Source organism: Prevotella heparinolytica (assembly GCF_002998535.1).
Classification (GTDB): domain Bacteria; phylum Bacteroidota; class Bacteroidia; order Bacteroidales; family Bacteroidaceae; genus Bacteroides; species Bacteroides heparinolyticus.
This window is the reverse complement of the sequence record NZ_CP027234.1, coordinates 1655001-1712671: the sequence shown is the minus strand read 5'-3', so window position 1 is coordinate 1712671 and position 57671 is coordinate 1655001. Positions and strand designations below refer to the sequence as shown.

At 49.7% G+C, this 57671-nt stretch carries 44 protein-coding genes, 2 tRNA genes and 2 rRNA genes (2 of these 48 cut by a window edge); 36 read left to right on the top strand and 12 right to left on the bottom strand.

The window, feature by feature from the left end:
* From dnaE to C3V43_RS07090, 3 genes are all read left to right on the top strand, one after another.
* Positions 1-822: the 3' portion of a DNA polymerase III subunit alpha gene (dnaE, locus tag C3V43_RS07100; RefSeq protein WP_106069203.1), read on the top strand. The gene continues 2976 nt to the left of window position 1, outside the view; 822 of the gene's 3798 nt are visible here — the last part of the coding sequence; its start codon lies beyond the left edge, outside the window; the stop codon is at positions 820-822.
* Between the two features lie 173 nt (positions 823-995).
* Positions 996-1310 carry a thioredoxin gene (trxA, locus tag C3V43_RS07095; protein WP_106069202.1) on the top strand — a complete coding sequence of 105 codons (315 nt, stop codon included), beginning with the start codon at positions 996-998 and terminating at the stop codon, positions 1308-1310.
* Positions 1311-1349: 39 nt separating this feature from the next.
* Positions 1350-1682: a hypothetical protein gene (locus C3V43_RS07090; RefSeq protein ID WP_106069201.1), complete on the top strand. Its 333-nt coding sequence runs from the start codon at positions 1350-1352 to the stop codon at positions 1680-1682.
* A 123-nt stretch (positions 1683-1805) separates the two neighbouring features.
* Here C3V43_RS07090 and C3V43_RS07085 read toward each other — a convergent pair whose 3' ends face one another.
* The 4 genes from C3V43_RS07085 to C3V43_RS07070 are packed head-to-tail and all read right to left on the bottom strand — an operon-like array spanning position 1806 to position 3786.
* On the bottom strand, positions 1806-2024 hold the full coding sequence (locus tag C3V43_RS07085; RefSeq protein ID WP_106070498.1) for an immunity 17 family protein: 219 nt from the start codon (positions 2022-2024) through the stop codon (positions 1806-1808).
* Entirely contained in the window at positions 2024-2449 is a 426-nt protein-coding gene (tsaE, locus tag C3V43_RS07080; protein ID WP_106070497.1) for a tRNA (adenosine(37)-N6)-threonylcarbamoyltransferase complex ATPase subunit type 1 TsaE, read from the bottom strand. The genes C3V43_RS07085 and tsaE overlap by 1 nt, the downstream gene beginning before the upstream one ends.
* A gap of 26 nt (positions 2450-2475) precedes the next feature.
* Positions 2476-3321, bottom strand: coding sequence for a metal ABC transporter permease (locus C3V43_RS07075; protein WP_106069200.1), 846 nt, complete (start codon positions 3319-3321; stop codon positions 2476-2478).
* Between the two features lie 36 nt (positions 3322-3357).
* Positions 3358-3786: a phospholipase gene (locus tag C3V43_RS07070; RefSeq protein ID WP_106069199.1), complete on the bottom strand. Its 429-nt coding sequence runs from the start codon at positions 3784-3786 to the stop codon at positions 3358-3360.
* A 671-nt stretch (positions 3787-4457) separates the two neighbouring features.
* Between C3V43_RS07070 and C3V43_RS07065 the strand changes: the two genes are divergently transcribed.
* The 8 genes from C3V43_RS07065 to glmM all read left to right on the top strand — a co-directional run bounded on the left by C3V43_RS07065 (position 4458) and on the right by glmM (position 12680).
* Positions 4458-5624 (top strand): PDDEXK nuclease domain-containing protein, encoded by a 1167-nt coding sequence (locus tag C3V43_RS07065; RefSeq protein WP_394336169.1) that lies wholly within the window; start codon positions 4458-4460, stop codon positions 5622-5624.
* Positions 5625-5645: 21 nt separating this feature from the next.
* Positions 5646-6068: a DUF6398 domain-containing protein gene (locus C3V43_RS07060; protein ID WP_106069197.1), complete on the top strand. Its 423-nt coding sequence runs from the start codon at positions 5646-5648 to the stop codon at positions 6066-6068.
* Between the two features lie 14 nt (positions 6069-6082).
* On the top strand, positions 6083-6352 hold the full coding sequence (locus C3V43_RS07055) for a helix-turn-helix domain-containing protein (protein ID WP_106069196.1): 270 nt from the start codon (positions 6083-6085) through the stop codon (positions 6350-6352).
* Between the two features lie 318 nt (positions 6353-6670).
* The gene (gene rpe, locus C3V43_RS07050; RefSeq protein WP_106070496.1) at positions 6671-7321 is read left to right on the top strand and encodes a ribulose-phosphate 3-epimerase; all 651 of its coding nucleotides are present in this window, start codon (positions 6671-6673) and stop codon (positions 7319-7321) included.
* A gap of 16 nt (positions 7322-7337) precedes the next feature.
* Positions 7338-9416, top strand: coding sequence for a ComEC/Rec2 family competence protein (locus C3V43_RS07045; protein ID WP_235655901.1), 2079 nt, complete (start codon positions 7338-7340; stop codon positions 9414-9416).
* 105 nt (positions 9417-9521) lie between these two features.
* Complete coding sequence (locus C3V43_RS07040) at positions 9522-10559, top strand: DHH family phosphoesterase (protein WP_106069195.1); 1038 nt, start codon at positions 9522-9524, stop codon at positions 10557-10559.
* A 102-nt stretch (positions 10560-10661) separates the two neighbouring features.
* Positions 10662-11273, top strand: a complete 612-nt coding sequence (locus C3V43_RS07035; protein ID WP_106069194.1) for a BamK family beta-barrel-assembly machinery protein — start codon at positions 10662-10664, stop codon at positions 11271-11273.
* An 18-nt stretch (positions 11274-11291) separates the two neighbouring features.
* The gene (gene glmM, locus C3V43_RS07030; protein ID WP_106069193.1) at positions 11292-12680 is read left to right on the top strand and encodes a phosphoglucosamine mutase; all 1389 of its coding nucleotides are present in this window, start codon (positions 11292-11294) and stop codon (positions 12678-12680) included.
* 128 nt (positions 12681-12808) lie between these two features.
* Here the strand turns inward: glmM and C3V43_RS07025 are convergent, their stop codons facing one another.
* Positions 12809-13306 (bottom strand): NUDIX hydrolase, encoded by a 498-nt coding sequence (locus C3V43_RS07025; RefSeq protein ID WP_106069192.1) that lies wholly within the window; start codon positions 13304-13306, stop codon positions 12809-12811.
* An 8-nt stretch (positions 13307-13314) separates the two neighbouring features.
* The gene (locus C3V43_RS07020) at positions 13315-14544 is read right to left on the bottom strand and encodes an S-adenosylmethionine:tRNA ribosyltransferase-isomerase (RefSeq protein ID WP_106069191.1); all 1230 of its coding nucleotides are present in this window, start codon (positions 14542-14544) and stop codon (positions 13315-13317) included.
* Positions 14545-14692: 148 nt separating this feature from the next.
* Between C3V43_RS07020 and C3V43_RS07015 the strand changes: the two genes are divergently transcribed.
* The gene (locus tag C3V43_RS07015) at positions 14693-15826 is read left to right on the top strand and encodes a DUF2027 domain-containing protein (RefSeq protein ID WP_106069190.1); all 1134 of its coding nucleotides are present in this window, start codon (positions 14693-14695) and stop codon (positions 15824-15826) included.
* Between the two features lie 35 nt (positions 15827-15861).
* Here the strand turns inward: C3V43_RS07015 and C3V43_RS07010 are convergent, their stop codons facing one another.
* On the bottom strand, positions 15862-17691 hold the full coding sequence (locus tag C3V43_RS07010) for a MutS family DNA mismatch repair protein (protein WP_106069189.1): 1830 nt from the start codon (positions 17689-17691) through the stop codon (positions 15862-15864).
* 291 nt (positions 17692-17982) lie between these two features.
* Here C3V43_RS07010 and C3V43_RS07005 point away from each other — a divergent pair, with 291 nt between their 5' ends.
* The gene (locus C3V43_RS07005; RefSeq protein WP_106069188.1) at positions 17983-18639 is read left to right on the top strand and encodes a DUF6563 family protein; all 657 of its coding nucleotides are present in this window, start codon (positions 17983-17985) and stop codon (positions 18637-18639) included.
* 23 nt (positions 18640-18662) lie between these two features.
* Positions 18663-19115 carry a DUF6078 family protein gene (locus C3V43_RS07000; protein ID WP_106069187.1) on the top strand — a complete coding sequence of 151 codons (453 nt, stop codon included), beginning with the start codon at positions 18663-18665 and terminating at the stop codon, positions 19113-19115.
* Here C3V43_RS07000 and C3V43_RS14770 read toward each other — a convergent pair.
* Positions 19091-19297 (bottom strand): hypothetical protein, encoded by a 207-nt coding sequence (locus tag C3V43_RS14770; RefSeq protein ID WP_164996194.1) that lies wholly within the window; start codon positions 19295-19297, stop codon positions 19091-19093. The genes C3V43_RS07000 and C3V43_RS14770 overlap by 25 nt on opposite strands.
* Positions 19298-19641: 344 nt before the next feature.
* Here C3V43_RS14770 and C3V43_RS06995 point away from each other — a divergent pair, with 344 nt between their 5' ends.
* From C3V43_RS06995 to C3V43_RS06935, 13 genes are all read left to right on the top strand, one after another.
* Positions 19642-21642, top strand: coding sequence for a urocanate hydratase (locus C3V43_RS06995; protein WP_106069186.1), 2001 nt, complete (start codon positions 19642-19644; stop codon positions 21640-21642).
* A 160-nt stretch (positions 21643-21802) separates the two neighbouring features.
* Positions 21803-22681 (top strand): glutamate formimidoyltransferase, encoded by an 879-nt coding sequence (gene ftcD / locus C3V43_RS06990; protein WP_106069185.1) that lies wholly within the window; start codon positions 21803-21805, stop codon positions 22679-22681.
* On the top strand, positions 22681-23931 hold the full coding sequence (gene hutI, locus C3V43_RS06985) for an imidazolonepropionase (RefSeq protein WP_106069184.1): 1251 nt from the start codon (positions 22681-22683) through the stop codon (positions 23929-23931). Before ftcD ends, hutI begins: the two co-directional genes overlap by 1 nt.
* A 45-nt stretch (positions 23932-23976) precedes the next feature.
* Positions 23977-24606, top strand: coding sequence for a cyclodeaminase/cyclohydrolase family protein (locus C3V43_RS06980; RefSeq protein ID WP_106069183.1), 630 nt, complete (start codon positions 23977-23979; stop codon positions 24604-24606).
* On the top strand, positions 24603-26099 hold the full coding sequence (gene hutH / locus C3V43_RS06975; protein WP_106069182.1) for a histidine ammonia-lyase: 1497 nt from the start codon (positions 24603-24605) through the stop codon (positions 26097-26099). Before C3V43_RS06980 ends, hutH begins: the two co-directional genes overlap by 4 nt.
* Before the next feature lie 158 nt (positions 26100-26257).
* Positions 26258-26920, top strand: a complete 663-nt coding sequence (locus C3V43_RS06970; protein ID WP_106069181.1) for a TetR/AcrR family transcriptional regulator — start codon at positions 26258-26260, stop codon at positions 26918-26920.
* Positions 26917-28269 carry a TolC family protein gene (locus C3V43_RS06965; protein WP_106069180.1) on the top strand — a complete coding sequence of 451 codons (1353 nt, stop codon included), beginning with the start codon at positions 26917-26919 and terminating at the stop codon, positions 28267-28269. Before C3V43_RS06970 ends, C3V43_RS06965 begins: the two co-directional genes overlap by 4 nt.
* A 12-nt stretch (positions 28270-28281) precedes the next feature.
* Positions 28282-29298: an efflux RND transporter periplasmic adaptor subunit gene (locus C3V43_RS06960; RefSeq protein WP_106069179.1), complete on the top strand. Its 1017-nt coding sequence runs from the start codon at positions 28282-28284 to the stop codon at positions 29296-29298.
* A gap of 31 nt (positions 29299-29329) precedes the next feature.
* Positions 29330-32479 carry an efflux RND transporter permease subunit gene (locus C3V43_RS06955; protein WP_106069178.1) on the top strand — a complete coding sequence of 1050 codons (3150 nt, stop codon included), beginning with the start codon at positions 29330-29332 and terminating at the stop codon, positions 32477-32479.
* 26 nt (positions 32480-32505) lie between these two features.
* The gene (locus tag C3V43_RS06950; protein WP_106069177.1) at positions 32506-32799 is read left to right on the top strand and encodes a PG0541 family transporter-associated protein; all 294 of its coding nucleotides are present in this window, start codon (positions 32506-32508) and stop codon (positions 32797-32799) included.
* An 826-nt stretch (positions 32800-33625) separates the two neighbouring features.
* Entirely contained in the window at positions 33626-34999 is a 1374-nt protein-coding gene (locus C3V43_RS06945; RefSeq protein WP_106069176.1) for an SGNH/GDSL hydrolase family protein, read from the top strand.
* Positions 34983-35912 carry an SGNH/GDSL hydrolase family protein gene (locus C3V43_RS06940; protein WP_106069175.1) on the top strand — a complete coding sequence of 310 codons (930 nt, stop codon included), beginning with the start codon at positions 34983-34985 and terminating at the stop codon, positions 35910-35912. Before C3V43_RS06945 ends, C3V43_RS06940 begins: the two co-directional genes overlap by 17 nt.
* Positions 35899-37407: an MBOAT family O-acyltransferase gene (locus C3V43_RS06935; RefSeq protein WP_106069174.1), complete on the top strand. Its 1509-nt coding sequence runs from the start codon at positions 35899-35901 to the stop codon at positions 37405-37407. Before C3V43_RS06940 ends, C3V43_RS06935 begins: the two co-directional genes overlap by 14 nt.
* A gap of 42 nt (positions 37408-37449) precedes the next feature.
* Here C3V43_RS06935 and C3V43_RS06930 read toward each other — a convergent pair whose 3' ends face one another.
* The 3 genes from C3V43_RS06930 to C3V43_RS06920 form a co-directional block, all read right to left on the bottom strand.
* Positions 37450-39003: a cellulase family glycosylhydrolase gene (locus C3V43_RS06930; RefSeq protein ID WP_164996223.1), complete on the bottom strand. Its 1554-nt coding sequence runs from the start codon at positions 39001-39003 to the stop codon at positions 37450-37452.
* 172 nt (positions 39004-39175) lie between these two features.
* The gene (locus C3V43_RS06925; RefSeq protein WP_164996222.1) at positions 39176-43045 is read right to left on the bottom strand and encodes a hybrid sensor histidine kinase/response regulator transcription factor; all 3870 of its coding nucleotides are present in this window, start codon (positions 43043-43045) and stop codon (positions 39176-39178) included.
* Between the two features lie 139 nt (positions 43046-43184).
* On the bottom strand, positions 43185-43364 hold the full coding sequence (locus tag C3V43_RS06920; RefSeq protein ID WP_106069171.1) for a hypothetical protein: 180 nt from the start codon (positions 43362-43364) through the stop codon (positions 43185-43187).
* A gap of 610 nt (positions 43365-43974) precedes the next feature.
* Between C3V43_RS06920 and C3V43_RS06915 the strand changes: the two genes are divergently transcribed.
* The 5 genes from C3V43_RS06915 to C3V43_RS06895 all read left to right on the top strand — a co-directional run bounded on the left by C3V43_RS06915 (position 43975) and on the right by C3V43_RS06895 (position 53754).
* The gene (locus C3V43_RS06915) at positions 43975-47160 is read left to right on the top strand and encodes a SusC/RagA family TonB-linked outer membrane protein (RefSeq protein ID WP_106069170.1); all 3186 of its coding nucleotides are present in this window, start codon (positions 43975-43977) and stop codon (positions 47158-47160) included.
* A 43-nt stretch (positions 47161-47203) separates the two neighbouring features.
* Positions 47204-48883, top strand: coding sequence for a SusD/RagB family nutrient-binding outer membrane lipoprotein (locus tag C3V43_RS06910; protein WP_106069169.1), 1680 nt, complete (start codon positions 47204-47206; stop codon positions 48881-48883).
* A 29-nt stretch (positions 48884-48912) separates the two neighbouring features.
* Positions 48913-50163: a hypothetical protein gene (locus C3V43_RS06905; protein WP_106069168.1), complete on the top strand. Its 1251-nt coding sequence runs from the start codon at positions 48913-48915 to the stop codon at positions 50161-50163.
* Between the two features lie 20 nt (positions 50164-50183).
* Complete coding sequence (locus C3V43_RS06900; protein WP_106070494.1) at positions 50184-52448, top strand: glycoside hydrolase family 3 C-terminal domain-containing protein; 2265 nt, start codon at positions 50184-50186, stop codon at positions 52446-52448.
* Between the two features lie 610 nt (positions 52449-53058).
* A complete protein-coding gene (locus tag C3V43_RS06895) occupies positions 53059-53754 on the top strand; it encodes an SGNH/GDSL hydrolase family protein (protein WP_106069167.1) in 696 nt (231 codons plus the stop codon).
* Between the two features lie 228 nt (positions 53755-53982).
* Here the strand turns inward: C3V43_RS06895 and C3V43_RS06890 are convergent, their stop codons facing one another.
* On the bottom strand, positions 53983-54399 hold the full coding sequence (locus C3V43_RS06890; RefSeq protein WP_106069166.1) for a hypothetical protein: 417 nt from the start codon (positions 54397-54399) through the stop codon (positions 53983-53985).
* A gap of 538 nt (positions 54400-54937) precedes the next feature.
* On the opposite strand from C3V43_RS06890, the gene C3V43_RS06885 reads away from it, so the two are divergent.
* From C3V43_RS06885 to C3V43_RS06870, 4 genes are all read left to right on the top strand, one after another.
* Positions 54938-56464: ribosomal RNA gene (locus tag C3V43_RS06885) — 16S ribosomal RNA — on the top strand.
* A 125-nt stretch (positions 56465-56589) separates the two neighbouring features.
* Positions 56590-56663: transfer RNA gene (locus C3V43_RS06880), tRNA-Ile, on the top strand.
* Between the two features lie 12 nt (positions 56664-56675).
* Positions 56676-56749, top strand: a tRNA-Ala gene (locus C3V43_RS06875).
* Between the two features lie 108 nt (positions 56750-56857).
* Positions 56858-57671: ribosomal RNA gene (locus C3V43_RS06870) — 23S ribosomal RNA — on the top strand (it continues 2076 nt past the right edge of the window).
* Together the 16S and 23S rRNA genes with 2 tRNA genes alongside form the textbook arrangement of a ribosomal RNA operon.

Sequence of the window (57671 nt, the reverse complement as noted above, 5' to 3'; positions counted from 1 at the left end):
CTGAAACGTGAACAGTATTTTGCGGCAAATTCCAAGGGCGAGGTGTTCATTGAAACGTTGGTGCGCTACGGCAACCGCTATCAGATGGATAAGGCTGCGGCAGCCAATTCGTTGTTCGGTGGTGAGAATGTGGTGGATATTGCTACCCCTGAAATTCCTTTGGCCGAACGTTGGACCGATTTGGAGCGGTTGAACAAGGAGCGTGATTTGGTGGGAATCTATCTCTCTGCACATCCGTTGGATGAATATTCGGTTGTGCTGGAGCATGTTTGTAACACCCGTATGGCGGAATTGGAAGACAAAACAGCGCTTGCCGGACGTGAAATAACGATGGGAGGAATTGTCACCTCGGTTCGTCGTGGCATCAGCAAGAATGGCAATCCTTATGGCATTGCTCGAATCGAGGATTATTCCGGTTCGGCCGAACTTCCATTCTTCGGTAATGACTGGGTGACCTATCAGGGATATCTGGGCGAGCGTACATTCTTGTTTATCAAGGCTCGCTGTCAGCCTAAACAGTGGCGGCAGGATGAGTTGGACTTGAAAATCACCTCGATGGAACTTTTGCCCGATGTAAAGGAAAAACTGATTGAAAAAATAACGATACTCATTCCACTTGGTATGTTGGACAAGGCCTTGATTACCGAGTTGAGCGAACTTACCAAAGAGCGTCCGGGCAGCACGGAACTTTATTTCAAGATAATTGATACAGAAAGTAAGATGGGGGTGGACTTTATCTCCCGGCCTATAAAACTTTCTGTGGGACGTGAACTGATCTCTTACCTGAAAGAAGCGCCCGATCTTGATTTTCGGATTAATTAGAAGCTGTTCGCGTAAAATGTGAGGGGGGGGTAGTTGATACATAAGTGAAAAAAAGATTGCGTTCATTTCATTCTGCTCTCGGTTTATGTTATCTTTGTTTCATCGATGAAAGAGGATGAATTTACAATTTATAGTGATTTTATAATTAATGGTTGATTTTAATATTAAAAGAAATGGCATTAGTAATTACAGACAGCAATTATCAGGAAATCCTGGCAGAAGGTAAGCCGGTAGTGATTGATTTTTGGGCACCTTGGTGTGGCCCGTGTAAAGTGGTAGGTCCTATTATTGACGAACTGGCTACTGAATACGACGGTAAAGTAGTCATTGGTAAATGCGATGTAGATGAAAGCGGAGAAGTAGCTGCCGAATACGGCATACGCAATATCCCTACGGTTTTATTCTTCAAGGATGGAAAGTTGGTGGACAAGCAGGTGGGGTCTGCTCAGAAATCGGTTTACGTGGCTAAAATAGATGCTTTGTTATAATCGTAAATAAGATGCAATAACCCTTTAAAATATATCAGTATGGGAATGGAAGACGATTTTTTGCAGAATGATCTCGATGATGAAAAGACCATCGAATACATCAAGAACTATTTGCCGCAAGAGTTGAAGGGGAAATTCTCCGACGACGAATTCTATTATTTTCTCGATTTGATTGACGAGTATTATTCCGAAAGCGGCATCCTTGATGCACAGCCTGATGCGGATGGCTACGTCGAAATTGATTTAGGGAAAGTCGTAGACTATATTGTCAAAGAAGCTCATAAAGATGAAGTAGGCGATTACGAGCTGGAAGAGATCCTTTTCATCGTACAGGGTGAAATGGAATACACAGAATCTTTGGGAGAAGAATGATCGGTATTGCAAACAGAAAAAATAAGGAGAGGCGTCAAGGCTTCTCCTTTGTTTTTTTAAGAGTGTGATTCCGGGGGATTTATCCTTCTTTTAGCATGCGGCTCTCCGGTATTGCACAAACGGTTATTCCACCGGTGGCGTATTCAGGAAGAAGAAGACGGACATTGCGATAAGCAGGATACCCAATGCACCGTAGAACCAGCGGGCTTGCCGACGACCTACATTTTGTACGATGAATTGGGTATTACGGGTTGTAAAGAACCACTCCCAATTCAGTATGGCAGCCAGTAGGGAGGTGATGCCTGCTGCTGCAAAGATTCCCTGAACAATGTATTGGCTTATCATTCCAATTCTTCCATTGTGAGTTTGCGCTCACCATTCTCCACTTCTTCAATGGTTACTTTCACGGCATTTCCCGGCAAGAGTTCCTCTACCAATTCCGGCCATTCGATAAAGCAAAGGGCACCGCTGTAGAAATAGTCTTCATATCCCATATCGTACACCTCTTCCAATTTCTTGATGCGATAGAAATCGAAGTGATAAATCAGTTCACCCGTAGTGTCGGAGCGATATTCATTGACGATGGCAAAAGTGGGCGAGGTGATGACGTCGGAAACGCCCAACTCTTCACATATGGCCTTGATGAAGGTCGTCTTACCGGCTCCCATTTTTCCGTAGAGAGCAAAAACGGTGTTATCGCCCATTGCAGTAATGAATTGGCGGGCTGCTTCATGAATCTGGTCTAATGACTGAATTTTGATTTCCAACATGATTTCCAATTTTGACGATATTATTATTTATGATGTAAGTCGGGATGGCTTCTTAATTTACGCTGTAAAGATAGGCAAAAACTTTTTCCGATTTTGCAAATGGCGTAAATAATGATGGAGAAGAAGATGATGGATGCTCCCGAAGGGACGTTCAGGTAGAATGAAATCATCAGTCCACCCAGACAGCTGATGTAGCCTATACCGATGGAAAGCCAGAGAATGCGATGGAACCGGTGCGAAAAAAGATTGGCTGTCATCTGGGGGATAGTGAGCAGTGAGATGACCAGCACGATGCCTACCATGCGCAGACATGCCACGATGGTGAGTGCTATGAACATCATCAGCAGGTATTCGAAGGTTTGCACCGGAATGCCTTGCGAACGGGCAAACTCACGGTCGAAAGCTACGTATATGATAGGACGGATATAGAGAGTGAAGAAAAGGGCCAGTACTATGGCCAATCCGCCGAGCAGGGCGATGTCCTCTAATGTAATAGTGAGAATGTTGCCAAAGAGATAGGCCGACAGGTCGGGGGCGAATCCGGGCGAAAGAAAAGTGAACATTATGCCCAATGCCATGCCCAGTGTCCAGAATACGGCAATGGCGGAGTCTTCCCGCATGTCTTTTCGTTTGCTGAGCCACTCTACTCCAAAAGCGGATAGTACGGCGAATAATGCTGCCGACAGAATGGGAGAGATGCCGGTATAAAGTCCCAGTCCTATGCCTCCGAAGGACGCATGCGTTAATCCGCCGCTGATGAACACCAGTCTGCGGGTGACGATGTAAGTCCCAATCAATCCGCAGGCAATGCTTGCCAGCAGGCTGCCGATGAGGGCGTGTTGGAAAAAGGTGTATTGAAGCAGTTCCATTGTTGTGTCCTTGAGGGTTATGAAATAGGAAAGACCTCAAGCATGAGGACTGATGCGACGTTCTCCGATGATGAGGAATACCTCGTCCTTTAAATTGTCGGGTAGTGCAATGCCCCGCAGTTGGAGGCTGCGCACCCAGCCGGCCACATCCGTATCTTGCATGGTGTAGAATACATCGCGAAATTCGTCCTCTTGCCCCGGGGTGTATTCATCGGGACTGATGCCGATGTATTTGTCCAGCTCCTCATCGTCGTAATACTCTATCTTTTTGCTGACGGCAGCCAACAGGCTGTCGCGTTCGCAGATTTCGTGTTGCCCGCAGCATTCTGCATCTGCTTCCTGCACTTCGGGCATCGCGCTCAGTTCGCCTCTGTCTATTTTCTTTTGCAGGCTCCGGTTGCGTATTATCCCGGCCATAGCAGCAAGAAAGGTGAGAGCAAACAAGCTAATAATCAGTATCCACATGAGTTTCCTTTTTCTTTAAATATCTTCTTTGTAATAAGCGGACAAAGATACATATTGTTTTGCATACGGCAAAATAATGATTTTGCTGAGAACCGAACAATATTTTCGCTTTCTTTCTTGCAGCTTCAACACTTTTGTTATATATTTCCACTCTGTTTCCGTTAAATCAGTCTGATACATCTTTTTTAAAGTTTAGTCACTTCAAAGAAAGAAACTATTCGACTGATACGGAAACTTTTTTAGAAAAAATCAGCCATTTTTAAACAGGCTCTAAAACTATGTTTGATAAAAATTATTTTATTAACATCGGTGGCATATAGATTGAACAGTCCCAAGGCAAAGGGGTGGTTCAAAAAAAACATCCCCGTTTAAGGAAGAGTTTTAGAAGCAGATGGGTAAGCATTTTGCTAATCTGATCTGGTGGTCAGTAATCGGCCTACTGATAATCCTTCTTTAAAGGGACCTCCTGAGCAAGAGGGTAAAAGGCTCTTTTAGTATGTATTGATATGATTGAACTAGAATTACAACAACACCTGTCTCGCGAGTACCCACAGGAGAATACTCGGTGTGAGTGGAAGGAACTTAAGAATCTGAAGAACTCGTTCTGTGGGGACGAAATAACAAGAATCTAAAAGCTTTTTTATAGCAATATGGATACAAATAATGCAATGATTCCTTCAAGGGAGAAACTTGCCAATGCTGTGCAAGTTATAAAGGATGCCATTCTGCAAAGTCAACAGAGAGCATTGGGTGTGGTAAACCAAGAACAGCTGGCTTTGTATTATGGTGTTGGAAGATACATCTCGGCCAATACTCGAACAAAGAATTGGGGCAAGGGATTTGTTGAGGGGATTAGTGAGCAGTTACGAAAGGAACTGCCTGGACTCAGAGGTTTTTCGGCACCCAGTTTGCGGAAAATGCGTACTTTCTATGAAGAGTGGAGACTGCTTTCTGATGATTCGTTCGTTGAAACGAACAAATTACCCAATGACGATAGCAATTCGTTCGTTGAAACGAACAAATTACCCAATGACGATAGCAATTCGTTCGTTGAAACGAACAAATTGCCTTCTGTTCAATTTACGATGGCATCGAATTTCCCCATTGCAGCATTCATGAACATTGGATTTAGCCACCACTATGCGATTCTCAGTAAGGTGAAAGATGTGGAACAGCGAAAGTTCTATATCCAATTCGCTGCTGACACGAAGGTTAAGGTTGAAGATTTGGAAAAACTAATAGAGGATGATTTATACAGCCATCAAGGTGATCTGCCAAATAATTTCAGGCGTACCATCCCCGACCAATTGCAAGCCTATCGCGCCATCACAATGTTTAAGGATGAATATCTGCTGGACTACATCAATACGGAAGAATTGTTTGTCCGTGACAAAGACCGTGATGAACGGGTGATAGAGCAAAGCATTATCAATAACGTGAAGAACTTCATCATGACTTTTGGACGGGACTTCACGTTTGTCGGCAATCAATACCATTTGGAGAAGTTCGGCGTGGAGCAGTTCCCTGATTTGTTGTTCTTCAATAGAGAACTTTCAGCCCTTGTTTGTGTGGAACTCAAAAACGGCCCTTTCAAAACCGCCTATTTGGGGCAATTGGCAGGCTACTTGCGCATCCTTGATGACGAGGTTCGCAAACCCAATGAAAATCCTTCAATAGGAATCATCCTCTGCAAAAGTGCAAACAAGAGGTTCGTGGAATATGTCATCCAGGACTACGATAAGCCAATGGGCGTAGCAACGTACAAGACTTCAGCAGAGATGGATGACAGACTAAAGAAACTCCTTCCTCCAGTTGAGGACTTGGAAAAACTGTTATAAACGAACTTTATAGTCGAAGATATGGATAAGCAACAATTAAAAGAAAGAGAAGTAAAGGTAATAGAACTTGCAGTAGCCTTTTGTAACGAGCACTTGGATGAAGAGTGCGCAGAGCTATGTACAAAACTTGTGCAGAAACTGGGACGCAAGCGTTCCTGCCCACTACAATCTGGAAGGATTGAGATATGGGCAGCTGCTTCTGTATATACCATCTGTAGCATCAACTTCATGTTCTGCAAAAGTTCACGGTTGAGCACATCATCATCTGAAATTGCGGAGCATTTTGGGGCAAGTGGCTCAACAATAGCACAGAAATCGAGAACTATCAAAGACTTGCTGAAGATAAGCAACGTCTTTGACCCCGATTTCTCTTTGAAGGAAATTGCCGATAACAATCCATTCAATCATCTTGTGATGAGAAATGGTTTCATTTTCTTTGATTAGCAAAAGGTTCGGATATGATATTTGGAAAGAAAATAAAAGAGTTCAGAGAGGAGCATGGCCTGTTGCAGCGACAGCTGTCAGCAGCGTTAGAGATTGACACCCCAATGTATAGCAAAATAGAGCGTGGTGAGCGTAAGGCAAAACGCAGCCAGATTCCCATCATGGCAAAACTCTTCGAGATAGACGAGAAAGAACTACTGACCATCTGGCTCGCAGACAAGATTCTTGACACCGTCGAAAACGAGGACGAGATAAAGAGCGGTGCCATACTATGCACAGAATGAGATCAATGCAGAACCATAGCCGTTTTGTGCAAATAGCGGTGTTAATAAATCTTTAATGGGATTCCTCTCCTTGAAGGAGTGTTTAAGGCTAAATACAACTAAAATGAAGAAGCCAATGTGTTGCTATATCATTGGGAACATCGTGGTATCATTATGCCTTTGTTTAGAGTAAAGTGAACTGGTACACAGTTAAATACAATCATGAGTAAGACTCAGCGTGGGAACGATAATGGACAACGGCAACTTTGTTGTTGGCTGATTGAAAACTTTTCTCTACATTTGTGCATCAATAAAGCGGTAACTTTAGATTGTAGCATTATGAAACCAATCATATCCCCTTCTATCTTGTCGGCCGACTTTGGCAATCTGGCAAGAGACATTGAAATGATAAACCGGAGTGAGGCGGAATGGGTGCACATAGACATTATGGATGGTGTGTTCGTGCCCAATATCTCTTTTGGATTTCCGGTATTGAAGTATGTGGCGAAGCTGTCGCAAAAACCGCTGGATGTACATCTGATGATTGTGCAGCCGGAGAAGTTTATTTCGGAAGTAAAAGCATTGGGCGCTCACGTAATGAATGTGCACTATGAGGCCTGCACACATCTGCATCGAGTGATACAACAGATTCGCGAAGCAGGAATGCAGCCGGCTGTGACGATTAATCCCGCCACTCCCGTATCTTTATTGAAAGATATAATAAACGATGTGTACATGGTTCTTATAATGAGTGTCAACCCCGGATTCGGCGGACAGAAATTCATAGAACACTCTTTGGAAAAAGTGCGTGAACTGCGTGAATTGATAACAATCACCGGCTCGAAAGCCTTGATAGAGGTGGATGGGGGCGTGAATCCGGATACCGGAAAACGATTGCTTGCTGCCGGAGCCGATGTACTGGTGGCGGGTAATGCCGTTTTTTCGGCTCCCGACCCTATGGAGGCCATTCGTACATTGAGAAATTTATAATTCGTTTTTTTGATTGATGATCGACAGTTTGCAGCAACATCCTTTTCTGCGACTTTTGATTCCGTTGGCGATTGGAATTTTGTGTGGAGATACGTTTCCCCATGCATGGCCTGCATGGGGATATTTGTTGCTTTCCCTGCTTTTCGTCTTGATGGTGTGTCGATACAAGCATTCCGACAGTTTGTATGGGGCGGTGCTCTTTCTTTTTCTTGTTGGTACGGGCTATTGCTTGATGAGTCGGCAATTGGAGAAAACGGCGTTCTTTTTTCCGGAGAAGGAGGTTGCATATAAAATCCGTATTCAGGAAATACCGGAAATAAAGGAACGTAGCGTGCTGTGCCGCACAATTCTGCTGGGAAGTATAGCCGGAGATACAGTGGCGGACTGCAAGCGGAACAACCTCTTTTTGATTTATTTTACGAAAGACTCTGCCTCGACAGCTTTGCAGCGGGGAGATGAATTGTTGATATATACCCGCCTTTCCCCTCCGCTCAATAACGGTAATCCCGATGAGTTTGATTATGCCCGCTACCTGAAACGGAAAGGGTATAGCGGTACGGCTTATGTGGCCGGCGGACATTGGACGAAAACGGGGCACGATGCGTCCCGCTCTTGGAGCCGGATGGCATCGGACTATAGGGCAAAGGTTGTCTCTTTATATCGGCGGTTGGGGATTGGAGGTGACGAATTGGCTGTGTTGTCGGCTTTGACAGTGGGAGACAGAGAGGAGTTGAGCGATGATATTGTTGAAACTTATTCAGTGGCAGGTGCTGCCCATGTGTTGGCACTTTCCGGCTTGCACATCGGCTTTCTCTATGCACTGTTCCGGTTTCTTTTAGGAGTCTTGTGGAGGCGTTGGAAATGCCTGAAGTTTTTTCTGCATCTTCTCATTGTTTTGTTTTTGGCAAGTTTTGCCTTCTTCACCGGGCTGTCTTCTTCGGTAGTCAGGGCGGCCGTCATGTTCTCGTTTTTGGCGTTGGCCACCATGCAGCATCAAAAGCCTTTGACTATGAATACCTTGGCTGCGGCAGCTTTCTTCATGTTATTGTGTAAGCCTTCATGGCTTTTTGATGTCGGTTTTCAATTGTCTTTTTCGGCTGTGGTATCCATCCTGCTCGTGCAACCTAAACTTTATGCTCTGTGGAAGGTTGAACATCGTTTTTTGCGCCGTGTATGGGGATTGTTGACTGTTTCCGTTGCTGCCCAGTTAGGTACGGCTCCATTGACCCTGCTTTATTTTTCCCGTTTCTCTACTCATTTTCTGCTTACCAATCTTTGGGTTATTCCTTTGGTGTCGCTCATCGTGTATTCGGCAGTGTTTCTTCTGATGCTTACCCCATTTCCTTTTGTACAACATCTGTTTGCTGAGGTGGTAGAGGCATTGGTGCGTATGCAGAATGCCACGCTCCGGTGGATAGAACATCTTCCTTTCGCTTCGATAGACGGTATTTGGATGGATAAATGGGATGTGCTGCTGTGCTTTTTCTTTTTTGGGGCGGTCTACTACGGTAGCACGCATTGCACAGCCCGTAACATCCGTTTTTCATTCTTTGTTTTGCTGTTGGCCGTATCCTATCACTCCCTTTCTGCCATATGCCATGTCCCCCGGCAGAGCATTGCTTTCTATAATGTACGAGGGTGTCCGGCTGTTCATTGCATGACAGACAGTCGCCATTCCTGGCTGGTAACACCCGACAGCCTGTCTGATGTGTCACGTCTCTGTCGCGCTCTTTCTCCTCATTGGAACAGGCTGCATTTGGAATCCCCTTGTCTTGTTACCGGAGATTATGCCACTTCTGAATTGCAGGTGCGGAATGGGATGGTGCTTTATGCAGGTAAACGGATCTGTTTCTTCCGGGATGCCGACTGGCAGAATAAAATATCGGCTTCCCCCATTTCTGTCGACTACTTATATCTTTCCAGAGGCTATAAAGGGCGAATAGAAGAGTTGGTCTCTTTGTTCTCTATCGCTACGGTAGTTGTTGACGCCTCCCTTTCAGACTATTACCGAGATAGAATAATACACGATTGCATTCGTTTTGGAATCTCTTATATTTCTCTTTCTACAAAAGGTTCTTACCGTATTCTGTTATAAATCACAAACTTTTCGTACTTTTGCCTCCCAAACTTATGGCAGACGGATAGAATTGTTCTTGCCATGTAGAATCGTAAAACGAAAATAGCAAATCATAAATAAAATATGTTGACCAAAGTTATAGAACAATCCAAGATAGACCATTTCACCAAATGGCTCGACCGTGCAGACAAAGTTGTTATCGTTTCTCATGTAGGCCCTGACGGAGATGCTATAGGTTCCTCTTTGGGGTTATGGCATTTTCTTGATTCGCAGGGCAAGACTGCAAATGTTATCGTTCCGAATGCTTTTCCTGATTTCCTGAAATGGATGCCCGGAAGTAAAGACGTTCTGCTTTACGACCGCTATAAAGAGTTTGCCGACAAGCTGATAGCTGAAGCGGACGTCATCTGTTGCCTTGACTTCAATGCCATTCACCGGATTGAAGCCATGGGAAGTGCCGTGCTTGCCTCTCCGGCAAGAAAAATACTGATAGACCATCACCTCCACCCCGAAGATTTCTGCAAGATTATCATTTCTCATCCCGAAATATCCTCGACCTCGGAACTCGTCTTTCGTCTGATTTGCCGCATGGGTTATTTCAGTGATATTTCCAAAGAAGGAGCGGAGTGTATCTATACGGGGATGATGACCGACACCGGTGGATTTACTTACAACTCCAACAATCGTGAAATCTATTTTATTATCAGTGAACTGCTATCAAAAGGTATAGACAAGGACGATATATATCGTAAGGTCTATAATACCTATTCCGAAAGTCGTCTGCGGCTGATGGGATATGTTTTGTCGCAGATGAAAGTATATCCCGACCATCATGCGGCTCTTATTTCTTTGACTAAAGAGGAGCAGGGGCGGTTCGACTATATTCGGGGAGATAGTGAAGGCTTTGTGAATATACCGCTAAGCATCAAAGGAGTCGTTTTCTCGTGCTTCCTGCGTGAAGATACGGAAAAGCCGATGATAAAGATTTCTTTACGTTCGGTCGGTACATTTCCGTGCAATCGCCTGGCAGCCGAGTTCTTCAATGGAGGCGGGCATCTGAATGCTTCCGGCGGTGAATTTTACGGGACAATGGAAGAGGCCAGGGATGTCTTTGAACAGGCTTTGGAAAGGTACAAGCCGCTGCTTTGTGCCAAAGGATAAAAAAAGTCCGGTTGTAAAGGTTAAAAGTTACGAACTTTCTACTTGCCGCTTTCAACTTTCAGGGAAATCAGATACTTTTGTACAAATTTACTAATATCAGAAATGAAGAAACTTACTTTATTCTTTTTAGTTTTGTTCGCTGTCGGTTTTGCTTTTCAGGCATGTGATAATACCAAAACCTATGCCGAGATGTTGGATGATGAGAAAGATGCCATCAAAGCGTTCATCAAAGACAGTAATATTGTCGTTATTTCCCAGAGTGAATTTTATGCGCAGGATTCGACGACGGATGTGAGCAAGAATGAATACGTGCAATTGGCCAGCGGGGTATACATGCAGATTGTGGATAAAGGTTCTGCCAATCCCGCCGACTCGATAAAACCCAATGACTTGATTTTGGTGCGCTTTGAGGAACGAGGACTGATAGCTGTCAACGGTGTGAAGTCTTATCTTTCTAATCTGCACGAACCGACGATTGTGGACGAGTTCAGATATACGGTCACCTCTTCATCCATTGCCGGGCTTTTTCTTCAAGGATATATGCGGGCGTCTTATGGCACGTCTGTACCTGCCGGTTGGTTGGTGGCTTTAAGTTATGTTCGCGATGGGGCTCACGTAAAACTGATTGTCCCGTCCAAAATGGGACAACAAAAGGCCATGCAGCAAGTTTATCCTTATTTTTATGACATACATAAATTCCAGATTTGGAACTAATCTTTTAATTATTAACCTATGACTCTAATCAAATCTATCTCAGGGATTCGTGGAACTATTGGCGGAAGTGCAGGCGAAGGATTGAACCCGCTCGATATTGTGAAATTTACTTCGGCTTATGCCACGCTGATTCGTAAAACGTGTACTGTAAAAAGCAATAAAATCGTAGTAGGGCGTGATGCCCGTATTTCCGGTGAAATGGTCAAAAATGTAGTGGTCGGTACTCTGATGGGTATGGGCTGGGATGTGGTAGATATTGATTTGGCTTCCACCCCGACTACCGAACTGGCTGTTACGATGGAAGGTGCCGGTGGAGGTATTATCCTGACCGCTTCGCACAATCCCAAGCAGTGGAATGCTCTGAAATTGCTGAATGAGAAAGGGGAGTTCCTGAATGCTGCCGAAGGACAGGAAGTACTTCGTATTGCTGCTGCCGAGGAGTTCCGCTATGCCGAGGTTGATCGGCTCGGTTCCTATCGCAAGGACTTGACGTACAATCAAAAGCATATAGACAGTGTGCTGGCGCTTGAACTTGTAGATGTAGAAGCCATCAAAAAGGCCAACTTCCGCGTAGCTATCGATTGTGTAAACTCTGTGGGGGGCATTATCTTGCCGCAGTTGCTTGAGCAGCTTGGAGTTCGGCATGTAGAGAAGCTCTACTGCGAACCGACCGGAGACTTCCGGCACAATCCTGAGCCTTTGGAGAAAAACTTGGGTGACATTATGAACCTGATGAAAGGAGGTAAAGCCGACGTAGCTTTTGTTGTAGACCCTGATGTGGATCGTTTGGCCATGATTTGCGAAGACGGTAAGATGTATGGCGAAGAATACACGTTGGTCACTGTGGCGGATTACGTTTTGAAGCATACTCCCGGCAATACGGTTTCCAACTTGAGTTCGACTCGTGCTTTGCGCGACGTGACCCGCAAATACGGACAGGAATATTACGCATCTGCCGTAGGCGAAGTGAACGTAACCACCAAAATGAAAGAAGTGGGCGCCGTTATCGGTGGTGAAGGCAATGGCGGAGTTATCTATCCTGCCAGTCATTATGGTCGTGATGCATTGGTGGGTATTGCTCTGTTCCTTAGTCATCTGGCGCACGAGGGCAAGACAGTGAGCGAATTGCGTGCCACATATCCTGCATACTTCATGGCGAAGAACCGGGTGGATTTGACTCCCGAAACGGATGTGGATGCCATTCTTGCCAAGGTAAAAGAACTCTATAAGAGCGAAGATATCAATGATATAGATGGTGTGAAGATTGATTTTCCCGACAAATGGGTACATCTGCGCAAGAGCAATACAGAGCCGATTATCCGCGTTTATAGCGAAGCTACCACACCGGAAGCCGCAGAAGAAATCGGACGGCAGATAATGAAGGTGATTGAGGACTTGGCAAAATAAGGCGGAGTAAAAAAGAGAACCATATAGCGGGTAGGCTCGAAAATTATTCGTTAGATAATAAAAGCACGGATTTCTTGGATAATGATTGCGTTCCTGAATGAAATCCGTGCTTTTATTGTTATTGTAGTTTAGAGGACTTTATCTATTTCTCCTTCAAAATTAGGAGTGAATACATCTTTTCCGATGTTGGCTTTAATTTCCTCCACACTCCAGAAACGGCCGCCGTCCAGTTCGTCGCCGGGATGTATTTCGTCATCGTAGGTGGTTTTGTGGACAAAGACCAACTCCCGTTCTCGGGAGGATTCAAAGACATAGTGTGTCAGTGATTCGGGGATGAAGTCGGTGATGCCCAATTCTTCGCGTGCTTCACGCTTCAGTGCCATCTCCACGCTCTCGCCCAAATCAACATGTCCGCCTACGGACGTGTCCCATTTCCCCGGTTGTATGTCTTTCCATCCGGGACGTTTTTGCAGAAATAATTCGCCTTTGGAGTTGAAGACGTGGAGGTGGACTACCGGATGCAGCAGTTTGCTGCCGTTGTGGCATTCGCCGCGAGTGGCGGCACCTGTGATGTTGCCTTGCTCATCGACGAGAGGAAACATCTCTTGATTGTTATCGTGATTCATAAGCGGTATCAGGGTATTAATAACGACGAATCTCCATAACTCAGGAATCTGAAATCATGGTTTAAAGCATAGTCGTAAATCTTATGCCAATCTCCGTGTACAAAGGCCGAGACAAGCAGCAGCAGCGTGCTTTGCGGCTGGTGGAAGTTAGTTACCATGGCTTTTACTATCCGGTATTCATATCCCGGGGCAATGATGATTTGGGTGCTGGTGTGCAAGGTTTCCATGTGATGCCGCTCCAGATAGGCTGCGAGAGCTTGCAAGGCATCTGTGGCAGGAATGGAGGCAGTTGCGCCCGACATTTCGTAGGGTTGCCATTGCTTGACGTGCAGCTCTTCTTCCGTTGCTTCGGGATTGTTCAGCAACGTAATCCCGATGTGGTAGAGGCTTTCCAGCGTGCGTACCGAGGTAGTGCCTACGGCAATGGCTTTTCCTCCGTGGGCAATGAGTTTCTCCAATGTGCCGCGCGATACGGAGATATACTCCGTGTGCATCTCGTGCCCTTCGATTTCTTCGCTCTTCACGGGTTTGAACGTACCTGCTCCCACATGTAGCGTCAGCTCTTCCGTCTCTATCCCTTTGTTGCGCAGTGTGTCCAGCACGCGAGGAGTGAAGTGAAGTCCGGCGGTGGGGGCGGCGACAGAACCTTTTATCTTGGAATATACCGTTTGATAAGTCTCTTTGTCGCTCTCCTGCGTCTCCCTGTTCAGATAAGGCGGGATGGGCAGTTCGCCGAATACCTCCAGAATGTCGGCAAAAGTCACCTCCGGATTGTTCCAACGGAAGTCTACCCAATGGCTGGTGCCACGGCATTCGCCGCGTTCGGCTGTCAGGATGATTGTCTTGCCTTTCACCGTCATTTCGCGTTTCAGCGTTCCTTCTTTCCATTTTTTCAGGTTGCCCACCATGCAAAGCCAAGCAGCGTGTTCGGTCTGCTGGAAGTTGAGCGCATAATCGTTAGGCTGTACCGGTTCCAGACAAAATACTTCAATCAGGGCGCCTGTCTCTTTGCGGAAATGCAGGCGGGCCTGAATCACTTTGGTATTGTTGAATATCATCAGGCTGCCTGTCGGAAGATAGTCGGGAAGCGAGGTGAATGTGTCTTCCGAAATCTCGCCATGACGGTAAATCAATAATTTCGACCGGTCGCGTACCGGTAGCGGAAACTTGGCGATGCGGTCGTCCGGTAACACGTAGTTAAATTCACTGATATGGATGTGTTTAGGATTCTGTTCCATGAGTATATGCTTTTTCGGAGGGCAAAGGTACGGATATTTATCGTTTTTTTCTATCTTTTTCTATTCTGTTGCCTTATCTTTGCACTGTCGGTGGCGGCTTTGGCAGCTTCTGCCGTAAATCATAATTTGAAGAACAATAAACAAGAAGATGAAAATAGGAGATAAAGTACGTTTCCTGAGCGAGGTAGGGGGCGGTGTAGTGACAGGCTTTCAAGGAAAGAACATTGTGTTGGTGGAAGATGCCGACGGTTTCGACATACCGATGCCGGTAAATGAGTGTGTAGTGATAGAGACGGACGATTATAACATTCCCACGCCGGCAGCCAAGGCGGCCGCCCAAAAGAAGAAAGCGGAAGAGCTGCCTGCTCGTCCGGCTTCGTCTGCTGTCAAAAATGCATCTTTTGGAGCGAGTGTCGTGCCCGACGAACCTTTGCACCGTGTGGAGAAACCGCAGATTTCAGTCTATCGCCAACCGGAGATAAAGGGGGGCGACACGCTGAATGTCTATCTTGCCTTTGTGCCCGAAGACATCAAGGCTGTGAGCACCACCTCTTTTGAGGCCTACTTGGTGAACGACAGTAATTATTATATGTACTATACCTATCTCTTTGCCGAAGGAAAGGCTTGGACTGCCTGTTCGCACGGTCTGATAGAGCCGAATACCAAATTGCTGCTCGAAGAGTTCGAGAAATCGGCATTGAACGACCGTGAGCGTGTGGCCGTACAGTTGGTGGCTTTCAAGGACAACCGTTCGTTTGTGATGAAACCTGCGGTAGGTGTGGAGATTCGCATCGATACGGTGAAGTTCTATAAACTGCATACGTTCCGCGATTCCGATTTCTTTGAAACTCCCGCATTGATTTATGATGTTGTGAAGGACGACCGTCCTGTTAAGCAGGTATATGTCTCTGCCGAAGAGCTTCAGGATGCTTTGATACAGAAGAAAGCTTCGGACGCTCCTTCCAAACCGCAGACCATCGTTAAGCACGGAGGCAAAAACGAAATCATCGAGATAGACCTGCACATCGGCGAATTGCTGGATGATACCCGTGGCATGAGCAACAGCGAGATGCTGAACTACCAGTTGGACAAATTCCGTGAAGTGATGGAACGCTACAAGAACAAGCGCGAACAACGCATCGTCTTCATTCATGGTAAGGGCGACGGCGTGCTTCGCAAGGCTGTGCTCGATGAACTGAAGCGTAAATATGCCACCTGCAAGGCGCAGGATGCCTCGTTCCAAGAGTATGGTTTCGGGGCGACGATGGTAACAATCAGATGATATTCTTCAATAGTCCGATTCCGGACCGGGCAGATTCAGTCGGCAACGGCAATGCCCATTTTCTTCATCAGGAAACAAGCGTTCATGTTCCGGGCTATGCCGGGACGCATACGGTATGAGAAGGTCAAACCGTTGTCTGTGATATCGGCTTCAAAGCAACAGTTGCGGATGTTGTCGGGGAAAGATTCGGCGAGTGTGCCCAACAGCAGGTCGTGGGTGGCAATGATGCCGTTGGCTTGCAGAGACATGAACTGCTTGATGAGGGCGAAAGAGCCTTTTTGTTTGTCCATGGAGTTAGTACCTTTCAGGATTTCGTCGAGGATGATGAACAGTTCTTCGCCGGCGTGTAGCTTGTCGATGATAAGTTTCAACCGTTTGAGTTCGGCGAAGAAGTAAGACTCGTTGTTGTTCAGCGAGTCCGATGTGCGCAGGCTGGTGATGAGCCGGGCCGGGCGTACTTCCATTTGGCGGGCGCATACCGGAGTGCCGATGCAGGCCAGCAGGTAGTTGACGCCCACGGTGCGCAGATAAGTGCTTTTTCCTGCCATGTTGGCACCGGTAATGATGATGAAGAACGGGCGCTTTTCCATGTCGATGTCGTTGTGTACGCAGGTGTTCCGGTTCATCAACGGATGCCCCATGGAGGTGGCGCGGAAGCGGAAGGAAACGGTGCTTGTGTCCGTTCTCTCGATGATGGCGGGGTAGGTGTAATCCGGATGGTTGTAGGCAAACGTGGCCAAAGAATTGAGGGCATCCATGTGGCCGAGGGCGGTGAGCCAACGGGGCAGGTCGGAGGCATACTGCTCTTTCCATGCTTCTATGCGCATAATCTGGCGCAATTCCCAAAAGAACAGTCCGTTGAGAGTGATGTACATGAATACGTTGTTGCGCTGGTCGAGTTCGTCCATCAGTTTGCTTAGCCGATGGATGGCGTGGGATGCTTTCCGCTTTTCTCCGCCGATTTCCTCTTTTATCTCTTTGAGCAGGGCAGATTGCACAGGGTGTTTCTCCATGAGGCGGAGCAGGCCGGCATACGTGGAAAGAATTTGCAGCTTCTTCCCATAGATGGCTTGTATCTTGGTGATTCTGCCGGTGAAGCTGAAACCTGCGGCAACGAAACCAATCCAGACGATGCCATAGAAGGTTGCGGGCAGGATGCCTGCCACCACAAGACCGATGCATAGGACGTTGATGCCCGTCACCGCTATGGGCAAGGCACGCAATAACTTTTTAGTCCGAAACACGGCGGGACTTTCCGCCCAAGCCTTCAGTTCCGTTTCATCGGCGCTTTTCCCTTTGTGCAGCAGACCGAGGATGCGGAAGCGTTGCCGGAATTTCAGTTCGGGAGCAAGCTCCTTGACAGCTTCCTGCCGCTTTTCGATTTCCTGCTTATCTTCCAAATGCCGCCCCATCCAGTCGGCCAGCCGGGTTTTCCCCAAGCGGGTGCATGTGCGGTTGATGTATTGGAACAAAGAGTGCGGACCGAATACATCCAAATCGAAAGAGTAGAGATGGGCGGGGTTGATAAACTCTTCTCCGTCATCGAAAGCGGAAGTGTCGTAGTCGAGGGCTGCCAGTTCCTGTTCGTTGATTTCCACTTTCTTTTCCAGATAATCTTTCCGGTAGAACAGGCGGTTGTGGTATTTGATGAGCAACAGGAAGGGCAAGAGGGTGATGAGGACGATGCCGGCCGGTATCTCCCAGCTTTCGGCCCGAAAATAAATCACTCCCGCTATTCCGCCGACGAATAACAACAGCCGCAAAGTGCCGATGCGATAAATCTGCTGCTGTACTTTGTTCAGTTCCGATTTCGAATTTTCCGCAATGCGGCGGTAGGTGGCGCTTATCTCTTCTATGTTGTTCATTTCCTTGATATTTACGTGGTGATATGATGGCGCAAAGGTAATAAATGAGGACGGTTCTCACAATAGAAGTCATCGGGAACTGCCTTATCGGTCGCTGCCATTGGTGGAGGGGACGTGTTTATTGAAGATGCGATGCTTATCGGAGGTGTCCTGAGGAGAGGATGGAGAAATAGTAGAAATTCCCGGATGTTGATAAATTTTTGTCTTTTTCGCCCAAATGTTTGTCTGCTTTCTATAAAAAGTGTATCTTTCGGTCAAGAAAACAAAGAATCAACAAGGAGGAGATAGGATATGAAAAAGCGGTGGATGTTAGGCATTTTGACATTGCTGTGGGTGTTGCCAAGTGCGGCACAGCAGGTAATGTATTCTAATTTAAAGGAATTGGTTGAAAACAGTGGCGATACGGTGACCACTTTGAGAATAGAAAAGCGGACAAAGAATCAGATTTATTTGACGGGAGGTGCCGATTATCGTATCATGGCAGACGATAATCCCGGACTTTGCAAATACCTGAAATCGCGCTGTTACGCTGTGCGGATAGATACTTCGTTGTATGTCAATTGCAGGAAGATGCGCTACAAGAGCTATCGTTTCGGCAATTGGTATGCACCTGCCATATGGGTGTGTGGAAAAATCTATTTCACTGCCCAACCTTTGGGGCAAGCGGCTGCCAGTACCATGACTCCCGATGATGCCACGAAACTGGGAGGTGAAGTGGGAGATGCCATTAATGCCAGCAATTTGGTAAATGCGCGTGTATACTATGAGTTGAATCCTGAAACGGGAAAGTCGGACTTTGTGGGAAGAGAGCAGATGATGCGCCTGTTGGACGGATATCCCGAACAACAAGCCTTGCTTGAGAACGAGGTAAGCGATGCGGCAGGGGTCATCGGCAAATACCTGCACTTTCTTCGTGAGCAATCTCCCTCTCCTGACCATCAATACTAATCACTTATCACTAAACACTGAACATGATATTATTGCAAAACGTGCCTCAAGGGTACGAGTATTGCTTTGCGGGTGCTGGCAAGTGCTCCAAGGCGTCTACTTGTCTGCGCGCCATAGCGGCGCGACTGCTTTCCGAGAGTGAAGAACCCCAGCCGCAGACGGTTCATGCGGTCAACCCGCTTTATGTCGGTCGTTTGTCCGACTTTTCTGCCTGCGCCTGCTATCGTTCCAACGAACTGTTGCATTATGCCCGGGGCATGACCCGCCTTTTTGACGAAGTGCCCTTGAAGCGGGCTTCCGAGATACGCCTTCGTGTGATGGGATGTTTCTCGTGCGAGCGTTACTATTATCATAGCCGCAAGGGCGAACGGCTGATTACGCCCGAAGAGCAACAGCGGATAGCCCATGTGTTCAAAGCTGCCGGACTGGATATAACGCCACGGTTCGACGGCTATGAATATGGGCTGGCGTGGTAGTTGCCTGTTGTTGTCGCATTGCCTGCACAGGGCAGGTCTGTCGCCATCGGTTTGCTGTTTTGCTGCAAGCCGATGGCGTTTTTCTTGCCTGCGGGTGGCTGAAGCGCTGCAAAGATGTCGCAGCTCTGCTGCAAAGGCGTTGCAAAGTCGCTGCAAGCTTGTTGCAGAGTTGCTGCAAACATGTTGCAGTATCACTGCAAGCCTTTTGCAGTGCTACTGCAAGTATGGATGCAGTGCCGCTGCAACACTGTTGCAGTAATCGTGCAGTACCTTTGCAAGAAAGCAAACTTACATTCCGGACGTGTGCAAGTAAAAGATGTAGGGGGACATTCCTTTTATCGGAAGGCGGAGAAATCCGGAAGCCGGCTTTCCACAAGAGCGGGCATGGCATGGTAAGGATAAAAACCTGCTGACTAAATGATAAATAATCTGCCCATACTATTGCGAATATTGGGAATTATTTCTATATTGCGGCGGATGCAAGGCTGCATCTTTTGACAAATTGTAACCAACTCTCTGAAATACTATGGAGATAACCTTAAGTAAAACATTGCCTCCATATCCCTCCTTCGTCGAGGGAATCAGGCGGGCACCCGACCGTGGCTATACCCTTAATCAGGCACAGACTGCCACGGCTTTGAAGAATGCATTGCGTTATATCCCCAAGGAATTGCACGAAACGCTTGCCCCGGAGTTCATGGAAGAACTTCGCACCCGTGGCCGCATCTACGGCTACCGCTACCGTCCGCAGGGCGACCTGAAAGCGAAACCCATCGACGAATATAAAGGCAATTGCGTGGAGGGCAAGGCCTTTCAGGTGATGATTGACAACAACCTTTGCTTCGACATTGCGCTTTATCCCTACGAACTGGTCACTTACGGCGAAACGGGTCAGGTGTGCCAAAACTGGATGCAATACCGTCTCATCAAGCAATACCTGGAAGTGCTGACGCGCGAGCAGACGCTGGTCATCGAAAGCGGACACCCGTTGGGACTGTTCAAGTCGAAGCCCGAAGCTCCCCGTGTCATCATCACCAATGCCTTGATGGTGGGGCTTTATGACAATCCGAAGGACTGGCACACGGCCATGCAGATGGGCGTTGCCAACTACGGTCAGATGACTGCCGGCGGCTGGATGTACATCGGGCCGCAGGGCATCGTGCACGGCACGTTCAACACCTTGCTGAATGCTGGGCGTTTGAAATTGGGCATTCCGCAAGACGGCGACCTGCGGGGACGTCTCTTCGTCTCCTCCGGCTTGGGCGGAATGAGCGGCGCACAACCCAAAGCCGCCGAGATGGCCGGAGCGGCTGCAATCATTGCCGAGGTAGATGCATCGCGCATCGAGACCCGCCACACGCAAGGGTGGGTGGGGCACGTCACAGACTCGCTGCCCGAAGCTTTTGCACTGGCACGGCAGGCGATGGAGAACCGCCGCCCTATCTCCGTGGCCTATCATGGAAACGTGGTCGACGTGCTGGAATATGCCGTAAGCGAGAACCTGTCGGTAGACTTGCTTTCCGACCAGACTTCCTGCCATGCCGCATACGAGGGCGGTTATTGTCCGGCCGGACTGACGTTCGGGCAACGCACCCGTCTGCTGCACGAAAATCCGGAGCAGTTCCGCACACTGGTCGACGCTTCTCTGGAGCGCCATTTCAAAGCCATCGAAACGCTGGTGAAGCGGGGCACTTACTTCTTCGACTACGGCAACTCTTTCATGAAAGCTGTCTACGACGCCGGTGTGCGCCAAATTGCGCGCGACGGCGACGACAAAAACGGCTTCATCTTCCCCAGCTACGTGGAAGACATCATGGGGCCCGAACTCTTCGACTACGGCTACGGTCCGTTCCGTTGGGTGTGCCTCAGCGGGAAGCACGAGGATTTGGTGAAGACAGACCGTGCCGCCATGGAGTGCATCGACCCCAATCGCCGTGGGCAGGATTTGGACAATTACAACTGGATTCGCGATGCCGAGAAGAACAATCTCGTTGTAGGCACGCAGGCCCGCATCCTCTATCAGGATGCCGAAGGGCGCATGAAGATAGCCTTGCGCTTCAATGAGATGGTGCGTCGCGGCGAAGTAGGCCCCATTATGTTGGGACGAGACCACCACGATGTCAGCGGAACGGATTCCCCGTTCCGCGAAACCTCCAACATAAAAGACGGCAGTAACGTCATGGCGGATATGGCCGTACAGTGCTTTGCCGGAAACTGTGCCCGTGGCATGAGCCTCGTGGCGCTGCACAACGGTGGAGGCGTGGGCATCGGCAAAGCCGTGAACGGAGGCTTCGGTATGGTGTGCGACGGCTCCGAACGGGTGGACGAGATATTGCGTTCCGCCATGTTGTGGGACGTAATGGGAGGTGTGGCACGCCGCTCGTGGGCACGCAACCCGCATGCCATGGAGACGAGCGACGAGTTCAACCGCACGCATGCCGACGGATACCACATCACCATGCCCTATGTGGCCGACGAAAACCTGATACAAAGCCTCGTCGCCGCCCCTTTCCCGAAAAAAGGATAAGAAAGAGTGCAAAGCGATGAAGTTCCCGAATGCATAGTCGATTAAATCAGAAACAATAAATAAACAAATTAATTACCCCGGCCTTATCCCGACACCCGCTTCTCCCTTCCCTACGGGGGGAGTGGTCGGGAGGTGAGGCTCCTTTTATTAATATAACAGTATGGACAAAGTAATGGAGTGTGTCCCCAATTTCAGCGAAGGACGCGATTTGGAGAAGATAGACAAGATTGTGGCCCCTTTCCGTGCCCGTCAAGGTGTGAAACTGCTGGATTACAGCAACGATGAAGACCATAACCGGCTGGTAGTTACCGTGGTGGGCGAACCCGAACCGTTGCGCGACGCCGTGCTCGAAGCCATCGGCATAGCCGTCCGGCTCATCGACCTGAACAAGCATCAGGGGCAGCACCCCCGCATGGGAGCGGTAGACGTGGTTCCTTTCATCCCGATAAAGAACGTGACGATGGAAGATGCCATCGCACTCTCCAGAGAGGTGGGCGAGGAGGTGGCCAAACGCTACGACCTGCCCGTCTTCCTGTACGAGAAGTCGGCTACGGCCCCGCACCGCGAGAATCTGGCCGCCATCCGCAAAGGAGAGTTTGAAGGCATGGCCGAGAAGATAACACAACCCGAATGGCAGCCCGATTTCGGTCCGGCCCGCCGGCATCCCACCGCAGGAACGGTAGCCATCGGAGCACGCATGCCCCTGATAGCATACAACATCAACCTCAGCACCCCCAGTCTGGAGATAGCCCACGATATCGCCAAGAAGATACGCTTCATCGGCGGCGGTCTGCGCTATTGCAAAGCGATGGGCGTGGAACTGAAAGACCGTGGCATCACCCAAGTCTCCATCAACATGACGGACTATACCCGCACCGCCCTTTATCGTGCTTTCGAGTTGGTACGCATCGAAGCCCGCCGCTACGGCGTCAGCATCGTAGGGAGCGAAATCATCGGTCTGGTGCCTGTCGAGGCGTTGGTTGACACGGCGGCCTATTATCTGGGGCTGGAGAATTTCACGATGAAGCAAGTGCTGTAATGGAGAACCTGATCATCTTCAATGCGCGTGTTGTCACGCCCGTCGGTTTCTCAGCTCGTCGCGGCGGGGAGATGGGCAAACTGCGCATCATCGACAATGCTACGGTGGAGGTAACCGATGGCACGATAACCTACGTCGGCGAGAATCGTGGCGAGAACCGTGACGGCTATTACCATCGTTATTGGCACTACAATGCCCGTGGCAAGTGCCTGTTGCCCGGTTTCGTAGACTCTCATACGCATTTCGTGTTTGGCGGCGAGCGTGCCGAAGAGTTCTCATGGCGTTTGAAGGGCGAGAGCTACATGTCCATCATGCAGCGTGGCGGCGGCATTGTCAGCACGGTGAAAGCCACCCGCGCCTCCAACTTTGTGCGCCTGCGCAGTAAAGCCGAAGGATTCCTGAAACAGATGAGTGCCATGGGAGTCACCACCGTGGAAGGTAAAAGCGGATACGGATTGGATAAAGAGACCGAGTTCCTTCAGCTCCGTGTGATGCGCAGCCTCCATAATGACGAACATAAGCGGGTAGACATCGTTTCCACTTTTCTTGGCGCACATGCCGTTCCGCCCGAATACGGCGGGCGCACCGACGAATACGTGGATTATCTCATCCGCGAAGTGATGCCTTGCGTAGTTCAAAATGACTTGGCTGAGTTTTGCGACGTCTTCTGCGAACAGGGCGTCTTTTCCATCGGGCAGTCGCGCCGGCTGTTGCTCGCCGCCAAAGAGATGGGGCTTGCGTTGAAACTCCATGCCGACGAGATTGTGCCTTTGGGCGGTGCCGGATTGGCTGCCGAACTCTCTGCCGTCTCGGCCGACCATCTGCTGCACGCTTCCGATGCCGACATACAGGCTATGGCCGACAAGGGTGTGGTGGCTACCTTGCTTCCATTGACAGCCTTTGCGCTGAAAGAACCCTATGCCCGTGGGCGGGAGATGATTGATGCCGGTTGTGCCGTGGCGCTTGCCACCGACCTGAATCCCGGCAGTTGCTTCTCCGGGTCCATTCCTCTTACATTCGCTTTGGCTTGCATCTATATGAAGATGAGCATTGAAGAAGCCATCACCGCCCTGACCCTGAATGGTGCGGCCGCCCTGAACCGTGCCGGCAGCATCGGCAGCATCGAAGTTGGTAAAAAGGGCGATATGGTTGTGCTGAATACGGATAATTATCATTTCCTACCTTATTATATAGGGATGAATTGTGTCAATACCACAATCAAGGAAGGGGTATTGTATCCCACACCTTGAACTAAAATACGTAATAACCTTATAACTTAAAAAAGAGTACATACTATGTTAGTAGATTTAACCGTTAAAGATTTCTTGGATAAGGTGGCGGGCAGTGATCCCGTTCCCGGTGGCGGAAGCATTGCCGCATTGAACGGAGCCATAGCTTCTGCTTTGGCTGCTATGGTTGCCAATCTTACCCTTGGAAAGAAAGGCTATGAACTTCATGAAGAACTGATGGGGCATATCGCCAAACTTGCTTTGCAGCAAAAAGAAACTTTTGTGAAAGATATAGACCGCGACTCGGAAGCCTATGACGCCGTGTTTGCCTGTTTCAAGATGCCGAAAGCCACGGACGAAGAGAAAGCCGCACGCAGCGCCGCCATTCAGGAAGCCACCAAATTTGCCGCCCTTGTCCCGATGCAGGTGGCACGCAATGCCTACGAACTGATGACACTCATCATGGACGTGGCTCGCTTGGGCAACCGTAATGCCGTCACCGATGCCTGCGTGGCCATGATGTCCGCCCGCTCCTCTGTGCTGGGTGCGCTGATGAATGTACGCATCAACCTCGGTTCGCTGAAGGATAAGGAGTTTGTTGCCATGCTCAGCAACGAGGCCGACGAGTTGGAACGCCTTGCCTGTGCAAAGGAGAAAGAACTGTTGGATGAAATCAATCAAGAACTGAAGGTATGAACAATGTCTATTATGTAGGTTCGGGTGAGCTGACCTTCGACCTCATCGAACGCATCATCAATGAGAACCTGAAGCTGGAGCTGGCTCCCGAAGCCAAGCAGCGCATACAGCGATGCCGCGATTATCTGGACAAAAAGATTGCGGAGTCCGAAGAGCCTCTGTATGGCATCACCACTGGTTTCGGCTCTTTATGCAGCAAGAACATCTCGCAGGACGAGCTGGGTGCCTTGCAGGAAAACCTGATAAAGAGCCATGCTTGCAGTGTAGGCGAGGAGATACGGCCGGTCATCATCAAGCTGATGATGCTGCTCAAAGCGCATGCCCTTTCTTTGGGACATAGCGGTGTGCAGGTCATCACCGTGCAGCGCATCCTCGATTTCTTCAACAACGACGTGATGCCCATTGTCTACGACCGGGGTTCGTTGGGCGCATCGGGCGACCTCGCCCCGCTTGCCAATCTCTTCCTGCCCCTCATCGGTGTGGGCGACGTTTATTACAAAGGTAAGAAGCGCGAAGCCATCAGCGTGCTCGATGAGTTTGGTTGGGAACCCGTGAAGCTGATGAGCAAGGAAGGGCTGGCATTGCTCAACGGAACTCAATTCATGAGTGCCAACGGCGTCTTTGCCATCCTGAAGGCTTTCCGTCTTTCAAGGAAGGCCGATTTGATTGCTGCCCTTTCGCTCGAAGCCTTCGACGGACGCATCGACCCGTTCATGGATTGCATCCAGCAGATTAGGCCGCACAAAGGACAGATAGAAACCGGCGAGAACTTCCGCAAACTGCTGGATGGGAGCGAACTGATAGCCCGCCCCAAGCAGCACGTGCAAGACCCGTACTCTTTCCGTTGCATTCCTCAAGTACATGGTGCAACGAAAGATGCCATTCGCTATGTATCGTCCGTGCTGCTGACCGAGATAAACTCCGTTACGGATAATCCTACCATCTTTCCCGACGAAGACCGCATCATTTCCGGCGGTAACTTCCACGGACAGCCGTTGGCCATTTCGTATGATTTTCTCGGCATTGCCCTTGCCGAACTGGGAAATATCTCCGAACGCCGGGTGGCCCAACTCATCATGGGATTGCGCGGGCTGCCGGAATTTCTGGTTGCCAATCCCGGCTTGAACTCCGGTTTTATGATACCCCAATATGCGGCGGCTTCTATGGTGAGCCAGAACAAGATGTATTGTTATGCTGCCAGCAGCGACTCCATTGTCTCCAGCAACGGACAGGAAGACCATGTCAGTATGGGAGCCAATGCAGCCACCAAACTCTATCGCATTATGGGCAACTTGGAGCATATTCTTGCCATCGAGTTAATGAACGCTGCTCAAGGCATCGACTTCCGCAGACCGGCAAAGACCTCGCCCGTTTTGGAACGTTTTCTGCATGAGTATCGCAAAGAAGTGCCATTTGTAAAAGAAGACATCGTGATGTATAAGGAAATTCATAAGACGGTGGCTTTCTTGAACAGAACCAAGTTCGAGTATTGATTTCTCATCAATAAGCATGCAATAACCATAATATTTATTAATTCTTAATGAAATAGAAAGAAAACTGAATTAGCGAATTTCGTTTTCTTTCTATCTTTGTCCCGTATTTGTTCCGATATGGAGCGGTAATTAATTTTTAAGGATAAACAAAGCGGAAAATGAGCGGGCAAACGAAAAGGACAGCATCGCGGGCGGAACTGAAAGAACGTATTATCGGTGTAGCCATGAGTTCCTTCATGGAACATGGCATTAAAAGTATTACCATGGACGATATTGCTGCGTCCTTGGGTATCTCCAAACGTACTCTCTATGAAGTGTTTCCTGATAAAGAAACGCTGTTGGAAGAGTGCATCCGCAAAAAGCAAAAAGAGAGTGATGAGTTTGTGAATAGTATTCTCTCCACTACCGACAATGTAATGGAAGTAGTGTTGCGCATGTTTCTGTGGATCATAGAGAAGTATCATGCCACGAACAAGAGTTTCTTTGAAGACATTAAGAAATATCCCAAGGCTTTTCAACTGATGGACGGTCGCCGTCGTCATGACTCGGAAGAGACACTCAAATTTTTCAAAGAGGGTGTCCGTCAGGGTCTTTTCCGCGATGATATCAACTTTTCCATTGCCGGATTGTTAGTGTACAACCAACTCGATTTGCTGATGAATTCGGACATCTGCAACCAATACTCCTTTATAGCTGTTTACGAATCCATTATGTTCACTTTTTTGCGTGGCATCTCTACGGAGAAGGGCGGCAAGATGCTGGAAGATTTTATCCGTGAATATAGAAAGAACTTAATAAATAAATTAAATACTGATTTATGAAGATGCAGAAAATGAGAACGCTGCTGCTGGCTGCCGTACTGATGTGTGCAGGCGGTCATGCAAGGGCGCAAGAGGCTACGGAAGCCCTGACTCTGAATCTCGACAAGGCACTGGAAATAGCGCTGAGCGATAATCCTACCATCAAAGTGGCCGAAGAGGAGATAGCTTTGAAGAAAGTGGCCTATAAGGAGACATGGCAAAACCTTTTGCCCGAAGCGGGGCTTACAGGTACGCTGAACCATACCATTACGGCAGCTGAAATCAACTTTGGCGGGCAATCCTTCAAGATGGGGCGAGACAACTCGAACACGGCGACGGGAGTGTTGAGTGTCAGTCTTCCTCTGTTTGCCCCCAGTGTTTATCGAGCCATGTCGATAACAAAGGCAGACATAGCATTGGCGGTGGAGAAATCGCGTGCTTCCAAACTCGATTTGGTGAATCAGGTAACGAAGGCCTACTATCAGTTGATGCTGGCGCAAGACTCTTACGAGGTGTTGCAGCAGAGTTATAAGGTAGCTGAAGAGAACTATGAGGTGGTTAATGCAAAGTTCCGGCAAGGCAAGGTCAGCGAGTTCGACAAGATCAGTGCCGAGGTGCAGATGCGCAGTGTAAAGCCCAATCTGATTTCGGCCGCTAATGCGGTTACGCTTGCCGGATTACAACTGAAGGTGCTGATGGGCGTTACGGCTGATGTGACACTTCGGATTGCCGACAGTCTGGCCCGGTACGAAACCGATTTGTTTGCTACCCAGTTGGAACCGTTGGATGACAGGTTGGCAACCAATTCTGCCATGAAACAACTGGAACTGAACCGGAAGCTGCTGGAACTGAATACCAAAGCTCTGCATGCCAACTTCCTGCCCAAACTAAGCATGAGCTATTCTTATCAATATCAGGCATTGAACAAGGATCATTGGAACTTGTTCGATTACGGCCGTTGGCCGCATAGTTCTTCAATCATGTTCAATTTGAGCATGCCACTCTATCGGGCCAGTAATTTCACGAAGCTGAAGACCAACCGTATACAGAAAAATCAATTGGAACAGAGTCGCATCGACACCGAACGGAAGCTGAACATGCAGGTGACAAGTTATCGAAACAGTATGGCCGCCAGCTCCGAACAAGTAGCCAGCAACAAGGAGAATGTGCTTCAGGCCAAGAAGGCGGTAGAGATAGCCGGTAAACGCTACGAGGTGGGAAAGGGTACTGTATTGGAACTGAACACGTCGCAAGTGCAGCTCACACAGGCCGAACTGACCTATAATCAATCCATTTATAACTATCTGGTGGCTAAGGCCGACCTTGAACAAGTTTTGGGAAAAGACTACATTATTAACACACAAAAGTAAAAAATCAACGATATGAAGAGAGGTTTTCAATGGATGGCCCTGCTTGCTGTAGCATTGCTGGGCGCTTGCAACAGTGGAAAGGATAAAAATGCCGTGAATCAGTCGGAAGAGAAACTGAAAGTAAAACTGGCAGCAGTGGCCGCTCGCCCCGTAGAGCAGATACAGGAGTATACAGCTACGGTAGAGGCAGAGGTGAAGAACAGCATCGCCCCTTCATCACCCGTGCGCATTGACAGGATATGGGTGGAAGTAGGCGACCGTGTGGTCAAGGGTCAGAAGCTGGTGAGCATGGATGCCGCTAACCTGAAGCAACTTAAGTTTCAGTTGGACAACCAAGAGGTTGAGTTCAACCGCATCGACGAGCTCTATAAGGTAGGTGGCGTTTCCCGCTCGGAATGGGATGCAGCCAAGATGAATCTGGATATTCGCAGGACTTCCTACAACAACATGCTGGAGAACACTTCGCTGGTCAGCCCGATAAACGGAGTGGTGACAGCACGCAACTATGACAACGGCGACATGTATGCCGGTGGTACTCCCGTACTTGTCGTAGAACAGATCACCCCGGTGAAGATGCTCATCAACGCGTCCGAGAACTACTTCACGCAAGTGAAGAAAGGTGAGAAAGTGAATGTGCGACTGGATGTTTATGGCGATGAGACTTTCGAGGGAACAATCAGTCTGGTCTATCCTACCATCGACTCCAACACCCGCACGTTCCCGGTAGAGATTAAACTGGCCAACCGTGACCAGAAGGTACGCCCCGGCATGTTCGCCCGTGTCACCATCAACTTCGGAACAAAAGACAACGTGGTGGTGCCCGACCTGGCCATAGTGAAGCAAGCCGGCACAGGCGACCGCTATGTATATGTATATAAGGATGGAAAAGTTTCTTATAACAAGGTAGAACTTGGACGCCGCATGGGGCAAGAGTACGAGCTCATATCGGGCATACCCGACCATTCGCAGGTGGTGATTGCCGGACAGGCAAAGCTGACCAATGGTGCGGAAGTAGAAGTTGAGAAATAAATCATCATTTTAAAATTCATCATTCAAGAATATGAGCTTATACGAAGGTGCGGTTAAGAAACCGATTATGACCTCGCTCTGCTTTCTGGCAGTAGTGATATTTGGTCTGTTCTCTTTGTCCAGACTACCTATCGATTTGTATCCAGACATCGATACGAACACGATCATGGTGATGACGGCCTATCCCGGTGCCAGTGCATCGGATATAGAGAACAACGTGACTCGTCCATTGGAGAATGTGCTGAATGCTGTCAGCAACTTGAAGCATATCACTTCTCGTTCTTCGGAGAATATGTCTATGATCACGCTGGAGTTCGAGTTTGGAAAAGAAGACATCGACGTGTTGACGAACGATGTGCGTGACAAACTGGACATGGTAAGTTCTGTGCTTCCTGATGCTGCGGAGACCCCCATCATTTTCAAATTCAGCGCGGACATGATTCCCATTGTGTTGCTGTCTGTGCAGGCCAATGAGAGCCGGTCTGCACTTTACAAGATTCTGGACGACCGCGTGGTGAATACTTTGGCACGCATACCCGGAGTGGGTACGGTCTCTATCAGTGGTGCTCCGAAACGCGAAGTCCAAGTATATTGTGACCCTTATAAGCTCGAAGCTTACAATCTAAGCATCGAAACCATCAGTGCCATTATCGGGGCAGAAAACAGAAACGTGCCCGGCGGTAATTTCGATATAGGAAACGAGACCTATTCTCTGCGTGTGGAAGGAGAGTTCTCTGATACCCGGCAGTTGGGGGATGTTGTGGTGGGTGCTTACAATGGAGCAACCGTCTATCTGAAAGATGTGGCTAAAGTAGTGGACACCGTGCAAGAACGTGCGCAAGAAACTTACACCAACGGAGTGAAAGGAGCCATAATAGTTGTGCAGAAACAATCAGGTGCCAATTCGGTAGATATTGCCAGGAAAGTGCAGGAGGTGCTTCCCCGTTTGCAGAAGAATATGCCGAGTGATGTAAAGTTAGGTGTCATTGTCAATACGTCCGAGAACATTCTGAACACAATTGACAGTCTGACGGAAACGGTGATGTACGCCCTGCTGTTCGTGGTCTTGGTGGTGTTCTTTTTCCTGGGACGTTGGCGTGCCACATTGATTATCTGTATCACGATTCCGCTCTCGCTGATAGCATCGTTCATTTATTTGGCAATTTCGGGCAATACCATCAATATTATTTCGTTGTCATCTTTGTCCATAGCCATCGGTATGGTGGTGGATGACGCCATTGTGGTGCTCGAAAACGTCACTACGCACATCGAGCGCGGCTCAGACCCCAAGCAGGCGGCGGTGCATGGCACGAATGAAGTGGCCATCTCGGTAGTGGCCTCTACGCTGACCATGATTGCGGTATTCTTCCCGCTCACCATGATTTCCGGCATGTCCGGCGTATTGTTCAAGCAGTTGGGCTGGATGATGTGTGCCATCATGTTCATCTCTACCGTTTCGGCTCTGTCTCTCACGCCGATGCTTTGTTCGCAGTTGCTCCGTCTGCAACGGAAGCAGTCTAAGGCTTTCCTGGTCTTCTTTGCGCCGATAGAACGCACACTCGACGGATTGGATAATGCCTATGCCCGGCTGCTGAACTGGGCTGTGCGTCATCGTGCTTTGGTGTTGGCGGGCTGTGTGGCGTTCTTTGTTCTTAGTTTGTTGTGTGCCAAAGCAGTGGGTACCGAGTTCTTCCCGGCGCAGGATAATGCCCGCATCGCAGTGAAGCTTGAGTTACCCATAGGTGCACGTAAGGAAGTGGCACAGGAGATTGCACAGCGGTTGGCCGAACAATGGATGACGAAATATAAAGGCGTGATGAAGGTGTGCAACTATACCGTAGGCCAAGCCGATTCCGACAATACATGGGCATCCATGCAAACAAACGGTTCGCATATTATTTCTTTCAACATCAGCTTGGTAGACCCTGCCGACCGTGACATCTCCCTGGCTACGGTCTGCGATGAGATGCGCCAAGACTTGAAAGACTATCCCGAGTTCAACAAGGCGCAGGTCATCTTCGGTGGTAACAACACGGGTATGGCTGCGCAATCATCTGCCGATTTCGAGGTGTATGGCTACAGTATGGCCGAGACCGACAGCGTGGCCGCTAAGCTGAAGCGTGCATTACTTAAAGTGGAAGGTGTATCCGAGGTCAACATCAGCCGGAGTGATTATCAGCCGGAATATCAGGTGGACTTCGACCGCGAGAAACTGCCCTTGCATGGCTTGAACCTGACCACTGCCGCCGGATATCTGCGCAATCGCATCAATGGTTCCATCGCTTCGAGGTATCGCGAAGATGGCGAAGAGTACGACATCAAAGTGCGCTATGCGCCGGAGTTCCGTACCAGTCTTGATGCGATAGAAAACATCTTGGTATATAATGCCAGAGGCGAAGGCGTGCGCATCAAGGAATTGGGTACGGTGGTAGAACGTTTTGCACCGCCCACCATCGAGCGTAAAGACCGCCAACGCATCGTGACGGTGTCTGCCGTTGTTTCAGGGGTACCGTTGAGCAAAGTGGTTGCTGCCGGTAATGCCATCATCGACAAGATGGACATACCTTCGGAAGTCACCGTTCAGGTATCCGGTTCGTTCGAAGACCAGCAAGAGTCTTTCGCAGATTTGGGTACGCTGGGAGTCCTCATCATCCTGCTGGTATTCATCGTGATGGCTGCTCAGTTCGAGTCGCTAACCTATCCTTTCATCCTGATCCTCTCTGTACCGTTCGCCATAGGTGGGGTGCTGATGGCATTATTCCTTACCAACACCACGCTGAGCGTAATGAGCTTACTGGGAAGCATCATGCTGATCGGCATCGTGGTGAAGAACGGTATCGTACTCATCGACTACACCATCCTTTGCCGTGAACGTGGCCGGTCGGTCTTGAGCGCAGTGGTCACAGCCGGCAAGAGCCGTCTTCGTCCGGTATTGATGACTACCATGACCACCGTGCTCGGTATGATCCCGATGGCCATCGGTACAGGGCAGGGTTCGGAGATGTGGAGTCCGATGGCCATTGCCGTGATTGGCGGTCTGACGGTTTCCACCATCCTGACACTGATCTACGTTCCCACGATGTATTGCATCTTCGGTGGCATCGGTATCAAGCGTCAACGCAGGAAGATGCGTAAACAGCTCGAACTGGATGCTTACTTTGCAGCACAGAAAAATAACTGATTCTATAAACATATTATATATAAGGTATGAAATCTGTATTGATAACCTTTGACCAAGCGTATTACGAACGCATCATCGCCACACTGGATCGTCTGAACTGCCGCGGCTTCACCCATTGGGAGCAGGTGCGCGGCCGTGGAAGCAAAACGGGCGACCCACATTACGGCAGCCACGCATGGCCGTCCATGTGTTCTGCCATCCTCACAATGGTGGAGGATGAGCGGGTGGAACCTCTGCTGGAGGTGCTGCACGGCATGGACAAGAAAACGGAGCAGTTGGGCCTTCGGGCATTTGTATGGAATATTGAGAAGTCCATATAACAGACCGGTGTAATAAGAGAGAGCACCCCCTCCTCTCTTTACGGTTTTCTTTCAGGTGCGGATTACATGATACGCACGGGTTCTTGTTCATAAGAGCCGTGCCGATTCGTGAAATCCGTTCCTTGTTTTTATACCATGATGTGGCCGACGTTCGATATAAGAAAAGAAGTAAACGAGATGCCGTCCAAAAGATGATGAGAACAGCCGGAAAATATCCCCTCCTTACGGAAGTATTTTACTTATAAGCGACTTATATGTAATTAACCTTTCGGGATAGGCGGTTGCTTTTTCTAAAGATGAGGGGCTGCATCTCCTGTCAGGCGGATATTTCCTGAATGCACCGGTTCACGGCGGTCAGGCAGAAGAGAAGCGAGTCTTTCAGACCGGGCGCCCTCCCCCTGTTTTGACAGCTGCAAGCCTTTGTCGTGACAGAGGCAAGTGTTTGAGCCGTCAGATGCAAGTGTCTGACAAATCAATATTAAACATCTGATAATCAGAGATTCTTGATTTTGAAACACAAGCCTCTGGGTGAGGTTATCGACCTGCTTCTTATCCCGACCCCGGGTTAATTATTACGACCTTATATGTAATTATAAAACGTTTATATGGAGTTTTCTTCCTAATCTCTTTCTAATCTATATAAGGAAGCGGCAGGTTTTATCCGAGGGTGAGAAACTTTTCTTGTACCGCTACCGATGCCCCACATATCCTAAGACCTGTGTCGGGTTCGGGGGGGTGACTACGTTTCTTTATTACGGGGCACATTCTTTTTTCCTTACGATAAAATGCTCGTTTTCACGTTCTATTCTCTATCTTTGTGCCCGCGATGGAAAAGAACTCCTTGAAATATAGCGGATTGTTGGTGCTCCTTGTGGTAGGGGCATTGTTGTTGTTGCGTTTGTTGCCGGTGATTACGGTGGGCGGTCACACGTTGCGGCATGTAGATATACTTGGCGATTTGCGTCCTTCTTCTCCTCAAATAGAGGTAGTGGACAGCTTGCCGCCACCGCCCGTGGTGAAGCCGGCCTTCGTTGATACCTGTCGCACCGGGATGACCTGCATCGAAGATTATAGCGACTCCACGCTGCGTGGCATGACGGGCTTCTATCGTGCACTCGATGAACTTAGGGAAACACCACGTCCGGTACGCATCGCCTATTTTGGCGATTCTTTTATCGAAGCCGATATCCTGACGGCCGATTTGCGGGAGATGCTGCAAAAACGTTATGGTGGTTGCGGGGTGGGCTTTGTCACTATTACCTCCATGACCAGTGGCTTTCGTCCCACGGTGCGCCACTCTTTCGGCGGATGGCAGAGCCATTTCATTATGGATTCCGCTTTCTTCGACCGTCGCAAGCAAGGGGTTTCGGGGCATTACTTCGTGCCTCGTGCCAGGGCTTATGTGGAACTGAAAGGGCAGAACCGCTATGCCTCGTTGCTTGATACCTGCCGGCGTGCCTCCATCTTCTTTTATACTAAAGATACGCTTACCATTTCGGCTTGCATCAACCGGGGCGAAACGCTGACACGCACTTTCGACCCTGCTGACGGGCTGCAAGACATGACGGTGGAAGGCCGCATCGGGGCTGTGCGCTGGGCGGTAGACCGGGCAGACTCCACGTTGTTCTATGGCCTGGCAATGGACGGGCAGACGGGCATTGCGGTCGATAACTTTTCCCTGCGTGGCAGTTCGGGCCTTTCGTTGCGCTCGATTCCCATGCAGATGATGCGTGAGTTCAACGAGCATCGTCCTTACGATTTGATTATCCTGCAATTCGGTCTGAATGTGGCTACCGAGCGCGGACGGAATTACGACAAATACATTGCAGGCATGCAAACCACGGTGCAGCATCTGAAAGAGGCTTTTCCGCAGGCCGGCATTCTCATCGTCAGTGTGGGCGACCGCGATTATCGGACGCAGGACGGCGGTTTGCGCACCATGCCCGGCATTAAGAATCTGGTTCGTTACCAGCAGAATCTGGCAGCAGACGAGGCGGTAGCTTTCTGGAATATGTTCGAGGCGATGGGAGGCGAGGGCAGCATGGCAGGGCTGGTGCATGCCAAACCGTCGATGGCCAATTATGATTACACACACATCAACTTCCGTGGTGGAAAGCATTTGGCCGGATTGCTATACGAGGCACTGATTTACGGAAAGGAACAATACGACAGGAGGCGTGCCTATGAGCTGGAACCGTGAGGATAAGCATCGAAGTTTCGCCTGGCTTGCAGTTTGCTGCATGGTGGTGCTTTGGGGTTTTCTGCCTGCGCATCGGCTTTGTGCACAAGACGTGCTTCCTCCCCGCCCGCTTCCCGGTGTAGTGACAGCCGGTGCGGCTTATCTTGACAACAAGCGGTTGCCCGATACGGTATCTGTTCCTGAAGTTGTGATGCCGAAAGCGTTCCGACAACTGAAGAAGAACGGGTTGAACGACAGCCTCGGCATCCTTCATCCTTTCTGGGAGAAACTCCGCCTGGCACGTCTTGGCATTTCCACTGATACACTGCGCATCCTGCATGTGGGCGACAGCCATGTGCACGGACATATCTTTCCGCAAACCGTCGGCCAACTGATGCAGCAAGCATTCGGTCAGGTCTCTTATGCAGACATGGGCATCAACGGCGCCACTTGCGTCACATTTACCCGGCCGGACCGTATTGCCGAGATTGCATCCCTGAGTCCCGACTTGCTCATTCTTTCTTTTGGAACGAACGAGAGCCATGGCCGGGGATATGCCTCGCTGCCCCACTACCGGCAGATGGACGACCTTGTGCGTATGCTCCGCGACAGCCTGCCCGGAGTGCCTATGCTGATGACCACTCCTCCCGGTTCTTACGAGGGCTTTGGCCGGCGTAGGAGGCGTATGTATAAAGTCAATCCGCGTACGGCCATTGCCGTGCGCACCATCCAACGCTATGCCGATGAAAACGGGCTGGCCGTATGGGATATGTACGGCATTCTGGGTGGCGTCCGTCGCGCCTGCCTCAATTGGCAGGAAGCCGGATTGATGCGTCCCGACCATGTGCACTATATGCCCGAAGGCTATCTGCTGCAAGGAAAATTATTTTATCAAGCTCTCTTAAAAGCCTATAACGATTATGTGGAATATTGACGAATTCTTTTCCGGACTTGATATAGACCTGACCAAGCTGCGTGCTCTCCTGAGCTACGACCCGCAAGCACCGATGATATTCAGTAGCGGTATCTTCCTTTGGCTGTTCACCGCTTTCGTTCTGGTATATCTGCTGTTGCAGCGTCGCACCACGGCCCGGTTGCTGTTTGTCACGGCATTCTCTTACTACTTCTATTATAAGAGTAGCGGAACTTACTTCTTCCTGCTCGGCCTTGTCACGGTGAGCGATTTCTTCATAGCTCGTCTGATGGCCCGTGAAGCGAAGCCTTGGCTGCGGAAGGCATGGGTCACATTGAGCCTTGCCATCAATCTGGGCTTGCTATGCTATTTCAAATATACCAATTTCCTCGGTGAGTTCTTTGCTTCCATTACCGGAGGCACTTTCACTGCAATGGACATATTCCTGCCCGTGGGCATTTCCTTCTTCACTTTCCAATCGTTGAGCTATACCATTGATGTTTATCGCAGGGAAATCACGCCGCTCACCAATCTGTTGGATTATGCTTTCTATGTGTCTTTCTTCCCGCAATTGGTGGCAGGCCCTATCGTGCGTGCACGCGATTTCATCCCGCAAATCCGTCGTCCGTTGTTCGTTTCAAGCGAGATGTTCGGGCGTGGAATTTTCCTCATCGTGAGCGGTCTATTCAAGAAAGCCGTTATATCGGATTATATCAGCATTAACTTTGTAGAGCGTATATTCGATAATCCCACCCTCTATTCGGGTGTGGAGAATCTGATGGGTGTCTATGGCTATGCCTTGCAGATTTATTGCGACTTCTCCGGTTATAGCGACATGGCCATCGGCATTGCCTTGTTGCTGGGCTTCCATTTCAATATAAACTTCGATTCACCCTATAAGTCCGCTTCCGTTACGGAGTTCTGGCGCAGGTGGCACATCTCGCTGTCCGGTTGGCTGCGCGACTATCTCTACATCTCTTTGGGTGGCAACCGGAAGGGGAAAATACGCCAGTATGCCAACCTCATCATCACGATGTTTTTGGGCGGATTGTGGCATGGTGCTTCTTGGAACTTTGTCCTTTGGGGAATGATGCACGGCGTGGCTTTGGCGCTCCACAAAGTTTGGATGACGCTCACCGGACGCCGCAAAGGGGAACGGAGTGGCGGCATCCGCCGTTTCTTCGGCATACTCGTCACGTTCCATTTCGTTTGTCTCTGCTGGGTCTTCTTCCGCAATGCGGAGTTCTCCACGTCGATAGACATGCTGAGACAGATATTCACGACTTTCCGTCCGCAGCTCTTCCCACAGTTGGTAGAAGGCTATTGGGAAGTGTTTGCATTGATGGCGTTGGGCTATTTTCTGCATTTCGTACCCGATAGTTGGGAGCGCGTATGCACGAAATCCGTCATCCGCCTCCCCTTGTTGGGGAAGGCGGTGCTGATGGTACTGGTTGTTTACCTTGTCATCCAGATGAAGAGTGCGGAGATTCAGCCGTTCATCTATTTTCAGTTTTAAGCGGCACCGGGCTTTGTATATAGTAAACTGCTCTGCCCAAAGCTATCGCGGAGCATTGTCATATACGCTCTTCAACGTATATGAGGCATTATTGGAGAAATATCCCTTGCGCATCACCTCCACCACATCCTTGCCGTTGTTTACGTATGCTCCCGTGGCATGATTCACCAAACCGGAACATTCGCGTCCGGCACCCGGGTTGCCGTTGTCCCAATAGATCACGGCCATGCCGTGTGTACGTGCAGCCTTGCACACATATTCCAGATAGTATTTCCTGAACGATTCGGAACGGCTGTCGCTGCGGCGAACACAGCCCATTTCTCCTATATACACGGGTATGCCTTTCTCTACATAGGTCGTTCTTAAGGCGACGAATGTCTTTTCCAAGTGCTCTTCATCTCCCCATGTTTCCTTCTTGCCGGCGGCACCGGTGTGTCCCCATTCGGCGAACTTGTCTTCCAGAGTAAATGAGGCAGGGTCATAGTAATGTACCGATACCAGCAGCCTGTCCTTTGCCGGGTCGGTAGGAAGTTTCAGGTGCTGCATGGTCAGTTCCGGATTGGTGCAATAGCCGCTTATGCCCAGATAGCGGGTAGCGTTGTTTCCGCCGGTGGCGCGTACGGCATCTACAAACACCTGCTGCCATTGATTGAGTATGGCATATTGCTTGCCGCCGTCGGTACGGTTGGCGCCCCATCCCCATTTGCCGTCGTGAATTTCATTCAGCCCCTCGAAAACGAGGAACTCTCCTTTGTCCTTGAAGTATTCCGCTATTTGTGTCCACATGGCTTTGAGTCGTGCCTTGATGGAAGTATTTGCACTTGCGTTTTTTACAGCCTCCACGATGTTGAGCCAGCCGCCGGTGGTCGTCCCGTCCGCATTAGCCGTCCTATGTCCGTCGTGATGTATATTGATGATGGCTTTCAGACCGGCTTTCTCGGCATAGCCCACTACCTCTGCGGCACGGGCCAGCCAATCGGCGGAGATGATGTATGCGGGGGCTGCGCCCACTTTTCCCAACCAGGTGATGGGAATGCGCACCGATGTGAATCCGGCCTCTTTTATCCTGTTCAATGTCTCTTGTGTGGTTTTGCCGTTGCCCCACGACGTCTCGTTGGCCACCCCGTTGGCGTAGGCGTCAAGCTGATTGCCCAGATTCCAGCCTAATCCCAACTCTTTGGCCGCTTTCACGGCAGGCAGGTTCTCGTCTATCATCGGGTTTACCACCTGTATGTTTTTCTTCTCCTGACTGATGGTGACGGGCGTACTTTTTTCACCGGCCGTGATGGTGATGATGGCTTCACGGGCATTCCCTTCGTTGGCTTGTGCGGTAAACACGAACGAAGTCAGTTTGTCGAGCGGTGTGGACGATTTCAGTGTAATCCAATCAGCATTGGCTTGAGCCGTGGCTTTAGGCCACGACGAGACGCTGATGATGATTTCGCCTCCGGCAGCCGTCAGGCTTTGCGAAGATACACTTTTCACGGTCAGATAGGGCACTTCTTCTACGGCAGTGTTCGAAGAAGAGCAGGATAAGGTAGACATTGCCAATAGCATTGCCATTACCTTTTTCAGAGAGATTATTCTGGTACTCATACTTTGGTATATAGATTTATGCCGGCAAATATAATGAAAACAAGCGCATGAAAAGTTTGAATACTTACATATCGGGGTTTGAAACCTTACAAATAAAGAATAGTGGTTAGTAGCGAGCAAATGAGTGTATTTCTCCATTTACCAACCACTCATTACTAAGAGATAACCACCACTACCGCTTTTTTACGTATCGTCCCGGCTGAATACCGAAATATTTTTTGAATAACGTACTGAAATATTTGGCATTGACGAACCCCGTGCGTATGGAAGCGTCGCCCACGGAGACGCCTTGCAGCAGCAAGACGGCAGCCTGTTCAAGGCGAATCATGCGGATAAAGTCTTGTGGCGTATGTCCCGTGAGGGCTTTCAGTCGTTCGTGAAAGAGGGTGCGGCTCATGGCCATCTCCCGGCAGAGGCGATCTATGTTGAAATCGAGGTCATCCATGTGCTCGTTTACAATCTGGGTTGCCTTCTCCACAAAAGCACGGTCGGCGTCATTGGGCAGAGTGGGTGATGTCAATGTTTCGTCATCGGTTGTCGCTTGGTTTTCCGTTGCGGCAGTATGTTGCAGAGCAATCTGTGTATAGAACCGGCGCAAGCGTTTGCGATTGTCTATCTGCGCTTTCACCTTCGCTTTCAGCACGTCAATGTCAAACGGTTTGGCTATGTAGTCGTCCGCCCCTTTTTGGAATCCCTCTATGATGGCTGTGCGGTGCGTTTTGGCGGTGAGCAATATCACCGGTATGCCCGAAGTGCTTGGATTACTTTTTATCCGGTGGCACATTTCGTCGCCTTGCATACCCGGCATCATCACGTCCGACAAGATTAAGCCGGGGTATTGCGTCTCCATATATTTAAGGGCTTCTGCTGCGTTGGCTTTGTCTATCACCCGATAAAGCGGCTCGAAAATCTGTCGCATGTAGAGACGGAGCTCATTGTTGTCTTCTACGATGAGCAGGGAATCTTTGTCCGAGTCGTCCGGTTCGGCATTCTCTACGGTGGGGGCAATCTCCGTCATCAATGCTGCAACAGGCGGTGTAGCGTTTATGCCGTTGGCTTTGTCGAGAATGAGCGTAAAGTCCGAGCCCCGACCTACGGTGGACGTGAATTTGATGTCGCCCTTCATTAGCCCGGCCAGCCTTTTGGCTTGCAGCAGTCCCAGGCCGATGCCCGAAGCACCCGAACTGACGGCATTGCCGGCACGGAAAAAGCGGGTAAACAGCTTCTTCTGCTCTTGGGCAGAGATGCCTATGCCTGTGTCACTCACGGTTATTTTCAGCTTATTGCCTTCGGCCTCCACGTAGATACCAATGCTGCCCCCCGCAGGGGTATATTTCAGAGCATTAGACAGCAGGTTGCTAAGTATCCGGTTCAGTAGTTTGCCGTCTGCCCATACGTATAATTCGGGGGCGATGCTGTCCGTCCGCAAAGTCAGCTGTTGCTGCTGGCAGAGAGGCTGAAAGAGGATGACAAGTTCGCCTATGGTGTGAGCCAACGGCACGGGTTCCATCCGGGGAGCTGTGCCTGAATGGTCCATCTGCTCAAAGTCCAGCAGTTGCGACAGCATTTCCAGCAGTTTGTTGAGGTTGAAATGGGCTAACTTTACAGCCTGCATCGCTCCTTCATGAAGAGTGTGGTCGTGGCTGAGTTCGTCGAGCGGTGCTTTCACTAACGTCAGAGGGGTGCGTATGTCGTGTGCCACGCCTACGAAGAAGGCTATTTTCTCATTCATGTAGCGACGGGTCAGTTGTTGCTGCTTGTTTCTCACCACGACGACTATGATGCCGCACAACACCGCGAGGTATAGCAGCCAAGCCTGCCATGTGTTCCACCACGGTTGGCAAACCACGATTTTTACCCATCGCTTGCTTTGCACGAGTCCGCTATTGAGGCTGCGTGTCTGTATGCCGAGACGATACGTGCCCGGCGACACGTTGGTATAGCGTAGTTGCTCGTTGTCTGTCAGTTTATTCCAGCCACGGTCGAAGCCCTGAAGCATATATTCATATACAATGTCTCTTTGATAGCGGAAGCTCACTGACTCAAAACCCACGGTGAACGAGTTGTGTCGATACGACAGAACAATGCAACTGTCTGACAACATCCTCATCAGTTCGGGACACATGTTTGCCGATTCGCCGGTGTCGATATTGTCTATTCTGAAGTCGGTCAATTGCAATGAAGGAGTCCGATAGGACGTGAGCGAAATGTGGGGTTTGAATATTAGTACGCCTGTGGTGCTGCCCAATGCCACACGTCCGTCGGTAAGGAGGATGGCTGCCGAACGGTTGTAGAAGCGCGACATGGCATGCTCGAAGTTCTGGTTGTATATCTGCATGGACGGTTGTGCAGGTAGGCATGCCAACCCGTGGTCGGTTGTTATCCACAGCATCTTCTCTCTGTCAATGAGTAAGGCGCATACACGGTTGGAGGGTAGTCGTTGATCAGTACAGAATGTACGCCTTTCGGCAGTACGCAGGTTGTACAGGTAAAGACCTCCACCATCGCTGCCAAGCCACACTTGATCGTCGTTCGTAAACGCTATTGCCTGGATAAAGGCATTGAAGTCCTCTCCTTTATTGTCTGTACCTTTTAATAGATGGGTCTTTTCTCCGGTTCGCTTGTCTATCAGCACCAATCCGTCCACGGTTCCTATGGCCACGGTATGGATGTCTTTCTGCGCTATGCAGCGCGCTTTGGTCACGTCATACGGTTCCCAACTCCGGTCAGAGTGCTTCAGCAGCACAAGTTGGCTATCCATGTTGCCTACCCACAAGTCGCGGTCGGTGTCGAACAATACCACAGATAGGTAATTGGAAGGCAGGCCGCTGTTGCTGCTCAAGTAGTGCTGCACCACCTGTCCCCGTTGGTCAAGCAGAAACATCCCGTTGCCGTAAGTGCCTGCGGCAATCACTCCTTCCGGGGTGGCCGAGATGCTTACTACTACATTTCCCGTCAGGATTTGTCGGTACTGATTGGTGGTCGGGTGATAGATACTGATGCCGTTGTCCGTGGCAATCCATAACTCGCCCTTACTTGGCTCACAGAAAGCATTCACGTTGTCATCGGCCAGCGATGGCTCCACTCCTTCGCGATGGCGAAGCTGGGTAGTGGTATTCTCTTCAGGCATCATCAAGAATGCGCCGCCCGTATAAGTTGCCACCCAGATGTTACCCTCATGGTCGCGGCATAGAGAATATACCCCCATGGCGGTGAGCATGCTGTTGGAACGTGTAAAGAGGAGACTTGTATTGCCGCTCTGGCTGTCGAAAGTGTACACCCCGTCTCCGTCGAATCCCAAAAGTACGGTCGATGGTGTAGTTTCTATCATGGAACGGATGGGTGTGTGGGGCAAGGGACGGATACCGGCGGCATGTTCTTGCCAAGAACCGAGCTTGATGCGTTTTACTTCACCATTGACAGTTCCCGCCAATAACTGGTTGCCGGCTGTAGGACATAAAAGGCTCTGTATGTGAGTACCCGGGCAGAGGCGACGTATCAGTTTCCGCTCTTTGGAGTAGATGCGCAGGCCGGTCACAGTGCCCACGGCAATGCCTTGGGGTGTCTCTGTGATGTGGGTCACGTGGCAATCGTTGGCAATCGGTTCAGGCTCTTCGTTGGGGCGGCAACCGTACAGTCCCGTGGTGAGCCCTATCCATAATGATTCTTGCGAATCGATAAAAAGATTATTGAGGGTCAGTCCCGTATGGATATGCTCCGCCAAATCAATGTGCAGCTCAAAGCGGTCGGTAAGAGGGCTGTACTTATAGATTTTCCCCACATTATTATATACATAAAGAGAGTTGTCCGGACCTTTAGCAAGCATGGTGGTTGCTCCCGAAGCATCAGACATTTTTCTGTTGCCGTCCAGCACATAGCTTTTCATTAAGCGGCCGTTGTAGCGGTTAATGCCGTCGAGCGTTGCCATCCATACCGCTCCCGATTGGTCGGTGCTGATGGAGAATACGCGTTGGCTGTTCAATCCTTGCTCCATACCGAACTGCCGGCTGGAGAACCGTTGAGGATAGGTTGCCGCTTTCACGGAGTTTTTCCCGGGCACGAATAGGAGTAGGGTTAGTATAGCTATGATTTGCAAGGTGCGGATATACATCTCTTACGTCAAATGTTATTAGTTTGCAAAAATACATCAACCCGGCTAATGTTCAAAGTATTTGCGCCAATTAACGCGTCTCCGCTATGTTTTTTGCCGCTTCTTCCACCAAACGGTAGTTTTCGCAAAGCTTTTGGATGATGTCCTGCGGTATGTCCGTCATCACCCGGTACACCTTGCCGTCTGTACAGCGTAGGGTGGCCGGGGGCAGTTCCGCTTCTTTTTTTCTTTTCCTTGTCTCTTTTACCAATGGTACTTACCTTTGAGGTCTGTCCAGCCTTCTGATATAAGATGCCTGAGTTTGGGATAAGAAGCAGGGCGATAACCTCACACAGAGGCTTGTGTCTTAAAGCTAAAGCCCATTGGTTATCAGACGTTTATTCCTGCCCTGTCAGGCGCTTGTATCTGACGACTCAAACACTTGTGTCTGTCACGTCAGAGACTTGTGTCTGTCGGCTTGGACACTTGCGTCTGTCAAGACAAAGGATTGCAACTGTCAAACAGGGCGAGGGCGGCCGGTCTGAAAGGCTCTCTTCTCTTCTGCCTGACCGCTGTAAACCGGTGTGTTCAGGAAATATCCGCCCGACAGGATGCAGCCCCTCATCTTCAGCAAAAGCAACCGTCTATCCCGAATTCAGGTATAAGATAGAATCTTGAACATGTGCAGTATGGATTTATAGGGTTGATAATGTGCATGTAAAAATAAAATGTGAACCGTAAACAGAAAAAAGAGACCTGCTATTAAGACGGATATGTAGAGATTCAAACCCAATATGTAGGGAATCAAACCCTGTGGATGGATAGATTGATGACCTTTGCATGACGACCGAAAGTCTGATTACTAATATTATTATTGAATTATGAAAGTAAAGAATTGCAAAAACACGCTGTTTGGCGGTGCGCTTCTTCTCTGTTTGTGGGGAGGCCTGCCGCAAGCGCAAGCAGATTCACTTGAATGTTTGGCTGTGGAACAGCAAACAAGCAAGGTGACAGGTACTGTGAAGGACGAGTTTGGCCCGGTGATAGGTGCGTCTGTCGTGGAGAAAGGAACCGGAAACGGTGTTGTGACCGATATGGACGGTAAATTCAGTTTGAACGTCCGCCCCGGAGCCACGTTGGTCATCAGTTTTGTGGGCCATAAGCAGCAAGAAGTAAAAGCGGGCAGTGCTCCGCTGGATATTCAGCTCGAAGAAGACAGCAAGATGCTGAGCGAGGTGGTGGTCACCGCTTTAGGCATCAAGCGCGAACGCAAGGCGTTGGGTTATGGCGTGGCCGAGGTGCAAGGCGAGGCACTGACCAAAGCGAAAGAAACGAATGTGATAAATTCCATGGCTGGACGTGTGCCGGGATTGGTGGTGAGCCAGACGGCAGGTGGAGCTTCGGGCTCTTCGCGCGTCATCCTGCGCGGTAGCACCGAGATGACCGGCAACAACCAGCCTTTGTACGTGATAGACGGTGTGCCTTTGGATAATACGAACTTCGGCAGCGCCGGCACGTATGGCGGTTTCGACTTGGGCGACGGCATCTCCAGCATCAACCCCGACGACATAGAAAACATGTCGGTGCTGAAAGGCCCGGCCGCATCGGCTCTTTATGGCAGCCGCGCCAGTCACGGCGTGATTCTTATCACCACCAAACGGGCCAATAAAGACAAGGTGAGCGTGGAATACAACGGTACGCTGACCTTTGACACGCAGTTAGCCAAATGGAACGACATTCAGCAAGTGTATGGCATGGGAAGCAACGGCACATATCCCATCAACGCCGTGTCGAATACCAACATGAGCTGGGGAGCGAAAGCGGACGGAAGTAACGGACTGACCTATTATGACGGGCAGGAACGTCCATACCTCATCGTGCCCGACAACACTTCGGGCTTCTTCCGTACCGGATTCACTGCCACGAACAGTGCCATTATCGGCGTGAGCAACGGAAAGACGGGCATCCGCTTCACATATACGGACATGCGCAACAAGGATATTGTGCCTAAGACGCACATGAGCCGCGATATCTTCAACCTGCGTGCCAATACCACTGCCGGGAAGTTCGAACTGGACTTCAGCGGTAACTATACCCGCGAGGATGTGAAGAACCGTCCGGCACTGGGTGACAGCAAGTCGAACATCGGCAAGAACTTGATGACCTTGGCCACCACCTATGACCAGCAATGGCTCAGAACCTATCAGGATGCCAACGGCGAGTATGCCAACTGGAACGGAATGGACCCCTACAACGTAAACCCTTATTGGGATGTATATAAGAACTCGAATGTTTCAAAGAAAGACCAGTTCCGCTTTAACGGAAAGGCCGTTTGGAACATTGACCGGCACATCAAGATACAAGGAACGGTAGGTGCTGAGCTCAACTGGTTCATGTTCGAGGACTTCAAAGCGCCCACCACTCCGGGATATGAGGCAGGATATTTGCAGAACAACAGCTTCCGCAACCGCATGTACAATTTCGAGTTGCTGGCTCTGTACAACAACTCTTGGGGTGATTTCGACTTCAGCGCTACATTGGGTGGCAACGTATATAAGGTGAACAACCAGACCACCGTGACTACGGCTCAGGATATGAAGATACGTGACGTGGTGGCTCTAATGAGCTTCAACGAAGTGAGCGTGGAGCCTTACAGCTATCGCAAGCAGATAAACTCCGTGTATGGGGCAATCAACTTAGGATGGAAGCACATGCTTTATTTAGATGCCACCCTGCGCGGCGACCAGTCTTCTACGCTGCCTGTGGGCAACAACGTTTATGTATATCCCTCTTTCTCCGGTAGCTTCGTATTTTCCGAACTGCTGAAACTGGACGATAAACTGCCTTATGGTAAGGTTCGCATGTCGTGGGCACAGGTAGGTAATGATACCGACCCCTATCAGCTGGGATTGGTATACACTAAATCGAAGTTCGCCTATCCGAGCTACACCATCGGCTACATCAACAACGGCACTATTCCCAACAAGGACTTGAAACCCACGAAGACCAACTCAGTGGAACTGGGTCTGGAATTGAAGTTCCTGAAGAACCGTATTGGTTTGGACTTTACTTACTACAACCAGCTCAGCAAGAATCAGATCATGGGCATGGCCAACTCTTCAACTACGGGATACAGCTATCGCCTGATCAATGCTGGAGAGATTGAGAACAAGGGCATAGAGGTGGCTTTGAACACTCGCCCCGTTCAGACCAAAGACTTCTCTTGGGATTTGAACTTCAACTTCTCGAAGAACAGTAACAAGGTGAAGAAGCTGGTAGACGACATGGATATGTTTGAACTGGAGAAAGCCACATGGCTCGATGTGCAGGTGGCTGCCAAAGTAGGCGAGAACTTCGGCTCTATCGTGGGACCCGACTTCCAACGGAATGAGAATGGGGATATTCTCATCGACCCGGCCACCGGCCTGCCCATGTACGACAAGAGCAACCATGTATTGGGTAATGCTTCTTGGGACTGGACGGGCGGTCTCCATACCGGCTTCTCGTATAAGAACTTATCGTTTTCTGCCGTATTCGACGTGAAAGTGGGTGCCGACTTGTATTCCATGTCGGCACGTGCTGCTCACGAGACGGGCAAGAGCATGGCTACTTTGGCAGGCCGCGAAGAGTGGTATAGATCGGAAGAGGCACGTCAGGCTGCAGGTTATGCCAAGGACTCTCCGGAATGGAAGCCTACCGGTGGATTCGTTGCCCCGGGTGTGATAGCCAACGGCGATGGAACTTATCGTGAGAATGACATCGTCATCAGTCCCGAAAGGTATTGGATGAGCGTTGCCCGTAATGCCCCTTCGATGTTCATCTATGACAACTCGTACGTGAAGTGCCGCGAGATAACCTTGATCTATACGTTGCCCAACGCTTGGCTGAAACATCTGGTTAGCGGACTGACGGTTTCGTTCGTTGCCCGTAACCCGTTCATCGTTTGGAAGAACATTCCCAACATTGACCCGGACTCCAACTACAACAATACCACCGGTATGGGTATGGAGTACGGTTCACTGCCTTCGCGCAAGAGTTACGGCTTCAACGTCAATGTAAAGTTCTGAGAAGAGACCTTTTTACCGTTTAATACAATTAAAGAAGATAACAATGAAACACTATAAATCATATATAACACAGGTGTTGGTGGCATGCGCTCTGGTTTTTGCCTCGTGTAGCGACAGTTACATGGAAGACATGAATACCGACCCCTCTAAAGCTGCCGTCATCGACCCCAATGCGCAGCTCACTACCGTACAGTTGCAGACCTACGGTGATTTGGAAATGGTAGAGACGCTTCGCAGTTATGTCTACGCCTTTACCCAGCAATTGATGGGCTGCTGGAATACCACCAACTACGGCGGACGCCATACCCTCGACCTCAACGAGATGGGGCATATCTGGCAACGGTATTACCTGACCGGTGTCAAGAACATCACCGACGCGCAAGTGCGCACAGAGGGCGACGCCACGAAGGTGAATATCAATGCGGTGGTGCGCATTTATCGCGTGTATCTGATGTCGTTGCTGACCGACCTTTATGGCGATGTACCTTATTTCGAGGCAGGCAAGGGCTTTACCGATGGCAAGTTCACGCCTAAGTATGACACGCAGGAGGAAATCTACAGCGACTTCTTCGTGGAACTCGATGCAGCCGTAGTGGCTCTCGATGCAAGCAAAGACCGTATCACCGGCGACGTTATATATAAAGGTGACGTAAGCAAATGGAAGAAGCTTGCCAACTCCCTCCGCCTGCGCTACGCCATGCGTATATCCGATGCCGACCCACAGAAAGCGCAAACTGAATTTGAAAAGGCTTTGGCGGCAGATGGCGGTGTGATGACATCGGCTGCCGATGATGCGCTGATTGCTTACATGGATATCGCTTTCAGCTTTGGAGGCGATAGCTATTCGGATTACCGCCGCAACGCATTGTCGCAACGTCTGTATGGCAACGACCCCTTGAATAACCCCAGCTTTATCTGTTCTACGTTCTACAACGAACTGTACAATACGGGAGACCCTCGCTCTTCAGCGATGATCCGTTTCTACTTCGACAAGACGATGAGCACCACCGGTACGGAGGGACGTATCGACATCTCCGAAGAGGTGCTGGCCAAAGGCATGGCGCATCCGCGCGACCCCGGTGCCTTCTTCTATGATCCCTGGCCTTCGGGCTATGAGAGCGACCTCATAAAAGAACTTCAGAAAACCAATTCGGCCATTGAAAAGACAACGATGGATACCGAGACTGAACCTAAATTGGCCAGTAACTTTCTGAAAGGTGATAATCCGGGTGTGGTCATGACATCGGCTGAGGTGGACTTCTTGTTGGCCGAAGCTGCTTTGAAAGGTTGGAACGTTACGGGCTCGGTAGAGTCGCACTATAAGAAAGGTGTACGTGCCGCCATGAGCTTCCTTACGGACAATTACGATTGCGCTGTGGTGACCGATGCCGCATTCGATGCCTATATGAATAAGAATGGCATCGGCTATACGGTCGAACAGAAGAAAGCTTCCATCAACAAGCAGGCATGGATTCTGCACTTTACCAATCCGTTGGAGTGCTGGGCCAATCTACGCCGCTCCAACTATCCGCGCCTCAAATCACCTGCCGACTATGGTTTCAGTCAAGTGCTGACCGGTGGTGCGGAGATTCCTGTTCGCTTGTGCTATCCTGTGCTTGAGTCTTCGTACAACAAGAAGAATTACGAGGAGGCATTGAGCCGCATGGGTGGCAACAATAGCTGGAACACGCCGGTGTGGTGGGATAAAAACAATGCTCAATAAACCTGTTCAATATCAAATTAAGTATCAATATGAAGAAGATATATATCATGCTGCTTACCATGTTGGCGTTCAACGCCCTTTTTACGGGATGCAGCACGGAAGAACCATTCTCTACCGCGACGATCAACGATGACCCGCGCATTCTCGACCCCATCTTTCCCGACCGGATTAATGGAAACCTGCCTACGGTCGCCAACTTCAGACGGGACGGTAAGTTCTCGATGAAACTCACCGTTACACCTGCCGATTATACCACAGTGAAGTGGCTAATTGACGGTGAGGAGGTGGCCACCGGCACAGAAATCGAGAAGGAATTCCTGACCGGGACTTATCACCTCAAGATTACGGCTACCACCGATACCGGCAAATCTACTTATCGTGAAGGAATCATTCAGGTGAATCCGTTGGCAGATGATCCGGATGCCATCTCGGTAGGATTTGAGAGGATTGTATCTCCAGGTAATAAAGCCTGTTTTTATGGAAACAACCTCAACAAAGTGAAAGGCATCCTGATTGGAGACACGCCTGCCACAGACGTAACCTATGTGGAAACCGAAGAAGGTGCTTATGTGGAATATACTGTGCCGGCAGAGTTGTCCGAAGGCGATTATCGTGTTCGTCTTGTCGATGCGGCGGGTATGGAGTATGGTGCCAACACCGTGAAGCTGACGAAGGGTGCCATGATTACGGCAGGTGCCGACCGTGCCACTGCTGCGGCAGAATGGGTAATGACCGGTATTAATCTGGATGCTGTTGCTTCCATCACTGTGAAGGACGTAGAAGTGACGAAGTTCGTGGAGCAGACTGCTGGTACATTGAAACTGGTATGCCCGGAAATGGCAGAAGGGACGTACAAGGTGACCGGTAATACCCGGAGCGGTGAGAGCGTGCAGTTTTATACCAACGGTGAGGTGGCAACGGAACTGACTGTTACTATTTCGGCCGAAAAGGCTTTGTGGGCAGGACATCACTATGTATCTTGGGATAAACCCGATGGTGATCCGAACAAGACGTTCAATCTCATACCGAAAGATGTGATGGTAGCTATTAAACCGGGTAGCATCCTGCGCGTTTATTACTCGGTGGAACCTTCGGCCGAATATCATCAGTTGCAGCTTGCCACAGGTTGGTGGACGGGGCTGATGGATAAGATTGAGTTCGGAGCAGGGGGTGTTTATGCACTCACCATCACGCAGGAAATCATAGATAGGATGAATGAGCAGGATGGATTCCTCTGCGTAGGGCATGGTTATTATGTTGATTTGGTAACAATTCAATAAAAGAAGAGTTTGCAATGAAGATGAAGAATCGTATATTACGCTTTGTGCTCTTCCTTCCTTTGATGACGACGAGCCTTAGCGCACAAGTTCTTTTGTATCAGGATCCCGACGCACCCATCGAAGAGCGCGTCGAAGATGCGCTGAGCCGAATGACGCTGGAGGAGAAAGTGGCACTTTGCCATGCGCAAAGCAAGTTCTCATCGGCTGGTGTGCCTCGGCTGGGCATTCCCGAAGTGTGGATGAGCGACGGACCTCACGGGGTGCGCCATGAGTTTGAGTGGGACAGTTGGAACTATGCCGGATGGACCAACGACTCCATTACGGCCTTTCCCGCCCTTACGGCTCTTGCCGCTACTTGGAATCCTGACATGGCGGCGCTTTATGGCAAAGCCATCGGTGAGGAGGCACGCTATCGCAAGAAGGATGTGCTGCTGGGTCCCGGAGTGAATATCTATCGCACGCCGCTCAACGGACGCAACTTCGAGTACATGGGCGAAGACCCTTACTTGGCGGGAACGCTGGTAGTACCTTATATAAAGGAGTTGCAGAAGAACGGCGTGGCGGCATGTGTGAAGCATTTCGCACTGAACAATCAGGAACGCTGGCGAGGTACGATCGATGTGGAGGTGAGCGACCGTGTCCTCTACGAAATCTATTTGCCTGCTTTCAAAAAAACTGTCGTAGAGGGAGGCGCATGGAGCATCATGGGTGCTTATAACAAATATCGTGGTGAGCACTGTTGCCACAACGCCCGCCTGCTCAATGACATCCTGCGTGGCGAATGGGGTTTTGACGGTTGTGTCATCACCGACTGGGGTGGTACTCACGATACCAAAGAGGCTGCTTTCAATGGGCTTGACATCGAAATGGGTTCGTATACCAATGGTTTGTCCTCAGACAACAGTCTGGGCTATAACTGTTATTATTTGGCCGACCCCTATCTGGCGATGCTGAAGAAAGGCGAACTGCCGATGTCAACAGTAGAAGCAAAGGCACGGAACGTCCTCCGCATGATTTTCCGGACTTCGCTGAACCATTATAAACCGTATGGCTCACTTTGTACCACCGAGCACTATGAGGTGGCTAAGGTGATAGGCGACGAGTCCATTGTGCTTTTGAAGAATAACGGTATCTTGCCGTTGGAAGCCGGTAAGTATGAGAGGATTCTTGTGGTGGGCGACAATGCCACCCGTCGGCTTACCGATGGCGGTGGTTCGTCGGAATTGAAGCCCAAAGACCTGATTTCTCCCCTCGATGCGCTACGTGCCCTTTATGGCGACAAAGTGGATTACGCTCAAGGCTACATCTGTGGCTACCCTTTCTTTGGCCACGAAGAGGTGATTCCGCAGCACGTGATGGATTCGTTGCGTGCCGAAGCGGTGGAAAAGGCTCGCCGGGCCGATGTAATCATCTACGTGGGTGGGTTGAACAAGAACGCTTTTCAGGACTGTGAGTCTACCGACCGCCGGTCGTACCACCTTCCTTTTGCGCAGGACGAACTGATAGAGGCGCTTCTGGCCGTCAATCCCAATCTGGTGATGGCGAATATCAGCGGCAATGCCTATGCCATGCCGTGGCTGAAGAAAGTCCCCGCCGTGCTGCATATCTCCTATTTGGGAACAATGGGGGGAGCGTCGATAGCCGATGTCATCAGTGGCAAAGTTAATCCTTCGGGCAAGCTGCCTTACTCTTTCCCGGTGAAGCTGACCGATTGCTCCGCCCACGCATTCGATGTGAGTGCCTATCCGGGTGTGGATGTGGATGGAGTGGATGGCCAATCCCTGACGGATTATCAGCGCACCGTGGGTGTCAATCCTAAGCAAGAGTATAAGGAGGATATTCTGGTGGGCTATCGTTGGCACGACACGAAGAAGATTCCCGCTCTCTTCGGCTTCGGGCATGGATTGAGCTATACTTCCTTCAAATATGGCAAATCGAGCTTGTCGGCAAAGGAGATGAGTGAGGAAGGTTTCGTCAAACTGACAGTGCCTGTCACCAACACCGGTACGCTGGTGGGCAAGGAAGTGGTGCAAGTCTATATCGGCGACCCTGTGTGCAGCGTGTTGCGCCCGCTCAAGGAGTTGAAACACTTTGCCAAAGTGGAAATCAATCCGGGCGAAACGGTGTCGGTGGAGTTTACAATCACGGCAGACGACCTCAAGTTCTTTGACGAGGTAGGTCATCGCTGGGTGGCTGAGCCGGGAGTGTTCAATGTGTATGTAGGTGCTTCGTCTACTGATATTCGCGGCACTCACTCATTTAAGTATATAGAAAATAAGAAGTAAGAACTGTTTCCCTTTAAATTCTGGTAAATCCTGAAGAAGTGGCAACACGTCTTCAGGATTTTCTGTTAAAAAAGGATTGCTCTTTCGACTTATCTTTCTATGGTTTGCGTTTGTGCACTGATAGCTGCCTGTACGTGCTTGGGATAATAGATGCTGTTTCCGCTTGTCTCTTAAAGAGAGAATTGAATGTAAAAGGATTATGGGTGTTATAATCGTTTACCGATGTTCGTTTCTTTCTGGAGGTAATTCAAAAGAGGAATATACCCTTGCGAGAACTACTTCTGAGAGGGGGTGGGATCAGTAAGGAACTGATGTACCTTCAGTATACGACTGATGCCACATCAGTATACGACTCATGTACCCTCTATATAGGAGTGAATAACTCTCGCCAGTTTGCTCAACTCTTTCTTAAGGAGAAATGACAATATATTTTCCTAATCGAAAAGAAATCTGTGGAGGCTTGACAGGACGTTCTACTTGCCCCAAATATCCCGACTGTGTGGCATTTCACAGCAAAAACACAGGGGAAGATGAAAACGGATAGTGAAAAATAGGTTCTTCTATTATTCTTATATTATCTTTGCTCCGTAAACCATAAAAGAAACTTTGTATGAGCCATAAATCTTTCGTACTGTTTATCGCACTTTTTCTCTCCTTTGCTTCGGGCCTTTCGGCACAGAAAAAAGTGTCCGTTCTGGGCGATTCTTATTCCACTTACGGAGGTTACGTTACTCCTGCCACCAATCTCTGTTGGTACAACGGTGTCGATGGCGGCAAGAACAAGCAGAATGATGTGAAGGCGGTAGAGCAAATGTGGTGGCATCATTTCATCCGCGAGCATGGTTACCGGCTGGAATGCAATAACTCTTATTCCGGCTCCACCGTCTGCCTCACGGGATATAGAAAAGAGGATTTTTCCGATCGTGCTTTTATCACCCGCCTTTTGAATCTTGGGCATCCTGATATTATCTTCGTCTTTGGCGGCACCAACGATAGCTGGGCAGCTGTGCCCATCGGCGAATACAAGTATGCCGGCTGGACAAAAAGTGAACTTTATAGCTTTCGTCCGGCTTTCTGCTACCTGCTTGCTTCTTTGAAGGAACTCTATCCCGATGCTTGTATTTATAATATTACCAATTCGGGGTTATCCGATGTTATCACCTCTTCCATGGATGAAATCTGCCGTCATTATGGTGTTACGAATATCCGTCTGAAGAATATCGACAAGCAGTTGGGGCATCCTTCCGTTGAAGGGATGAAAAGCATCAGTAAACAATTGTGGCAAGCTATTGCTCCTGAAAAATAGCTTTAGCTGTTTTCGTGGGCAGAAAGTCTGTTTCAGGGGCTGGTTCCTATGTGGCATGGTGAATCAAGCCCTTTTCTTTGCACCTCTTTTTTTAGAGCCTACTCTTTTTATTGCATCTCTTCACTTATTCTTTTTCTCCGTTCTTTTTCCATTCCTTTCTTGTAATTTGATGCCGGTTTCTTCCCGCCGCCTTCTTTCCTGTATCCTTGTTTCTATTGGTGATTTTTTTTACCTTCTGTATTTCTTTTCCTTTCTCTTTTTGATCCCCTCTTTTACCCCTGTCAGAAGTACTTCCGGCAGGGGTACAATCAGTCGCCGACTGATTCCCTTTCGTTCAAGGAGTGAGTCCGCCTCAGTCGTCAGCCGGTCTTTCTTCCTCCGTTTTTTGTAAAATAAAATGGGCGCATGTTGTGTAGTGTCCTTTTTCCCTCCGCACCTTCCCCTTTTTTCCCGTGCTTTCCCCCGTATCGTCTCCGTATCCGATCCCCGTCGCCTCTTTGTGTTCCCTCCTCTTCCTCCTGCATGGGGAGCGTCCTTAAGCCGTCCCTTCCTCCTTTCTCTCGCGCACGTATATATTATAATGTGTCCCTTCCCCTTCCTTCCTTTGCTCCCCTTTCTTTTTCTTCTCTTGGATTCCTTTGTCATTCAGCCTTTTAAGCCGTTCCCCGTATTTTCTTTTAAAAAAAGTTCCTTGTATATTTTGCGATGTTTCCCTTAAGTTCTACTTTTGCATCCGCTTTCGGCAACGGGGGCACGGGTGCTTTGACATGATGGTTTGCAGGATGCCGCAAGCGGCTTTCGTTTCCCTTTATTTTCCTCCCCTTTCGCACAGAGAGCGTCGGCGGGAAATAAAAAAGAAAAAAACTTCCGCAATAATTTGGAAGATATCGATAAAAGTCCTTACCTTTGCATCCGCTTTCCCGTTAGGGTCGGCACCATCGATCTTTGAATAGATTTACATAAACAATACAAGTAGTACAAGAGCAAGGCTTGTTTCCCGTAAAATGCGGGGATCGGTCTTGGGTAAAACAGAAGAACCGTCAATGTCCCTTATGTATTTTATACGTATGGGGTCCGCATTGGTAACTTCTTTAAATTTTCGGATGTCCTGAACAGAGCAAACGGGATTCCTTCCTTCCCCTGACCAAGGGGTCGGGTCATGTGAATCCCAATCGATACTTTTACAATGAAGAGTTTGATCCTGGCTCAGGATGAACGCTAGCTACAGGCTTAACACATGCAAGTCGAGGGGCAGCATGGGCTTAGCTTGCTAAGCCCGATGGCGACCGGCGCACGGGTGAGTAACACGTATCCAACCTTCCGGTAACTCCGGTATAGCCTTTCGAAAGAAAGATTAATCCCGGATAGTATGGTGATTCCGCATGGTTTCTCCATTAAAGGATTCCGGTTACCGATGGGGATGCGTTCCATTAGGCAGTTGGCGGGGTAACGGCCCACCAAACCTACGATGGATAGGGGTTCTGAGAGGAAGGTCCCCCACATTGGAACTGAGACACGGTCCAAACTCCTACGGGAGGCAGCAGTGAGGAATATTGGTCAATGGGCGGAAGCCTGAACCAGCCAAGTAGCGTGAAGGATGACTGCCCTATGGGTTGTAAACTTCTTTTATAAGGGAATAATTGTGGGTACGCGTACCCATTTGCATGTACCTTATGAATAAGGATCGGCTAACTCCGTGCCAGCAGCCGCGGTAATACGGAGGATCCGAGCGTTATCCGGATTTATTGGGTTTAAAGGGAGCGTAGGCGGGCGCTTAAGTCAGCTGTGAAAGTTTGGGGCTCAACCTTAAAATTGCAGTTGATACTGGGTGCCTTGAGTGCAGTATAGGCAGGCGGAATTCGTGGTGTAGCGGTGAAATGCTTAGATATCACGAAGAACTCCTATTGCGAAGGCAGCTTGCTGGAGTGTAACTGACGCTGATGCTCGAAAGTGTGGGTATCAAACAGGATTAGATACCCTGGTAGTCCACACAGTAAACGATGAATACTCGCTGTTTGCGATATAGGGCAAGCGGCCAAGCGAAAGCGTTAAGTATTCCACCTGGGGAGTACGCCGGCAACGGTGAAACTCAAAGGAATTGACGGGGGCCCGCACAAGCGGAGGAACATGTGGTTTAATTCGATGATACGCGAGGAACCTTACCCGGGCTTGAATTGCAACCGAATTATCCGGAAACGGGTAAGCCGCAAGGCGGTTGTGAAGGTGCTGCATGGTTGTCGTCAGCTCGTGCCGTGAGGTGTCGGCTTAAGTGCCATAACGAGCGCAACCCTTATCCACAGTTACCATCAGGTGATGCTGGGGACTCTGTGGAGACTGCCGTCGTAAGATGCGAGGAAGGGGGGGATGACGTCAAATCAGCACGGCCCTTACGTCCGGGGCTACACACGTGTTACAATGGGGGGTACAGCAGGCAGCTCGGCGGCGACGCCCGGCCAATCCCTAAATCCCCTCTCAGTTCGGACTGGAGTCTGCAACCCGACTCCACGAAGCTGGATTCGCTAGTAATCGCGCATCAGCCACGGCGCGGTGAATACGTTCCCGGGCCTTGTACACACCGCCCGTCAAGCCATGAAAGCCGGGGTACCTGAAGTGCGTAACCGTCCAGGAGCGCCCTAGGGTAAAACCGGTGATTGGGGCTAAGTCGTAACAAGGTAGCCGTACCGGAAGGTGCGGCTGGAACACCTCCTTTCTGGAGTGATGTCCTTAATTTATTTATAGGAGTCCGGTTCTTTTGTTTTGTGCTGCTTGTTTTGTTTATCCTAATAAAGAGAAAGTAGAAGCCGGGCCTTTTTCCATGGCCGGGGTTTGACTGACAGTCCTATAGCTCAGTTGGTTAGAGCGCTACACTGATAATGTAGAGGTCGGCAGTTCAACTCTGCCTGGGACTACCCTTTTTTTGGGGGGGATTAGCTCAGCTGGCTAGAGCACCTGCTTTGCAAGCAGGGGGTCAACGGTTCGAATCCGTTATTCTCCACATATTCCCGTGTTTTCGGGTATTACGATCTTTGACATGATGCGAACAAGAAAAAAGTAAAGTTAAAGCTGAAAGTATATATCGACCTTTCAAATGTGTCGGTAAGATAAAAAAGCAATTAAGGGCACATGGCGGATGCCTTGGCTCTCGGAGGCGATGAAGGACGTGATAAGCTGCGATAAGCCGCGGGTAGGTGCAAATGACCTTTGATCCGCGGATTTCCGAATGGGACAACCCGCCACCTTGAAGGGGTGGCATCTGCCTATGGCAGAGGCTAACGCAGGGAACTGAAACATCTTAGTACCTGCAGGAAAAGAAAATAAACAATGATTCCCCCAGTAGTGGCGAGCGACCGGGGAATAGCCCAAACCATGGGTGTTACGGCATCCATGGGGTTGTAGGACCACGTCGTGGCACGCGTGACGGTGAGTGGAACTGCCTGGAAAGGCAGGTCATAGAGGGTGATAACCCCGTACACGAAGCCGTTTCCAGCCTAGTGGTATCCTGAGTAGCGCGGGGCACGAGGAATCCTGCGTGAATCTGCCGGGACCATCCGGTAAGGCTAAATACTCCCGAGAGACCGATAGTGGACCAGTACCGTGAGGGAAAGGTGAAAAGCACTTCGAACAGAAGAGTGAAATAGTTCCTGAAACCATGTGCCTACAAGCGGTCGGAGCCGTGTTTCCACGGTGACGGCGTGCCTTTTGCATAATGAACCTACGAGTTACTTTTTCCGGCGAGGTTAAGGGTCTTTAGCCCCGGAGCCGAAGCGAAAGCGAGTCTTAATAGGGCGTTCGAGTCGGAAGGAGTAGACGCGAAACCAAGTGATCTACCCTTGGGCAGGTTGAAGGATGGGTAACACCATCTGGAGGACCGAACCGATAAGCGTTGAAAAGCTTCCGGATGACCTGAGGGTGGGGGT

Coding starts and splice junctions, on each gene's coding strand:
- trxA (WP_106069202.1), top strand. CDS start 996: ATGGCATTAGTAATTACAGACAGCAATTATCAGGAAATCCTGGCAGAA.
- C3V43_RS07090 (WP_106069201.1), top strand. CDS start 1,350: ATGGGAATGGAAGACGATTTTTTGCAGAATGATCTCGATGATGAAAAG.
- C3V43_RS07075 (WP_106069200.1), bottom strand. CDS start 3,321: ATGGAACTGCTTCAATACACCTTTTTCCAACACGCCCTCATCGGCAGC.
- C3V43_RS07070 (WP_106069199.1), bottom strand. CDS start 3,786: ATGTGGATACTGATTATTAGCTTGTTTGCTCTCACCTTTCTTGCTGCT.
- C3V43_RS07060 (WP_106069197.1), top strand. CDS start 5,646: ATGGATAAGCAACAATTAAAAGAAAGAGAAGTAAAGGTAATAGAACTT.
- C3V43_RS07055 (WP_106069196.1), top strand. CDS start 6,083: ATGATATTTGGAAAGAAAATAAAAGAGTTCAGAGAGGAGCATGGCCTG.
- rpe (WP_106070496.1), top strand. CDS start 6,671: ATGAAACCAATCATATCCCCTTCTATCTTGTCGGCCGACTTTGGCAAT.
- C3V43_RS07045 (WP_235655901.1), top strand. CDS start 7,338: ATGATCGACAGTTTGCAGCAACATCCTTTTCTGCGACTTTTGATTCCG.
- C3V43_RS07040 (WP_106069195.1), top strand. CDS start 9,522: ATGTTGACCAAAGTTATAGAACAATCCAAGATAGACCATTTCACCAAA.
- C3V43_RS07035 (WP_106069194.1), top strand. CDS start 10,662: ATGAAGAAACTTACTTTATTCTTTTTAGTTTTGTTCGCTGTCGGTTTT.
- glmM (WP_106069193.1), top strand. CDS start 11,292: ATGACTCTAATCAAATCTATCTCAGGGATTCGTGGAACTATTGGCGGA.
- C3V43_RS07025 (WP_106069192.1), bottom strand. CDS start 13,306: ATGAATCACGATAACAATCAAGAGATGTTTCCTCTCGTCGATGAGCAA.
- C3V43_RS07020 (WP_106069191.1), bottom strand. CDS start 14,544: ATGGAACAGAATCCTAAACACATCCATATCAGTGAATTTAACTACGTG.
- C3V43_RS07015 (WP_106069190.1), top strand. CDS start 14,693: ATGAAAATAGGAGATAAAGTACGTTTCCTGAGCGAGGTAGGGGGCGGT.
- C3V43_RS07010 (WP_106069189.1), bottom strand. CDS start 17,691: ATGAACAACATAGAAGAGATAAGCGCCACCTACCGCCGCATTGCGGAA.
- C3V43_RS07005 (WP_106069188.1), top strand. CDS start 17,983: ATGAAAAAGCGGTGGATGTTAGGCATTTTGACATTGCTGTGGGTGTTG.
- C3V43_RS07000 (WP_106069187.1), top strand. CDS start 18,663: ATGATATTATTGCAAAACGTGCCTCAAGGGTACGAGTATTGCTTTGCG.
- C3V43_RS14770 (WP_164996194.1), bottom strand. CDS start 19,297: ATGTTTGCAGCAACTCTGCAACAAGCTTGCAGCGACTTTGCAACGCCT.
- C3V43_RS06995 (WP_106069186.1), top strand. CDS start 19,642: ATGGAGATAACCTTAAGTAAAACATTGCCTCCATATCCCTCCTTCGTC.
- ftcD (WP_106069185.1), top strand. CDS start 21,803: ATGGACAAAGTAATGGAGTGTGTCCCCAATTTCAGCGAAGGACGCGAT.
- hutI (WP_106069184.1), top strand. CDS start 22,681: ATGGAGAACCTGATCATCTTCAATGCGCGTGTTGTCACGCCCGTCGGT.
- C3V43_RS06980 (WP_106069183.1), top strand. CDS start 23,977: ATGTTAGTAGATTTAACCGTTAAAGATTTCTTGGATAAGGTGGCGGGC.
- hutH (WP_106069182.1), top strand. CDS start 24,603: ATGAACAATGTCTATTATGTAGGTTCGGGTGAGCTGACCTTCGACCTC.
- C3V43_RS06970 (WP_106069181.1), top strand. CDS start 26,258: ATGAGCGGGCAAACGAAAAGGACAGCATCGCGGGCGGAACTGAAAGAA.
- C3V43_RS06965 (WP_106069180.1), top strand. CDS start 26,917: ATGAAGATGCAGAAAATGAGAACGCTGCTGCTGGCTGCCGTACTGATG.
- C3V43_RS06960 (WP_106069179.1), top strand. CDS start 28,282: ATGAAGAGAGGTTTTCAATGGATGGCCCTGCTTGCTGTAGCATTGCTG.
- C3V43_RS06955 (WP_106069178.1), top strand. CDS start 29,330: ATGAGCTTATACGAAGGTGCGGTTAAGAAACCGATTATGACCTCGCTC.
- C3V43_RS06950 (WP_106069177.1), top strand. CDS start 32,506: ATGAAATCTGTATTGATAACCTTTGACCAAGCGTATTACGAACGCATC.
- C3V43_RS06945 (WP_106069176.1), top strand. CDS start 33,626: ATGGAAAAGAACTCCTTGAAATATAGCGGATTGTTGGTGCTCCTTGTG.
- C3V43_RS06940 (WP_106069175.1), top strand. CDS start 34,983: ATGAGCTGGAACCGTGAGGATAAGCATCGAAGTTTCGCCTGGCTTGCA.
- C3V43_RS06935 (WP_106069174.1), top strand. CDS start 35,899: ATGTGGAATATTGACGAATTCTTTTCCGGACTTGATATAGACCTGACC.
- C3V43_RS06930 (WP_164996223.1), bottom strand. CDS start 39,003: ATGAGTACCAGAATAATCTCTCTGAAAAAGGTAATGGCAATGCTATTG.
- C3V43_RS06915 (WP_106069170.1), top strand. CDS start 43,975: ATGAAAGTAAAGAATTGCAAAAACACGCTGTTTGGCGGTGCGCTTCTT.
- C3V43_RS06910 (WP_106069169.1), top strand. CDS start 47,204: ATGAAACACTATAAATCATATATAACACAGGTGTTGGTGGCATGCGCT.
- C3V43_RS06905 (WP_106069168.1), top strand. CDS start 48,913: ATGAAGAAGATATATATCATGCTGCTTACCATGTTGGCGTTCAACGCC.
- C3V43_RS06900 (WP_106070494.1), top strand. CDS start 50,184: ATGAAGAATCGTATATTACGCTTTGTGCTCTTCCTTCCTTTGATGACG.
- C3V43_RS06895 (WP_106069167.1), top strand. CDS start 53,059: ATGAGCCATAAATCTTTCGTACTGTTTATCGCACTTTTTCTCTCCTTT.
- C3V43_RS06890 (WP_106069166.1), bottom strand. CDS start 54,399: ATGACAAAGGAATCCAAGAGAAGAAAAAGAAAGGGGAGCAAAGGAAGG.